At 69.5% G+C, this 55,746-nt stretch carries 54 protein-coding genes (2 of these 54 only partly in view); 32 read left to right on the forward strand and 22 right to left on the reverse strand.

All coding sequences use genetic code 11. From position 1 onward, the window contains the following. Nucleotides 1-389 carry the beginning of a glycoside hydrolase family 18 protein gene (locus ACIBGM_RS17620; RefSeq protein ID WP_396386177.1) on the reverse strand. The gene continues 877 nt to the left of window position 1, outside the view, so only the first 389 of its 1,266 coding nucleotides appear in the window; its start codon is at nt 387-389; its stop codon lies off the left edge, out of view. 90 nt (nt 390-479) lie between these two features. Further along, complete coding sequence (locus ACIBGM_RS17625; RefSeq protein ID WP_396386178.1) at nt 480-1,382, reverse strand: SDR family oxidoreductase; 903 nt, start codon at nt 1,380-1,382, stop codon at nt 480-482. Nucleotides 1,383-1,513: 131 nt separating this feature from the next. On the opposite strand from ACIBGM_RS17625, the gene ACIBGM_RS17630 reads away from it, so the two are divergent. From ACIBGM_RS17630 to ACIBGM_RS17655, 6 genes are all read left to right on the forward strand, one after another. Further along, a complete protein-coding gene (locus tag ACIBGM_RS17630; protein ID WP_396386179.1) occupies nt 1,514-2,392 on the forward strand; it encodes a LysR family transcriptional regulator in 879 nt (292 codons plus the stop codon). Nucleotides 2,393-2,401: 9 nt separating this feature from the next. Beyond that, on the forward strand, nt 2,402-3,112 hold the full coding sequence (locus ACIBGM_RS17635; protein ID WP_396386180.1) for a transporter substrate-binding domain-containing protein: 711 nt from the start codon (nt 2,402-2,404) through the stop codon (nt 3,110-3,112). 169 nt (nt 3,113-3,281) lie between these two features. Then, nucleotides 3,282-3,755 carry a hypothetical protein gene (locus ACIBGM_RS17640; RefSeq protein WP_396386181.1) on the forward strand — a complete coding sequence of 158 codons (474 nt, stop codon included), beginning with the start codon at nt 3,282-3,284 and terminating at the stop codon, nt 3,753-3,755. A gap of 91 nt (nt 3,756-3,846) precedes the next feature. Beyond that, the gene (locus tag ACIBGM_RS17645) at nt 3,847-6,375 is read left to right on the forward strand and encodes a S8 family serine peptidase (protein ID WP_396386223.1); all 2,529 of its coding nucleotides are present in this window, start codon (nt 3,847-3,849) and stop codon (nt 6,373-6,375) included. Between the two features lie 105 nt (nt 6,376-6,480). Next, nucleotides 6,481-7,101, forward strand: a complete 621-nt coding sequence (locus tag ACIBGM_RS17650) for a hypothetical protein (protein WP_396386182.1) — start codon at nt 6,481-6,483, stop codon at nt 7,099-7,101. Nucleotides 7,102-7,216: 115 nt separating this feature from the next. Then, nucleotides 7,217-10,465, forward strand: a complete 3,249-nt coding sequence (locus tag ACIBGM_RS17655) for a S8 family serine peptidase (RefSeq protein ID WP_396386183.1) — start codon at nt 7,217-7,219, stop codon at nt 10,463-10,465. Nucleotides 10,466-10,588: 123 nt separating this feature from the next. Here the strand turns inward: ACIBGM_RS17655 and ACIBGM_RS17660 are convergent, their stop codons facing one another. Beyond that, nucleotides 10,589-11,581 carry a malate dehydrogenase gene (locus ACIBGM_RS17660; RefSeq protein WP_360537952.1) on the reverse strand — a complete coding sequence of 331 codons (993 nt, stop codon included), beginning with the start codon at nt 11,579-11,581 and terminating at the stop codon, nt 10,589-10,591. Between the two features lie 182 nt (nt 11,582-11,763). On the opposite strand from ACIBGM_RS17660, the gene ACIBGM_RS17665 reads away from it, so the two are divergent. Together ACIBGM_RS17665 and ACIBGM_RS17670 are read left to right on the forward strand one after the other, a co-directional pair. Then, nucleotides 11,764-12,915: a glycerophosphodiester phosphodiesterase gene (locus ACIBGM_RS17665; RefSeq protein WP_396386184.1), complete on the forward strand. Its 1,152-nt coding sequence runs from the start codon at nt 11,764-11,766 to the stop codon at nt 12,913-12,915. A gap of 23 nt (nt 12,916-12,938) precedes the next feature. Continuing rightward, on the forward strand, nt 12,939-13,745 hold the full coding sequence (locus ACIBGM_RS17670) for a fused MFS/spermidine synthase (RefSeq protein ID WP_360537948.1): 807 nt from the start codon (nt 12,939-12,941) through the stop codon (nt 13,743-13,745). Between the two features lie 4 nt (nt 13,746-13,749). Here ACIBGM_RS17670 and ACIBGM_RS17675 read toward each other — a convergent pair whose 3' ends face one another. Next, nucleotides 13,750-14,283, reverse strand: a complete 534-nt coding sequence (locus ACIBGM_RS17675; RefSeq protein ID WP_396386185.1) for a helix-turn-helix domain-containing protein — start codon at nt 14,281-14,283, stop codon at nt 13,750-13,752. A 53-nt stretch (nt 14,284-14,336) separates the two neighbouring features. Between ACIBGM_RS17675 and ACIBGM_RS17680 the strand changes: the two genes are divergently transcribed. From ACIBGM_RS17680 to ACIBGM_RS17690, 3 genes are read left to right on the forward strand one after another with little or no spacing between them, the layout of a single operon-like run. Beyond that, nucleotides 14,337-15,200, forward strand: a complete 864-nt coding sequence (locus ACIBGM_RS17680) for an MOSC N-terminal beta barrel domain-containing protein (RefSeq protein WP_360537944.1) — start codon at nt 14,337-14,339, stop codon at nt 15,198-15,200. Between the two features lie 33 nt (nt 15,201-15,233). Further along, entirely contained in the window at nt 15,234-15,374 is a 141-nt protein-coding gene (locus ACIBGM_RS17685) for a hypothetical protein (protein WP_360537942.1), read from the forward strand. Then, nucleotides 15,346-15,720 carry a hypothetical protein gene (locus ACIBGM_RS17690; protein WP_360537940.1) on the forward strand — a complete coding sequence of 125 codons (375 nt, stop codon included), beginning with the start codon at nt 15,346-15,348 and terminating at the stop codon, nt 15,718-15,720. Before ACIBGM_RS17685 ends, ACIBGM_RS17690 begins: the two co-directional genes overlap by 29 nt. Here ACIBGM_RS17690 and ACIBGM_RS17695 read toward each other — a convergent pair. Continuing rightward, entirely contained in the window at nt 15,717-16,481 is a 765-nt protein-coding gene (locus tag ACIBGM_RS17695) for an MBL fold metallo-hydrolase (protein ID WP_360537938.1), read from the reverse strand. The two genes, ACIBGM_RS17690 and ACIBGM_RS17695, sit on opposite strands and share 4 nt — an antisense overlap. A gap of 81 nt (nt 16,482-16,562) precedes the next feature. On the opposite strand from ACIBGM_RS17695, the gene ACIBGM_RS17700 reads away from it, so the two are divergent. Further along, nucleotides 16,563-17,546 (forward strand): helix-turn-helix domain-containing protein, encoded by a 984-nt coding sequence (locus ACIBGM_RS17700; RefSeq protein ID WP_360537936.1) that lies wholly within the window; start codon nt 16,563-16,565, stop codon nt 17,544-17,546. Here ACIBGM_RS17700 and ACIBGM_RS17705 read toward each other — a convergent pair. The 6 genes from ACIBGM_RS17705 to ACIBGM_RS17730 all read right to left on the reverse strand — a co-directional run bounded on the left by ACIBGM_RS17705 (nt 17,500) and on the right by ACIBGM_RS17730 (nt 23,546). Next, entirely contained in the window at nt 17,500-17,760 is a 261-nt protein-coding gene (locus ACIBGM_RS17705; RefSeq protein WP_132327403.1) for a hypothetical protein, read from the reverse strand. The two genes, ACIBGM_RS17700 and ACIBGM_RS17705, sit on opposite strands and share 47 nt — an antisense overlap. 81 nt (nt 17,761-17,841) lie before the next feature. Continuing rightward, a complete protein-coding gene (locus tag ACIBGM_RS17710) occupies nt 17,842-19,383 on the reverse strand; it encodes a CAP domain-containing protein (RefSeq protein ID WP_360537934.1) in 1,542 nt (513 codons plus the stop codon). 199 nt (nt 19,384-19,582) lie between these two features. Next, nucleotides 19,583-20,464, reverse strand: coding sequence for a CAP domain-containing protein (locus ACIBGM_RS17715; protein ID WP_396386186.1), 882 nt, complete (start codon nt 20,462-20,464; stop codon nt 19,583-19,585). Between the two features lie 262 nt (nt 20,465-20,726). Then, a complete protein-coding gene (locus ACIBGM_RS17720) occupies nt 20,727-21,521 on the reverse strand; it encodes a CAP domain-containing protein (protein WP_360537930.1) in 795 nt (264 codons plus the stop codon). A gap of 97 nt (nt 21,522-21,618) precedes the next feature. After that, nucleotides 21,619-22,281, reverse strand: coding sequence for a GNAT family N-acetyltransferase (locus ACIBGM_RS17725; protein ID WP_360537928.1), 663 nt, complete (start codon nt 22,279-22,281; stop codon nt 21,619-21,621). Nucleotides 22,282-22,421: 140 nt separating this feature from the next. Beyond that, entirely contained in the window at nt 22,422-23,546 is a 1,125-nt protein-coding gene (locus tag ACIBGM_RS17730; protein WP_360537926.1) for a GNAT family N-acetyltransferase, read from the reverse strand. An 80-nt stretch (nt 23,547-23,626) separates the two neighbouring features. Between ACIBGM_RS17730 and ACIBGM_RS17735 the strand changes: the two genes are divergently transcribed. Both ACIBGM_RS17735 and ACIBGM_RS17740 read left to right on the forward strand, forming a co-directional pair. Continuing rightward, nucleotides 23,627-24,439 (forward strand): DeoR/GlpR family DNA-binding transcription regulator, encoded by an 813-nt coding sequence (locus tag ACIBGM_RS17735; RefSeq protein ID WP_360537924.1) that lies wholly within the window; start codon nt 23,627-23,629, stop codon nt 24,437-24,439. Next, on the forward strand, nt 24,436-25,641 hold the full coding sequence (locus ACIBGM_RS17740; RefSeq protein ID WP_396386187.1) for an MFS transporter: 1,206 nt from the start codon (nt 24,436-24,438) through the stop codon (nt 25,639-25,641). Before ACIBGM_RS17735 ends, ACIBGM_RS17740 begins: the two co-directional genes overlap by 4 nt. Before the next feature lies 1 nt (nt 25,642). On the opposite strand, the gene galK is transcribed toward ACIBGM_RS17740, so the two are convergent. Continuing rightward, entirely contained in the window at nt 25,643-26,791 is a 1,149-nt protein-coding gene (gene galK / locus ACIBGM_RS17745; RefSeq protein WP_360537920.1) for a galactokinase, read from the reverse strand. After that, nucleotides 26,788-27,834, reverse strand: a complete 1,047-nt coding sequence (gene galT, locus ACIBGM_RS17750; protein ID WP_360537918.1) for a galactose-1-phosphate uridylyltransferase — start codon at nt 27,832-27,834, stop codon at nt 26,788-26,790. Before galT ends, galK begins: the two co-directional genes overlap by 4 nt. A gap of 167 nt (nt 27,835-28,001) precedes the next feature. Between galT and ACIBGM_RS17755 the strand changes: the two genes are divergently transcribed. Beyond that, entirely contained in the window at nt 28,002-29,324 is a 1,323-nt protein-coding gene (locus ACIBGM_RS17755; protein WP_360537916.1) for a hemolysin family protein, read from the forward strand. On the opposite strand, the gene ACIBGM_RS17760 is transcribed toward ACIBGM_RS17755, so the two are convergent. The 4 genes from ACIBGM_RS17760 to ACIBGM_RS17775 form a co-directional block, all read right to left on the reverse strand. Continuing rightward, on the reverse strand, nt 29,272-30,546 hold the full coding sequence (locus tag ACIBGM_RS17760; RefSeq protein WP_360537914.1) for an MFS transporter: 1,275 nt from the start codon (nt 30,544-30,546) through the stop codon (nt 29,272-29,274). The genes ACIBGM_RS17755 and ACIBGM_RS17760 overlap by 53 nt on opposite strands. Nucleotides 30,547-30,548: 2 nt before the next feature. Further along, nucleotides 30,549-31,163 (reverse strand): helix-turn-helix domain-containing protein, encoded by a 615-nt coding sequence (locus tag ACIBGM_RS17765; RefSeq protein ID WP_360537912.1) that lies wholly within the window; start codon nt 31,161-31,163, stop codon nt 30,549-30,551. Nucleotides 31,164-31,221: 58 nt separating this feature from the next. Beyond that, nucleotides 31,222-32,070 (reverse strand): serine/threonine-protein kinase, encoded by an 849-nt coding sequence (locus ACIBGM_RS17770; protein WP_396386188.1) that lies wholly within the window; start codon nt 32,068-32,070, stop codon nt 31,222-31,224. 76 nt (nt 32,071-32,146) lie between these two features. Further along, nucleotides 32,147-32,989, reverse strand: a complete 843-nt coding sequence (locus tag ACIBGM_RS17775; protein WP_396386189.1) for an alpha/beta fold hydrolase — start codon at nt 32,987-32,989, stop codon at nt 32,147-32,149. Nucleotides 32,990-33,179: 190 nt separating this feature from the next. Here ACIBGM_RS17775 and ACIBGM_RS17780 point away from each other — a divergent pair, with 190 nt between their 5' ends. Further along, a complete protein-coding gene (locus ACIBGM_RS17780) occupies nt 33,180-33,563 on the forward strand; it encodes a YciI family protein (RefSeq protein ID WP_396386190.1) in 384 nt (127 codons plus the stop codon). 63 nt (nt 33,564-33,626) lie between these two features. Here the strand turns inward: ACIBGM_RS17780 and ACIBGM_RS17785 are convergent, their stop codons facing one another. Next, nucleotides 33,627-34,616 carry a BadF/BadG/BcrA/BcrD ATPase family protein gene (locus ACIBGM_RS17785; RefSeq protein WP_360537591.1) on the reverse strand — a complete coding sequence of 330 codons (990 nt, stop codon included), beginning with the start codon at nt 34,614-34,616 and terminating at the stop codon, nt 33,627-33,629. Between the two features lie 257 nt (nt 34,617-34,873). Here ACIBGM_RS17785 and ACIBGM_RS17790 point away from each other — a divergent pair, with 257 nt between their 5' ends. From ACIBGM_RS17790 to ACIBGM_RS17820, 7 genes are all read left to right on the forward strand, one after another. Next, nucleotides 34,874-35,662, forward strand: coding sequence for an SIS domain-containing protein (locus tag ACIBGM_RS17790; RefSeq protein WP_360537589.1), 789 nt, complete (start codon nt 34,874-34,876; stop codon nt 35,660-35,662). Nucleotides 35,663-35,685: 23 nt separating this feature from the next. After that, entirely contained in the window at nt 35,686-37,107 is a 1,422-nt protein-coding gene (gene ngcE, locus ACIBGM_RS17795; RefSeq protein ID WP_360537587.1) for an N-acetylglucosamine/diacetylchitobiose ABC transporter substrate-binding protein, read from the forward strand. Between the two features lie 79 nt (nt 37,108-37,186). Next, entirely contained in the window at nt 37,187-38,098 is a 912-nt protein-coding gene (locus tag ACIBGM_RS17800; protein ID WP_360537585.1) for a sugar ABC transporter permease, read from the forward strand. 10 nt (nt 38,099-38,108) lie between these two features. After that, entirely contained in the window at nt 38,109-39,011 is a 903-nt protein-coding gene (locus tag ACIBGM_RS17805) for a carbohydrate ABC transporter permease (protein ID WP_360537583.1), read from the forward strand. A 13-nt stretch (nt 39,012-39,024) separates the two neighbouring features. Next, nucleotides 39,025-40,374: an N-acetylglucosamine/diacetylchitobiose ABC transporter substrate-binding protein gene (gene ngcE, locus ACIBGM_RS17810; RefSeq protein ID WP_396386191.1), complete on the forward strand. Its 1,350-nt coding sequence runs from the start codon at nt 39,025-39,027 to the stop codon at nt 40,372-40,374. Nucleotides 40,375-40,428: 54 nt separating this feature from the next. Continuing rightward, nucleotides 40,429-41,457: an iron-siderophore ABC transporter substrate-binding protein gene (locus ACIBGM_RS17815; protein WP_360537579.1), complete on the forward strand. Its 1,029-nt coding sequence runs from the start codon at nt 40,429-40,431 to the stop codon at nt 41,455-41,457. A 67-nt stretch (nt 41,458-41,524) separates the two neighbouring features. After that, nucleotides 41,525-41,929, forward strand: a complete 405-nt coding sequence (locus ACIBGM_RS17820; protein WP_360537577.1) for a hypothetical protein — start codon at nt 41,525-41,527, stop codon at nt 41,927-41,929. 1 nt (nt 41,930) lies between these two features. On the opposite strand, the gene ACIBGM_RS17825 is transcribed toward ACIBGM_RS17820, so the two are convergent. Then, entirely contained in the window at nt 41,931-42,509 is a 579-nt protein-coding gene (locus ACIBGM_RS17825; RefSeq protein WP_360537575.1) for an alpha/beta hydrolase, read from the reverse strand. Between the two features lie 72 nt (nt 42,510-42,581). On the opposite strand from ACIBGM_RS17825, the gene trpS reads away from it, so the two are divergent. Genes trpS through ACIBGM_RS17840 form a run of 3 tightly spaced genes read left to right on the forward strand, consistent with a single transcriptional unit; the run spans nt 42,582 to nt 45,260 of the window. Next, nucleotides 42,582-43,643, forward strand: a complete 1,062-nt coding sequence (gene trpS, locus ACIBGM_RS17830; RefSeq protein ID WP_360537573.1) for a tryptophan--tRNA ligase — start codon at nt 42,582-42,584, stop codon at nt 43,641-43,643. Between the two features lie 8 nt (nt 43,644-43,651). After that, nucleotides 43,652-44,164: a 2'-5' RNA ligase family protein gene (locus ACIBGM_RS17835; protein WP_360537571.1), complete on the forward strand. Its 513-nt coding sequence runs from the start codon at nt 43,652-43,654 to the stop codon at nt 44,162-44,164. Nucleotides 44,165-44,192: 28 nt separating this feature from the next. Continuing rightward, nucleotides 44,193-45,260, forward strand: a complete 1,068-nt coding sequence (locus tag ACIBGM_RS17840) for a YihY/virulence factor BrkB family protein (protein ID WP_360537569.1) — start codon at nt 44,193-44,195, stop codon at nt 45,258-45,260. On the opposite strand, the gene ACIBGM_RS17845 is transcribed toward ACIBGM_RS17840, so the two are convergent. From ACIBGM_RS17845 to eat, 3 genes are all read right to left on the reverse strand, one after another. Beyond that, nucleotides 45,257-46,396: a D-alanyl-D-alanine carboxypeptidase gene (locus ACIBGM_RS17845; RefSeq protein WP_360537567.1), complete on the reverse strand. Its 1,140-nt coding sequence runs from the start codon at nt 46,394-46,396 to the stop codon at nt 45,257-45,259. The genes ACIBGM_RS17840 and ACIBGM_RS17845 overlap by 4 nt on opposite strands. 44 nt (nt 46,397-46,440) lie before the next feature. Next, the gene (locus ACIBGM_RS17850; protein WP_360537565.1) at nt 46,441-47,382 is read right to left on the reverse strand and encodes a zinc metalloprotease; all 942 of its coding nucleotides are present in this window, start codon (nt 47,380-47,382) and stop codon (nt 46,441-46,443) included. A 117-nt stretch (nt 47,383-47,499) separates the two neighbouring features. Beyond that, the gene (gene eat, locus ACIBGM_RS17855) at nt 47,500-48,939 is read right to left on the reverse strand and encodes an ethanolamine permease (RefSeq protein WP_360537563.1); all 1,440 of its coding nucleotides are present in this window, start codon (nt 48,937-48,939) and stop codon (nt 47,500-47,502) included. A 156-nt stretch (nt 48,940-49,095) separates the two neighbouring features. Here eat and ACIBGM_RS17860 point away from each other — a divergent pair, with 156 nt between their 5' ends. The 6 genes from ACIBGM_RS17860 to ACIBGM_RS17885 form a co-directional block, all read left to right on the forward strand. After that, nucleotides 49,096-50,460, forward strand: a complete 1,365-nt coding sequence (locus ACIBGM_RS17860; RefSeq protein WP_360537561.1) for a glutamine synthetase family protein — start codon at nt 49,096-49,098, stop codon at nt 50,458-50,460. After that, a complete protein-coding gene (locus ACIBGM_RS17865; protein WP_360537559.1) occupies nt 50,441-51,154 on the forward strand; it encodes a gamma-glutamyl-gamma-aminobutyrate hydrolase family protein in 714 nt (237 codons plus the stop codon). The genes ACIBGM_RS17860 and ACIBGM_RS17865 overlap by 20 nt, the downstream gene beginning before the upstream one ends. Next, nucleotides 51,151-52,497, forward strand: coding sequence for an aldehyde dehydrogenase family protein (locus ACIBGM_RS17870; protein WP_360537557.1), 1,347 nt, complete (start codon nt 51,151-51,153; stop codon nt 52,495-52,497). Before ACIBGM_RS17865 ends, ACIBGM_RS17870 begins: the two co-directional genes overlap by 4 nt. Continuing rightward, nucleotides 52,498-53,274 (forward strand): 3-oxoacyl-ACP reductase, encoded by a 777-nt coding sequence (locus tag ACIBGM_RS17875; RefSeq protein WP_360537555.1) that lies wholly within the window; start codon nt 52,498-52,500, stop codon nt 53,272-53,274. It abuts the gene before it with no gap. Between the two features lie 9 nt (nt 53,275-53,283). Further along, the gene (locus ACIBGM_RS17880) at nt 53,284-54,009 is read left to right on the forward strand and encodes an FCD domain-containing protein (protein ID WP_360537553.1); all 726 of its coding nucleotides are present in this window, start codon (nt 53,284-53,286) and stop codon (nt 54,007-54,009) included. 197 nt (nt 54,010-54,206) lie between these two features. Then, on the forward strand, nt 54,207-55,746 hold the 5' portion of the coding sequence (locus ACIBGM_RS17885) for an AAA family ATPase (protein ID WP_396386192.1). The gene runs 1,217 nt beyond the window's last position; only the first 1,540 of its 2,757 coding nucleotides appear in the window; the start codon lies at nt 54,207-54,209; its stop codon lies beyond the right edge, outside the window.

Raw genomic sequence — 55,746 nt, forward strand, 5'->3', positions numbered from 1 at the left:
CCCAGCGAGATGCTGATCCGCAGCTTCGGGAACTTCTGCTTCAGCTGCTTGAGCTGGTTGAGGTTGCCGTTCAGTGCTTGGCCCGGCTCGTCGGCCTTGCCGCTGACGCTCTGCTCGGCCGTGAACGGCCGCTGGTAGTCGGCCCACGGATCGCTGCTGATGCAGGTCCCGTGCTCGTCGACGAATCCGAACGCGTAGTTGATGTGGGTCAGCCGCTCGGCTGTCCCGTTCTTGATCAGATCGCTGACCAGGAAGTTCCGGTCGTATCCACTCCAGTTGGTGTAGTACCCCACCACTCGCTTGCTGCTGTGCGCCTCGGCCGGTATGGCGGTCAACCCCGCCAGCACCGTCGCAGCCGCTACCAGCAACCCAACACTCCGACGCTTCATCTGACTCCCCATCGGGCGGTTCAGGTAACCAAGTGGCGCCGACTCTAGGACTCCTCGGACGACTTACGCAATGACTCTGCTGAAAGATCGTCAGGAAAGTTTCCTACCTGTTCGGAAGTAGTGCCCCTTCTCGAGGTCGGCGATCAGGCCCGGATGGGTCGGGTGCCAGTCGAGAAGCTCCTGGGTCCGGGCGCTGGAGGCAGGCGCGTCGAGGGTGGCGAACCCGGCCAGCCAGCCGAAGTGGGCGGGATCCTCGACTGCGGTGACCGGGAGGTCGAGGTGACGGCCGATCACCTCGGCGATGTCGCGCAACGGGATGCCCTCCTCGCCGACCGCGTGCAGCCGCGACCCGGCCGGCGCCGACTCGAGGGCCAGCCGGTAGAGGCGTACGGCGTCGAGCCGGTGGACGGCCGCCCAGCGATTCGTCCCGTCACCCGGGTACGCCGAAACGCCTTGCGTGTGGGCGATATCGATGAGACCGGGAACGAAACCGTGGTCGCCTTCGTCGTGCACGGTCGGCGGGAGCCGCAGGACGGACACCCGCACGTCGTGGTCGACGTACGACAGGGCGACGTCCTCGTTCTCGCGCCGGCCGTTGGTGGGGACGTTCGGGTCCGGCCGGCTGTCCTCGGTGGCGATGTCGTCGCCGCCGACCAGGCCGGTCCCGGACGTGACGACGAACGGTTTGCCGGAGCCGGTCAGGGCCTCGCCGATCGCCTCGATCGCCCGCCGGTCCACCTCGACGGACGCGGCGAAGTTGGCGAAGTCGTGGATGAAGGCTGTGTGGATCACGCCGTCGGCCGCGGCGGCCGCCGTACGCAGGCCATCGAGGTCGGCAAGGTCGCCGCGGTACACCTCGGCGCCGGACGCGGCCACAGACGCGGCGCCCTCATCGGACCTGGCCAGGCCGACGACCTGGTGGCCGGACCCGATCAGCTCGCGGACAACCGCGGACCCGACGAAACCGCTCGCGCCGGTGACGAAAACACGCATGGAAGCAACTCCTCGAAGAAGGGGAAGGTGCTTCCATCGTGTGATCGCGATCGGCCGCGATTCCAAAGCTTCTTTCGTATGGCGCAATACGTTTCAGGCATCACCGCAGCTCAACCGCCTATGCTGACCGCATGCCCTCCGATCTCGACCTGCGGCTCGTGCGGTACTTCACCGTCGTCGCCGAGCAGCGGCACTTCGGTCGCGCCGCGGCGGAGCTGCACATCACCCAGCCGTCGCTGAGCCGGCAGATCCGTAGCCTCGAGCAACAACTCGGCGCCCGCCTGCTGGACCGCACGCCGCAGGGCAGCCGGCTGACCGAGGCCGGCGAGGTGTTCCTGCCGCGGGCTCAGGCGCTGCTCCGATCGGCCGCCGAAGCAACCGCCGCCACTCAGGCTGCCGCCTCGCCCAGCCGGATCGTCATCGGGTACACGACCAACCTGATCGTCACCCCGGTCGCCCGGGAGCTCCGCCGCCGGCACCCCGAGGCCGACGTACAGGCCGTCCACATCGGCTGGAACGAACCGCACTCGGCGCTGACCGAGCATCGGGTCGACGCGGTCGTGGCCCGGCTCCCGTTCGCGACCGACCGGCTGCACGTCACCGTCCTGTACGACGAGCCGCGGGTGCTGATGGTCCCGCTGGACCACCGCCTGGCCGGCAAGGAGTCCGTCACCGTCGACGACATCGCGGACGAACCGCTGCCCCGGCTGCCCGACGCCGAGTGGAACGCCTTCTGGCGCATCGATCCGCGGCCCGACGGCAGTCCCGCGCCGGACGGCCCGTTCGTCAAGGACGTCGAGGACAAGCTGGAACTGATCGCCGCCGGTCAGGCGGTCGCGATCGCACCAGGCGTCGTCGGCGGGCACCGGCTCCGGCCTGACATCACCTTCGTCCCGCTGGAGGGTGTCGAGCCGAGTCACGTCGTCCTCGCGACCCGAGCGGGCGACCGCAGCCGCCTGGTCGCGGACTTCCGCAAGTACGCCGAGGCCCTGCTGCGACCTGGCGAGTAGGGTCGCGGCATGACGAGTGTGCGTGCGGACCTGGCGCCGTCGGGCGTCCTGCGGGCGTCCATCAACCTGGGTAACCCGGTGCTGGCCCAAGGCACCCCGGCGGAACCGGCCGGGGTGACCGTCGACATCGCGCGCGAGCTCGCTCGCCGCCTCGAGGTGCCGCTGGAACTGGTCTGTTTCGACGCTGCCCGCAAGTCGTTCGAGGCGCTCACCACCGGCCAGGCCGACATCTGCTTCCTCGCGATCGAGCCCGCCCGGGCCGACCAGGTCGCGTTCACCGCGCCGTACGTGATCATCGAGGGCGTCTTCGCCGTACGGCGGGAGTCCGGTCTGCGGACCCTGGCCGACGTCGATCGGGACGGCGTCCGGATCGGGGTCAAGCGTGGTTCGGCGTACGACCTGTACCTGACCCGCACGGTGCAGCACGCGACCGTCGTCCGTGGCGACGAGGGCACCGACATCTTCCTGGCCGAGGACCTGGAGGCTGCCGCCGGTATCCGCCAGCCGATCACCCGGTTCGTTGCCGAGCACCCCGAGGTGCGGCTGATCGACGAGCGTTTCATGGAGATCCGGCAGGCCGTCGGCACCACCAAGGACCGCCACCCCGACACGGTTGCCTACCTCCACGCCCTGGTCGAGGACCTCAAGTCGAACGGCTTCGTCGCCGACTCCCTGACCCGCTCGAACCAGCCCGACGCCGCCGTCGCCCCGCCCGCATAGCGCTAGCTGCCCGATCGAGCCGGGGTCCTTGCAGCTTCATGCCAAGGCAGGGGCTTCGCGCAACCATTTGGTCTGGTCCAGACATCTAACGGTGAGTGGCAAATCGGCTCCGCTGTGTGAGGTGGCCGATCCGCCGACGTGAGGACAACCGAAACGGGAGGGACTCATCGTGCGATCCATCAACCGATCGCGGCGCTTCGGCCTGGCCGTCGCCGCGATCGCGGCCGTGAGTACCGGGCTATCCGGCCTGGCTCAGGCAGCACCACCGCAGGACCAGCTCAAGGCCCACGCCGTGAAAGCGAAGGCCGCCGATCAGCACGTCACGCTGGTCACCGGCGACCGGGTGACCCTGTACGGCGGCGACCCGGCCCGGGCCGCAGTCACGCCGGGACCCGGCCGCGACAAGATCACCTTCAGCACCCACCGCACCAAGGAGCACCTGTACGTCGTGCCTTCCGACGTCCAGGACCAGCTCGTCAGCGGACGGCTGGACCGCCGGCTGTTCGACGTGACCGGCCTGATCAAGGACGGGTACGACGACAAGTCGTCCAAGGCGATCCCGGTCGTCGTGACCTATGCGGGCAAGGCCCAGTCGCGGTCCGCGGCGCCGGGAGCGACGGTGACCCGCAGTTGCCGGTCGTGAACGGCGCCGCGATGAAGGTGGACAAGGCCAAGGCCAGGTCCTTCCTGACCGGCGTGACCTGGTCGGGCACGGCACCCACGTCGCGTCGACGATCGCCGGCACGGCGGCGGCCTCGAACGGCAAGTACAAGGGCGTCGCACCCGACGCCAAGCTGTACGACGGCAAGGTGTGCGAGCTGGGCGGTTGCCCGGAGTCCGCGATCCTCGGCGGCATGGAGTGGGCCGCGAACGAGGTGAAGGCGAAGGTCGTCAACCTCAGCCTCGGCGGCACCGACACCCCGGAGGTGGACCCGCTCGAGGAGGCCGCCAACCGGCTGACCGCGCAGACCGGCACGCTGTTCGTGATCGCGGCCGGCAACGACGGCCCGGGCGAGAGCACGGTCGGTTCACCCGGCAGCGCCGACGCCGCGCTGACCGTCGGTGCGGTGGACAAGCAGGACAAGCTGGCCGACTTCTCCAGCCGCGGCCCGCGGGTCGTCGACGGCGCGGTCAAGCCGGACGTCACCGCGCCGGGTGTCGCCATCGTGGCGGCCAAGGCGAAGAAGTCGGTGATCGGCACCCCGGTCGGCGACCAGTACCTGATGCTCGACGGCACGTCGATGGCCACCCCGCACACCGCGGGAGCCGCGGCGCTGCTGGCGCAGGAGCACCCGGAATGGAAGGCCGGTGAGCTGAAGGGCGCGCTGATGGCGTCGGCGAAGCCGGCCGCCGACCAGAGTGCCTTCGAGCAGGGCGCGGGCCGGATCGACGTGGCCCGCGGCATCAAGCAGTCCATGATCGCCGAGCCGGGCAGCGTGTCCTTCGGTACGGCGCTCTGGCCGCACGACGACGACACCCCGGTGACCAAGACGCTGACCTACCGCAACCTCGGTGACCAGCCGGTGACGCTCGACCTGACCGCGACCCTGAACGGTCCGGACGGCGCGCCGGCTCCGGCCGATGCGCTGAAGCTGAGCGCAACCACCGTCACTGTTCCGGCGGGCGGGACCGCGTCGGTGCAAGCCACGTCGAACACGAAGCACAGCGGTCCGGACGGCGGCTACTCCGGCCGGATCACCGCGACCGGCGGTGACGCCACGGTGCAGTCGGCGATCGGCGTGAACAAGGAGAAGGAGAGCTACGAGCTCACTGTCAACAGCGTTGGTCTCGACGGCAAGCCGGCGGCTCCGTCCGGGCTGGTCTTCGGGATCGACTCCAACCTGTTCACCTTCTTCGGGACCGCGACGGCCAAGTACCGGCTGCCCAAGGGGGAGTACCTCGTGCAGGGCGACCAGTTCGTCGAGCGGCCGGGCGGCGAGGAGTTCGACATCTACTCGGTCGTCCAGCCGAGCATCAAGCTGACCGAGAACACCACGGTCACTCTCGATGCGCGGTCCGCGAAGCCGGTCAAAGTCACCGTGCCGCAGGCCGATGCCTCGGTCGCGGTCGCCGACGTCGGCTACGACCGGATCTCGCCGGACGGCATGCGTGGCCTGAGCTCGTCGGCCTTGCTGTTCGACTTCGCCGGTGTGCACACCGCGCAGGTCGGCGCGGCGCTGCCGCCGGAGCAGATGACCGGCCATGTGGCGTCGCAGTGGGCGAAGGCGGGCGAGAACGGCTCGTTCGCGAACTCGCCCTACCTGTACGGTCAGGTCGACTCGACGCCGGGGCGCTTCCCGACCGGGCTCGTTCGCAACGTCAAAGCGAAGGACCTCGCCGTCGTCGAGCAGAGCATCAACGCGACCTCGGACCGGCAGGTCGAGCGGACGGTGCACGGCCAGGCGCCGTACATGGGTGGATCCTGGGCGATCATCCTGCCGTACGACGTCCCGGTGCAGATGAAGCTGTTCGTCGACGACAAGCCGGCGCACTGGCAGACGGTCGTCGAGGAGGTCGAGCCGAGCACCGACCCGGAGGACCCGTTCCCGATCACGATCAGCCGGCTGAGCTCGCCGGACCGTGAGTACAAGGCGGGCACGACGTACCGGGAGCGGTACAACGCGGCCGCTTTGACGTCGACGCCGGAGGTCGCGATCCGGGTCGGCGACGAGCTGCTGCTGTCGGCCTTCTCGCTGTCCGACGCCGATGGCAACAAGGGGTTCGGGGTCATGGACACCCAATCCAGCAAGCTGATCCGGGACGGGCAGGTCGTCGCCGAGTCGCCGTACTTCGGCTACATCGAGGCGACCGGTCTGCCGGCGGAGAAGGCGACGTACACGCTGGAGTCCTCGCAGACGCGGCCGTCATGGTCGACGTTCAGCACCAGGACCGACCTGAAGTGGACGTTCACCTCGGGCGAGACGGCCGAGGAGACGCCGCTGCCGATGCTCGGTGTGCGGTTCCAGCCGAAGGTGAACAGCCACAACGTCGCCGAGCGCAAGCCGGTGACCGTGCTGCCGGTCGTCGTCGACGCCCAGCCGGGCGCTGCCCTGCCGGGGATCAAGAAGGTGGAGATCCAGGTCTCCGGTGACGACGGCAAGACCTGGCAGAAGGCCGCGGTCGCACCCACCGGCAAGGGTACGTACAAGGCGATCTTCGCGACGCCGAAGGACGCCAAGTCGGTGTCGCTGAAGGCTCACCTGATCGATGCCCAGGGCAACGTCACGGACCAGTCCGTGATCGGTGCCTACGCGATCGGATGACGAATCCCTACCGGGCAGAGAAGAAACCGCAATCAACCCTGACCGGTTCGCCCGCGTCAGACTCCTCGAGAGGGCTCGATCGGGCCACTGACTCGGGGAGGAACCATGGGGTTGAGGAAGAAAAGACTCCCGCTGGACGTCAGCTCGGCGATGACGTCCGGTCGGCTTGACCGCGGCTGTCCGACGTCTCCGGCCGACCGGAGCGTCACCCGGCTCTACCGGGACGGCAAACTGTTGGCCGGCGACGACACCTGGGCCGGGCAGTTGTTGGTGGAGAACGCGCCGGCGGCGAAGGCGTCGTACCGGCTGGAGATGTCGTTGCAGCGGTCGCTGATGCAGTTGGCGACGCGGGTCGACCACGTGTGGACGTTCACCTCGCAGGACACCGGCGGCGACAAGGCGGTGCTGCCGCTGCGGTCTGTGGAGTTCCGGCCCGACGTGGACGCGAACAACGCGGTGGAGCGGAAGACGGTGACCCATCTGCCGTTCGCCGTGGTCAACCAGCCGGGCGCGAAGGTGCCGGGGATCCGATCCGTTGCAGTGCAGGTGTCCGGCGACGGCGGCAACACGTGGCAGCGAGCGATCGTCGTACGGCGAGCCGACGGCACCTACACCGCGGTCTTCAAGACCCCGGCGGCGAAGGTGATGTCACTGCGATCCGTGGTCGTCGACCGCGACGGCAACACCGCGACCCAGACGGTGATCAACGCGTATCGGAACCGCTGACGGCTTTGCGACACGGTGCAACCCAGAGGCGGGTTCGGTCCGTCAACCCGCGTAGTGACACCGACTTCTGGGAGGGCCCGTCGTGGCTTTCAGCTCGATATCGAGAAGCAGAGCAGTGCCCGCGGTCGCCTTGCTGGCGACCGCGGGCCTGATGGCGGCCGGTGTGGGAGGACCGGCGCAGGCAGCGGTCGCGGTGAATGCGCCTGCGGCCGCCGTAGCGAAGGACGTGCAGGTCACGTTGATCACCGGCGACAAGGTGACGCTGCGGGGCGGTGACCCGGCCAAGGCGACGGTCGAGCCCGGCGCCGGGCGGCAGGACATCGGGTTCAACACCTACCGAACCAAGACGCACTCCTACGTGATCCCGGCCGACGTCCACAAGACAGTGGCGGATGGGCGGCTGGACCGCCGGCTGTTCGACGTGGCAGGCCTGATCAAGGACAGGTACGACGACGCGTCGTCCAAGGCGATCCCAGTCGTCGTGACCTACGCGGGCAAGGCCCGGCAGCGGTCGGCAGCGCCGGGAGCGACGGTGACCCGTCAGTTGCCGGTCGTCAACGGCGCCGCGATGAAGGTGGACAAGGGCAAAGCTGCGTCCTTCCTAACTGGTGTGACCTCGGCTGCGGGTGTGCAGAAGGTCTGGCTGGACGGCAAGCGTGAGATCAGCCTCGACCAGTCCGTGCCGCAGATCGGCGGACCGGTGGCCTGGCAGGCCGGCTACACCGGGAAGGGCGTGTCCGTCGCCGTCCTGGACACCGGGATCGACTCCACCCACCCGGACCTGGCGTCGCAGCTGGCCGGTGCGCGGAACTTCACCGGCGAGTCCGCCGACGACGTGGTCGGTCACGGCACCCACGTCGCGTCGACGATCGCGGGTACCGGCGCTGCGTCCGACGGCAAGTACAAGGGCGTCGCGCCGGACGCGAAGCTGTACGACGGCAAGGTGTGCGAGGTCTGGGGTTGCGACGAGTCCGCGATCCTGGTCGGGATGGAGTGGGCCGCGACCGAGGTCAAGGCGCGCGTGGTGAACCTGAGCCTGGGCGGCACCGACACCCCTGAGGTGGACCCGCTCGAGGAGGCCGTCAACCGGCTGACCGCGCAGACCGGCACGCTGTTCGTGATCGCGGCCGGCAACGGCGGCCCCGGCGATCGCACGATCGGCTCGCCGGGCAGCGCGGACGCGGCGCTGACGGTCGGCAACGTCGACAAGCAGGACCAGCTCAACTTCCGGTCCAGCCGGGGGCCGCGGGTCGGTGACGGCGCGGTGAAGCCGGACGTGACCGCGCCCGGCACCGACATCGTCGCCGCGAAGTCGAAGAACTCGTCGATCGGCGAGCCGGTCGGCGACAGCTACCTTCGGCTCTCGGGTACGTCGATGGCCGCACCGCACACCGCGGGCGCGGCGGCGCTGCTGCTGCAGGAGCACCCGTCCTGGACGCCGGGACAGCTGAAGGGCGCCTTGATGGGCTCGGCCAAGGTGATGGCCGACCAGACGTCGTTCCAGCAGGGGGCCGGGCGGATCGACCTGACCGCCGCGATCAAGCAGACCGTCGTCGCCGAGCCGGGCAGCGTGTCGTTCGGCGTCGCGTCGTACCCGCACAACGACGACGAGCCGGTCACCCGCGACGTCACCTTCCGGAACCTCGGCACCCAGGCCGTCACGCTGTCCCTCGCGGCTGTGCTCAACGGACCGGACGGTACGGCGGCACCCGCCGAGGCGCTGCGGTTGAGCTCCGACGCGCTGACCGTTCCGGCGGGCGGCACTGCCTCGGTCCAGGCGACCTCGAACACCAACCACGCCGGGACGGACGGGTTGTACTCCGGGCGGATCACCGCGACCGGTGGCGACGTCCCGGTCGTCGTACCGATCGGTGTGGAGAAGGAGGCCGAGACCTACACGCTCACCATCTCGACGACGAAGCCGGACGGGACACCGAGCGACCTCCCGACCACGGTCGTCGGTATGAGCAACGACGTGTTCGACTGGTTCGGCGACGACGACGGGACGGTGCAGGTCAGGTTGCCGAAGGGCGAGTACCTGCTCGACCAGTTCCAGGAGTTCGAGCTGGCGCCCGAGGACTACGGCTTCTACAAGCTGGTCGCCCCGCGCGTCCAGCTGACGTCGGACCAGACCGTCGTACTGGACGCTCGGAAGGCGAAGGTCGTCACCACCACGGTCCCGCGGGCGGACGCCGAGCAGGCGAACTCCGACGTCGGGTACGACCGAGCCTCGGCCGACGGGGAGCGCGCGTTCTGGAGCACGATGGCGGGCTTCCGGTTCGGGCGGGTGTTCACGGCGAGCACCGGGCCCAAACTGCCGGCGGCTGAGCTGACCGGGCACGTCACGTCGGAGTGGGGTGTGCGCGGGGACGGGTTCTTCACGAACACCCCGTATTTGTACGGGATCGCGAACCACCAGCCGGGTGAGTTCGTCACCGGGTTCCACCGGGATGTTCGGCAGGCGGAGCTTGCTGTCGTCGACCACACGGTGAACGCGACGAACGATCAGCAGGTCCAGAAGATGATCTGGCCGGTCATGCCCGAGGTCGGCGCGGTCTTCGCCCGCGTGCTGCGGCTCGATGCGCCGCGCACGCTGCGCTACTACCTGGACGAGACTGCAGGCGGCTGGACGAGTGAGCTCGGGGCCGTCGGAAGGCCGATCGGCGACTGGCTGCTGCAGGGGTCGGCCAAGCGGTACGAGGCTGGGCAGAGCTATCGCGAGCGGTGGAACGCGGCGTCGTTCGTGCCGTCCGTTCGGGAGGTCAGCCGGGACGGTGCGGGGCTGGTCGTGTCGGTCCCGAACTACGCGGACGCCGATGGACACGTGGGGTGGATACGGACGGACGCCGCGAGCAGCAAGCTCACGCGGGACGGGGTTGAGGTTGCGACCTCACCATCGTTCGGTTCTGTGTCGGCGACTGGGCTGCCGGCTGAGAAGGCGTCGTACACCTTCGAGACCACGGGCACGCAGACGGTCCACGGCTTCTCGACTCGCACGGATCTGGTGGCGACCTTCAGCTCGGGCGCGACCGCCGCGAAGACGTTGCTCCCACTCCGCACCGTCAGGTACCAGCCGCCGGTCGACGCCCGGAACACCGCTGAACGCACGCCAGTCACCGTCCTCCCCATCCTTCTGGACGGCGCCCCCGGCGTGACCCTCCCACCCGTGAAGAAGCTGACCCTCCAGGTCTCCGGAGACGGCGGCGCTACTTGGACCCCGGCCCCGGTCATCCCCTCCGGCTCCACCTACAAAGCCGTCTTCCCAACGCCCGCCGGCTCCACCATCTCCCTCAAAACAACACTCGAAGACACCACCGGCAACACCACCACCCAAACCACCCTCGCCGCCTACCAACTCCGCTGACCCCGCGCCCCCGGGCTCCGCCCGGGGACGCGGCAGGTGGGGTAGGCCGCGGGGTGCCCCTCATACAGCTCGGCTCCTCCGCCCGGAGGGCGGAGGAGCCGAGTGTTGTTCTTGTTGTTGGAGTCAGCCGATGAGGCCGAGGGACCGTACGGCGTCGCGTTCTTCGGCGAGCTCGGTGGTGCTGGCGTCGATGCGGGTGCGGGAGAAGTCGTTGATGTCGAGGCCCTGGACGATCTCCCAGTTGCCGTCCTTCGTGGTGACCGGGAACGACGAGATCAGGCCCTCGGGTACGTCGTACGAACCGTCGGAGACGACCGCCATCGACAGCCAGTCGCCGTCGGCCGAGCCGCGCAGCCAGTCGCGGGTGTGGTCGATGGTCGCCGCCGCCGCGGACGCCGCGGAGGACGCGCCGCGGGCCTCGATGATCGCCGCGCCGCGCTTCTGCACGGTCGGGATGAAGTCGCTCTCGAGCCACGCCTGGTCGTTCACGACCTCGGCCGCGTTCTTGCCGGCCACCTCGGCGTGGAAGATGTCCGGGTACTGGGTCGCGGAGTGGTTGCCCCAGATCGTCATCTTCTTCAGGTCGGTGACGTGCACGCCGGTCTTCTTCGCCAGTTGGGCCAGCGCGCGGTTGTGGTCCAGCCGGGTCAGCGCGGAGAACCGCTCGGCCGGGATGTCCGGGGCGTTGCTCTTCGCGATCAGCGCGTTCGTGTTGGCCGGGTTGCCGGTCACGGTGACCCGGATGTCGTCCGCGGCGTGCTCGTTCAGCGCCTTGCCCTGGACGGTGAAGATCGCGCCGTTCGCCTCCAGCAGGTCGCCGCGCTCCATCCCCTTGGTCCGCGGCCGGGCGCCGACCAGCAGCGCCACGTTCGCACCGTCGAAGATGACGTTCGGGTCGTCGCCGATCTCCACCCCGGCCAGCGTCGGGAAGGCCGAGTCGTCGAGCTCCATCACGACCCCCTCGAGCGCCTTCAGCGCCGGGGTGATCTCCAGCAGTCGCAGCTCCACCGGCGTGTCCGGGCCGAGCAGCGCACCGCTCGCGATCCGGAACAGCAGGCTGTAGCCGATCTGACCAGCGGCCCCGGTAACGGCCACCTTCACCGGTGTAGTGCTCACGACACGCTCCTCGAACTCTTGTGACAGTGTGCTTCGGACGCTAGCAAGCCCCGTGCGTGCTACCAACGCTGGGGGACCCACGACTTGCTCACATCGCGGGGAATCGTTCACCGCGCGGACATCCGGTGGTCTTCGCAGTATCCAAGGGTGTCTTCCAGTTCCTGACCTGTAAGGAGAACCTCATGAAGCGAACGGTGCTGCCCCGCCGGTTCGTCCCGGCCGCCGCGTCGGCCCTCGCCGTGGCCGCGGCCGTGCTGGTCCCGCAGGCCCTGCCGACGTCGGCCCCGGCCGCCGACACCGCAGACACTGCTGCGCAGGCCGCCGCCAAGCACCGCGACGACTTCGTCATCGTCGGGCACCGCGGAGCGTCCGGGTACCGGCCCGAGCACACGCTGGCGTCGTACGAGCTGGCGGCCCGGATGGGCGCCGACTACATCGAGCCGGACCTGGTGACCACCAAGGACCGGGTGCTGGTCGCCCGGCACGAGCCGGAGATCGGCGGTACGACGGACGTCGCGGCGCACCCGGAGTTCGTCGGCCGGAAGAAGACCAAGCAGCTCGACGGGGTCGCGGTGACCGGCTGGTTCACCGAGGACTTCACGCTGGCCGAGCTGCGCACGCTGCGGGCGAAGGAGCGGATCCCGGCGATCCGCCAGCAGAACACCGTGTTCGACGGCCGCTACCAGGTCCCGACCCTGCAGGAGGTCATCGACCTGAGCCGCCGGCTGTCCCGTGAGCTCGGCCGGCCGATCGGCATCTACCCCGAGACCAAGCACCCGACCTACTTCCAGCAGCAGGGTCTGGCGCTCGAGCCGGAGCTGGTGAAGACGCTGAACCGCAACGGCCTGAACCGCCCGGACGCCAAGGTGTTCGTCCAGTCCTTCGAGGTCGCGAACCTAAAGGCGCTGCGCAAGCAACTCCGCGTCCCGCTCGTCCAGCTGACCAGCTCGTCCGGCGCGCCGTACGACTTCGTGGTCGCCGGTGACAAGCGCACGTACGCCGACATCGTGAGCGCGAGCGGGTTGCGTGAGGTCGCGACGTACGCGCAGGGGCTCGGCCCGGCGAAGGACCAGGTGATTCCGCTGGACGCCACCGGCAAGCTCGGCCAGCCGACCGCGCTGGTCGGCAACGCGCACCGGGCCGGCCTGGTCGTGCACCCGTACACGTTCCGGGTGGAGAACAACTTCCTGCCGGCGAACTTCGACAGCTCCGCGGTCGCGGCCGAGTCGGGCAACCTGTTCGGCGAGATCGCGGCGTACCGCAAGGCCGGGATCGACGGGCTGTTCACCGACAACACCGACGTCGCGGTGGCCGAGGAGGCCGAGGCGCGCTGAGCGCCCGGTGACAAGATAGGCGGGTGGAACGCAAGGTCGGGTCCGGGACGGCGACCGTCGAGGCCGAGGCCGACGGCACCTTCGTGCTCCGGGTCGACGGCTCGCTGCAGTCGCAGGTCGACCTTGCCGACCCCACCAACCTGTCGTTCGAGTACATGCGGCGGATCGGCGATGTCGTCGATGCCGCCGCACCTCGGCGTCAGCCGGTCGCCGTCGTACACATCGGCGGCGCCGGGCTGAGCCTGCCGCGGTACGTCGCGGCGACCCGGCCGCGCTCGCGGCAGGTCGTGCTCGAGCCCGACGAGGACCTGACCGAGTTCGTCCGCGAGGCGCTTCCGCTGCCGAAGCGGTCCGGGATCAAGGTCCGCGCCGTCAGCGGCCGGGCCGGCATCACCGAGCTGTACGACGACTCGATGGACCTGCTGATCCTGGACGCGTTCGAGCGGGAGGCGGTCCCGGCGAACCTGGTCACGGCCGAGTTCTTCGCCGAGTGCGCCCGGGTGTTGCGACCGACCGGCGTACTGGTCGCCAACCTGATCGACGGATCGGCCGGCCTGCCGTTCATCCGCCGTACGGCGGCCACGGTCCGCGGGGCCGTCGGCGACGGGGTGGTGCTGGCCGAGCGGAAGGTCCTGCGGGGCAAGGGCTTCGGGAACGTCATCCTGGTCGCGTCGCCCCAGCCCGTCCCGGACCTGACCGCGGCCGGCCGGCGGGCGCAACCGCCGTACGACGTCCTTCCCCTGAGTGAGTTGGCCGGCAAAGCAGCCCCGCTCACCGACGCCGAAGGCTTCACCACCCCACCCGCTCCCGCGGGCACCTTCCGCCGCTGACGCTTCACGCAGCCGCGCGGGTCCGGCCGGATCCGATCCGCTCGAGCGCCTCGGCAACCGCCGCGCGTTCCTCGAGTGTCGCGCCGACGGCGCGGACCAGTCGGTCCACGCGATCGCGGCCGGGCAAGCGAGCGCCTTGGAACCACGCCTGGAGCGTGGTCCGGGGGATTCCGGTGAGCCGCTCCAGGCTGCGCGAGGACCTCGGCCGGGCCAGCGCCGCCAACGCGGCGCCGAGGTCCTGCAGGGTCTCGGCGGACTGCAGCAGCTGGGCGACGTCCTGCGCATCGCGGACAGCCGCCTCCCAGTGCCGGCGCCAGACCGGGAGGAGCTCGGGCGGCACACCGCATCCGGTCAGGAAGGCCGCAGTGACGTCCCAGGTCGGCAGCTGCTTCCCGCTGGTCGCCCGGACCAGGTGTGCGTGCGAGTAGTGCGCTTGATCAGCGAGCTGCCGGTAGGTGAGCCCGGACTGCTGCCGGACCCGCCGGAGCGCGCCGGCGAACATCTCCGCGTTCATGTCGGCCTCCTCGTGATCAAACATAATCCAACATGATCAAACAAGGCAAGTGACAGGGGTCAAGCTAGGATTGAGCAATGTCAATCGCGAAGGTTGCTGCTCTGTCCTACTACCCGGTGAAGGGGCTGGCCGGGGTGTCCGTGGAGCGGTCCGAGGTGGGTCCGGCCGGGCTCCGGCACGACCGGAACTTCATGCTCGTCGAGCCGGACGGGACGTTCCTGAGCCAGCGCAGCCTGCCCGCGATGGCCGCGTTGCGGGCCGAGGTGCTGGACGACGGCGCCGGGCTCCGGTTGTCGGCAGCGGGTGCGCCCGACCTCGAGATCCCGGTGCAGTACGACGGGAAGCGGCGCGACGTCAGCCTGTTCGGGAAGTGGTTCGGCCTGGGTGTCGTGCAGGACCCGGCCGCGGACGAGTGGTTCACCGCCCGCCTCTCCAGGCCGGCCGCGCTGGTCCGGGTGACGCCCGAGCACGAGCGGCCCGGCTGGGGCGTGAATCCCGGTCAGACTGGGTTCGGTGACGCGCACGCATTGCTCATCGCGTCGCTGTCCTCGCTGGACGGCCTGAACGAGCGGATCGTGGAGCGCGGCGGCGACGCGATCCCGATCAACCGCTTCCGGCCCAACATCGTGGTCTCCGGCTGGCCCGAGCCGCACACCGAGGACCGGGTGCTGCGGATGACGGCCGGCTCGGTGGAGATCGGGTACGCGGCCCGCGCGATCCGGTGCGCGGTCCCGACCGTCGACCAGGCATCCGGCGAGAAGCGCGGTCCGGAGCCGACCCGGACGCTGGCGACGTACCGCCGGCAACCGGACTACGGCGGTGGGGTCAGCTTCGGCATGAAGGCCGCGGTGCTTGCCGAGGGCATCCTTCACGTAGGCGATGAGATCTTGGTACACGAATGGCTCCCGGACGGGCCGGATCCGGCGCCGGCCACTCGGTAGCCTGCAGACTCCACCAGTTCGGGGAGTCTGCGCATGCACCGGATCCTGTTGTTGCTGCTGGCCCCGATCTCGTTGTTCGCGGCGCCTGCGGAGGAGGTGCGGACTCCGGCGGCTCCGTCGTACGACGTGGAGCTGACCGGGAGCGGTGACGGTACGACGTGGTCCGTACGGTGAACTCGATCTGGTGCTGCATGACGGGTGGAGCAACTTCCTCGGGATGGAGTACCCGGGGTTCGTGTTGCTGAACGTGGCCGGCAGCCCGGTCGTGCACGAGGTGGCGCACCAGTGGTGGTACGGGATCATCGGCAACAACGAGTACGCCGATCCCTGGCTGGACGAGGCGTTCGCGACGTACGCCACCGACGTGCACGAAGGCAACCACCGGGTCGGCTGCTGGCCGACGACCTACGCGCAGTCCCACTGGTACGGCGTAGCAACCCCCGCCGCCTTCAAGACCGCCGCGCAGGCCGTCAGCCCCACCGACCTCAAGCCGTTCTGGACCTCACACAACATCCCCTAGCCGGCGACGGTGGTCTCGACGCCGTGGGGGAGGAGGTTCAGGCGGTCGGTCAGGCCGGACTCGGCGAAGGTTGCTGTCAGCTGGTCGGGGCCTTCGGAGAAGTGGGACCAGCCTTCGGTGTGGACGGGGATGATGGTCGCCGCGCCCAGGAGATGGGCGGCTTCCGCGGCGGCTGATGAGGTGAGGGTCAGGGGTGCGCCGTCCATCAGCGGGGTGCGGGCGGCGCCGGCGAAGAGGATGGCCACGTCGACGGGGAAGCGGTCGGCGATCTGCTTGACGAGGGCCACGGAGGCGTTGTCGCCGGAGACGTAGACGGTGGGGAGATCGTCGGCGGTGAGGACGAGACCGGTGACCACACCCAGGACGGCCTCGGCGCCTTCGGGACCGTGCAACGCCGGTACGCCGGTCACCGTGATCACGCCGCCGTCGGGGCGGGCCAGCTCCACCGACTCCCAGCTCTCCAGACCGCGTACGCCTGGGATCCGCGTCGCAGCACCCGGCGTCGACAAGACCGTCGGCACCGACGGCAGCAGGGCGCGGCCGGCGTCGTCGAGGTTGTCCTTGTGCTCGTCGTGCGACAGCAGTACGACGTCGACCGGCCCGAGCTCCGCGACCGGCACCGCGGGCCCGATCAGTTTGGTCATCACCCGGCCGGTCGGCAGCACGTAGTCCTGTGGCTCGTCGAAGGCGGGATCGGTCAGAAACGTGAGGCCGCCGAGGCGGAACAGCGCGGTCGGGCCGCCGATGTGCGTGATCTTCATGCCTCGATCGTCGCGGCCGCCGACCTCACCCACCATTGGCCCGCGAGCCACAGTTCCTGAAGATCGGGCCATACTGGTCCCATGCGCACAGTCGCCGTCCTCGCGTACGACGGGATCAGCCCGTTCCACCTCTCCGTACCGTGCCTCGTCCTCGGCGACCGCCTCGGCGAACCGTGCGAGTACGAGGTCAACGTCTGCGCCGAGGAGCCCGGTTCGCTCCGGACCAACGCCGGCTTCGGGATCTCCGTCGACCACGGCCTCGACGTGATGGACACGGCCGACCTGGTGATCCTGCCGAGCTGGCATCCCGACCGGGAACCGTCCGCCGTACTGATCGACAGCATCCAGCGCGCGCACGCCCGCGGTGCGACCGTCGTCGGGCTGTGCATCGGCGCGTTCCTGGTCGCGGCGAGTGGGATCGCGGACGGCCGGGAGGTGGTCACGCACTGGAAGTGGGCCGACCAACTGCAGGCCAAGCACCCGAACATCACTGTCCGCGCGGACGTCCTCTGGTCCGACCTCGGCGACCTCCTCACCTCGGCCGGGACCGCCGCCTCCCTCGACTGCTGCCTGCACCTCGTCCGCACGCACCACGGCGTCGAGCTCGCCGAGCGGCTGGCCCGGAGCATCGTGGTCGCACCACATCGCAGCGGCTCACAGGCGCAGTACATCCCGGTCCCGGTCCCGCCCGACCCGAGCGACGACGTGATCGAGAAGGCGATGCTGTGGGCGCGGGCACGGCTCGACCAGCCGGTCACGCTGGACGAATGGGCGGCGGCGGTTGCGCTGTCCCGGCGTACGTTCACCCGGCAGTTCCGCGCCCGCACCGGCAGCTCCGGGCAGGCATGGCTGCTGCGCCAGCGCCTCGACCGAGCCCGGTTGTTGCTCGAGACCACCGACCACCCGGTCGAGCGGATCGCCACTGACAGCGGCTTCGGCAGCAGCGCCGCGTTGCGCCACCACTTCCACGCAGTCCTCGGTACGACGCCGCAGCGGCACCGTCAGGAGTTCGGCGGGCTCACAGGAGGAGCAGAAGAGTGTAGAGAGCCGGCGCCGCGAACGTGACCAGCAGGATCCAGGCGATCATCCGGTGACCGGGTTTGCCGCGGTCGAGGGAGGACGCGAAGTACAGGACGGCGCCTTCCTCGGTGTGCCGGCTCAGGCCCATCCGCTTCGCCTCTTCCGGGCGCGGATCGGGGCGCTCGTCGGCGAGCGCGTCCGGCGGAATCCCGAAGTGGGCGGGCCGGGGCGGGTCCAGGTCGTCGCGTTCCCCGTACATCCGGCCTCCCGCAGGGTTGGTGGGACCAAGGGTCGTTCCCTCCCATGGTCCCACCAACACCCGACGAAAGTGCGCTACGTCTTACGTGAAGTCCGCAACCCAGGCGTACCGGGTGTTCGTGCTGCAGATGAACAGCAAACATTCCTTGTACTTGGCCTTGTCCATCCCGACGCCCAGCGTCGTCAGGCCGCAGTTGAGGACCATGCTCCTGCTCTGGGCCATCATCTGGTCGTAGGCGTCCTGAGCCGTCCAGTCCTCGCCACCGGCGGTGGTCGACGACGAGCTCGACGAGTTGGTGTTGCCGGACGAGGCGCGCTCCTTGGCGTCGGCGCTTGCGCCGTTGCTGAGGTCGCTGTCGCGCTTGAGCGGCGCGCATCCCTTGTCCTGCCGGGCGCTGTCGATCATCTGGAACAGCTGCAGCTCGTCGGCCGACATGCTGCCGTCGTCAACCGGGGGAGGCGGCGGAGGCGTCGTCTCCGTGGGCTTCGGCTGGGTTGACGTGGTGGTGCGGTCGCCGGTGGGGGTTGGGCGGCTGGTGGGGGCCGTGGTCATGCGGCCGTCGGTGGGGGACGACGTCGGGCGGTCGGTGGGCGCGGTCGTCGGGGTGCGCGTCGGGGTGGCCGATGGCGTCGACGTGGGCGTGGCGCTTGGGGTGGCTGGTGGGGTGCTTGGTTTGGGCGTCGGGGGGTTGACCACCGGCTTGGTGGTTGGGGTGACGTAGGTGTCGTCGGTGCGGGTGACGATCGGGATCGACGCGTCGGCGTCGTCGTTCTGCGGCTGGTGCAGCAGGATCCACGAGATCGGCGTGATCACCAGGATGACGGACGCGACCGCGATCAGGGGCCGCTTCGCCTTGCCGCCTCCGCCGGCCGCGCGGGCCGCCGTACGGGAACCGACGCGCCCGCCTCCACCTGAGGAGGCAGCCGCTGCTCTCGATGTCGGGCCGGCCGTGGCCGCGGTGGTGACGGCTGTGCCGGCGACTCGCGAGCCTGCGGTGGCGGTGGGCGCCGGCTCGGCGTCGGCCTCGATCGTCGAGGCGAGACGCCTACCCGTCTGGGCGCCTGCTTCGGTGGTCGAGCCTGCGGGGGACTGCGTCACCCAGGAGGGCGAACCGCTTGCAGCCGCGCGCGAGTACGAACGGGAGGAGGCGGCGTCGGCCGCTGCTGCGCGGGAGTAGGACCGCGACGAGGCGGTCTCGCCGAGGCCGGACTCGCTGGCGCGGGAGTATGAGCGGGAAGAGGCGGTCTCGCCCAGGCCGGAGTCGGTGGAGCGCGAGTACGAGCGGGACGACGCGGTGTCGCCGAGGCCCGCCATCCGAGGGGTGGAGCCTTGGGTGACGCTGGAGGGCGAGCTGGGGCGGGCGATCGGCTGGGTGCCGGCGCCGGGGGTGGACTGCGTGTTCGCCCAGAAGGGAGACTCGTTGGCCGCGCCGGCGGACTGTGCGGTCGCCCAGAACGGCGACTCGTCACTCGTCCGCGGAGCGTACCGGGGCGGTTCCGGTGGTGGCGGCGGAGTGGTCTCCGCCGGGGTGGGCCGGTTCGCCGCGCTGGACCGGGATCCGCGGGATGCCGCCCGGGTCGCCTTCCTGCGTGGTTTGTACCGGCCGTTGCCGGACTCGGACATTATTTCGTTGTTCCCTTCACTGTCTCGCCCCCAAGACGTGCCTCACCATTCGTCTCACCGGAGCCCCCCAGGACGGACCGGCGACATGACAAGGACGGATCTACCCGCAGTGACCGGCCGTGAAGCGGCCGGACGTTGTGGCGCTGAGACAACGTCTTCGCCACACTCAGTGTTTTCAGCACAATGACACCCACAGCCCTCAGCTGCGTCCGAAGTCTTGGACCCAACTGCCGGGACCCCAGTCGGACCGGACCTGGCCGGGGTCGTAGCCGATGCCGATGGAGGTGAACCGGCAGTTCAGGATGTTCTTGCGATGTCCATCGCTCTGCATCCAGGCCGCGACGACCTTCTGCGCGGAGTCGTAGCCGGCGGCGATGTTCTCGCCCCAGCCGGAACCGCGGTAGCCGGCGGCCGCCATCCGGTCGCCCGGGTCCTGGCCGTCGGGGTTGGTGTGGTCCATGTAGTGCCGGCGGACCATGTCGGACGCGTGCCGTCCGGCCGCCTCGACCAGCGCGCTGTCCAGGCGGAGCGGGCCGCAGCCCTGCTGCTCGCGGATCGCGTTGGTGTACTTGAGCACCTCGCGCTCCTGCGCGTTGGTGCCGCCGCCACCGGTCGGCGGCTCGGTCGTCTCGCTCGGCCGGGGCTCGCTGTTCCGCGTCTTCGTCGGGGTGCTGCTCGACGGCCGCGGCTTCGGCTTGGTGCTGGTCTGCGCGGTGCGAGGTCCGGACGGGCTCACCGTCACGGTCGTCACGCCACTGGTCGGCGCGGTGGTGACGATGCTCGTCGGTGTCCCGGACGGGGCGCCGGTGGTGGTGCCGGTCGAGGCCGGAGTGTCCGAGGTCGACGTCGAGGCCGCCGAGCCGAGGACCGGCGTACCTGCGACAGTCGTCGTGCCGTTCGGAAGCGTCTTGGTGACCTTGCCGTCCGGAGCGCCGGAGGAGTTGTGGCCGTCGGCCACCGAGTTGCCGGCGTCGTCGCGGGTCTCCTCGGAGACGTTCAGGACCTTGGTCGCGCCGTCGACGGTCGAGTTCTCGCGGGACATCAGGTAGACGACCGGGCCGATGGCGAGGAGAACGGACAACGCGCTGACGGTAGGGCCGATCAGGCCGCGGCTCCGCCGGGGAGCTCTTCTACTGCCGCGGTGTCGCCGGGGGGTAGGCGAATCCGTCATGGGTGGGCGAATCCTCTTCGTTTTCGTCGTACCGAGTGCTCGTCGTTCCCCGCGTTCAGTTGTTGCCAGGTCCCCCCTGGTTCACCGAACAGCGACCTTAACTGACCGTAGAGGTCACCGTTACAGGTCTGCGACGCCTCTTAACGATTATCGAAGGTTCACCCGGCAAGCGTTAACCGCCGAAGTCCTGCACCCAGCTTCCGCTGCCCCACTCGGGCTTCACCTGGCCGCTGTCGTAGCCGATGCCGATCACGGTGTAGGTGCAGTTGAGGATGTTCTTGCGGTGGCCGGCGCTGTTCATCCAGCCCTCGACCACGGCGGCCGGGCTCTTGTAGCCGACCGCGATGTTCTCGGCCATCGCGCCGCCGCTGTAGCCGGCGGCCTTCATCCGGTCGAACGGGCTGCGGCCGTCCAGGCTGTCGTGCGAGAAGTAGTGCTGGTCGACCATGTCAGCCGCGTGTGCCTCGGCGGCCTCCGTCAGGGCGCTGTTCATCTTCAGCGGACCGCAGCCGGCCTTCGACCGCTCGCTGTTGGTCAGGCTGAGCACCTGTGCTTCCGCCGTACCCGATCCGCCGGTCGGCGCGCTGGTCGTGGTCTTGGTGGCCGTCGGCTTGCTCGTGGTCCGGATCGGCGTCGGCGACGGCTTCGGGCTCCGGCTGCCGTCCCGGCTCGGGGCCGTCGTCGTACGGCGCGGGGTCGGACTGGTCGCCTTCGAGCGCGTCGGCGTACGAGTAGGTGTGAGAGAAGGAGTCGTACGGCGAGACGGTGTGACCGACGGGGTCACCGAGGGCGTCTCGGACAGCTCGTCGGTCGCCGTGGTCAGCGGCCGGTCCTGGCTGGTCAGGACACTCGCAGTCCGGTCCAGCACGAACCACCCGATGCCGGCGATCAGCACCAGCGCCGAGAGCGAGGCCAGTAGCGGCCCGATCACTCCGTGGCGCTGTTGTGGTCGTCTGTGGCTCGTCATGGTCTGCAGCCTTTCCCAGGTCAGGTGGGGCTGACTCCCCGGGGTGGCCGCACTTCACGAACCTTTGACTATGTCATGCGTTTGAACGTGACGGGGGTCACCGGGAGCGGGCGATGATGATGTCCGCGACCACTTTCCACCCGAGGCTGCGGTACAGCCGCAGGCCGTCGATCGAGGCGATCAGGATGCCGCGCTTGGCGCCCTGGGCCGCCGCCGTCTCGACCAGGGAGGCCATCACCGCGCTGCCCAGCCCGCGCCGCCGGTGCGCCGGATCGGTCTCGATCCGGTCCGCGACCGCGTCCTCGCCGACCACGGCCATCCGCCCGCTCGACACCACGCCGCCGTGCAGGGTGGCCCGGGTGATGATCAGGTCGGACTCGAGCTCGGTGTGCAGGGCGTAGCGCTCGTGCAGCTTCAGCGCCGGCTGCTCCGAGAGCTGGATCGTCATCAGCCAGTCCTGGTCCTGCTGGACCTCGAGGCCGAGGTCCTCGAGCTGCTCGATCCGGGCTTCCTTGTCGTCCGTGGCCAGGGTGACCCAGCCGGCTCCCCGGCCGCCGCCGGCGGCCAGCGCCAGCTCGGCGGCCCGTTCGACCCGTTCAGGCTTGTCATCGGCATCCAGTACGACGTACTCCATCGCGCGGTTCCCCTCACCCGCACGGACAGTCAGAATGCCGTCGTTGTCGTCCTCCACGGTGGTCCAGCCCCTCGAAACCGACCACCCGGCCTGCCAGCGGCGGACGAGCTCCTCACGATCTCTCACCAGTCGATTCAAGCAGCCGGATGCCGAGACGGCGAGGGGAAGTAGTGTCGGATGACACCAACTGGCCGTACAGCACCGATTTCGGGCGGTCACCATTACCGCTCGGAAGCACCGCCCGGCAACCCCTCGGCCGCCGCGGATCAGGTCCGCTCGGAGGCGAGCAGGTCGAAGCCGTGCAGGTCGGCGTGGCTGCCGTCCCGTCGCGGGCTCGCCGACCGCTGCAGGGAGACGTGGGTGAAGCCGTTGACCTCGGCAACGTGGGCCGACGCTGTGTTGCCGTCGGCAGCGAACAGCACCAGTCGCCGCCGCCCGAAGCCATCCTCCGCGACCGGCTTGAACGCCTGCTCGACAACGAGGCGGACGGCGGCCGACATCACCCCGCGACCACGCGCCTCCGGGTGCGCCCAGTAGCCGATCTCGGCCATCGTCTTGTCGATCCGGTTGTTCATGTCGAACAGGCTCACGCAACCGAGCACCTCGTCGGTGCCCGCGTCCGCGATCGCCCACACCACACCATCGCCGCCGGCCAGCACGTCCTGGCGCCCCTCGATGAATTGCTCGGCATCGGTCACCTGGTACGGCGACGGCAGCCCAGGCAGCCAGTTCTGCGTCCTTTCGTTGTTGCACGCCTCCGCGACCCGCTTCGCATCGGTTGCCCGGAACGCGCGCAGCCGGAAGCCGTCCCCCTCGACCTCGGGCACCTTCCACCAGTTGCCCACCGGCTCGAGGTCGTCGTCACGGCCGACCGTGGCGACCCACTCGTCGTACCGCACGCCCCGCGCCCTGCCACCACCTGGTACGACGACCAGGCCACGGAACCCCGCCTTCCACGCGACCCGGCGGGACCCCCAGTTGCCGACGAACGCACGCCAGATCACCCGGTCCCACTCCAGCACGTCGAACGCGTACCGGACGGCCAGCCGCAGCGCCCGGGTCATCACCCCGGCGCCCCGGGCCGACGGCGTGACCGCGAACCCGACCTCACCGACTCCGCCCTCGCCGTCGCGCAGGTCGATGGTCCCGGCGTAGCGGCCGTCGTACTCGATCGCCCAGGCCCGCATGCCGCCGTCGCGCCACCCGTTCGGGATCTGCTCGGTGAGGAAGTTCACCGCGTGCTCGCGCCGGTACGGCACCGGAATCGTGGTCCAGCGCTGCATCTCCGGGTCCTGGCACATCTCGTACGCCGGGTCGATGTCTGCCGGGGTGTGCGCACGCAGGGTCACCGCGTCGTCGGACAGCACCGGCACGTCTTCGGGGAATCGCATGCTTCAGCGTGCCAAGCCGGGCCCGCCGCGGCAATGCGATTTCCCTGACAGACACCGATTTCCACACTAGGCTGTGCAGCGTGAACGCAGCCGGAGCAGAGGCACCGCGGGGCCGGGGAGGGCAGCTCGCCGCTCAGCGGCAGGCCACGATTGTTGCCGAGGTCAACAGTCGGGGCGCGGTCACGGTCGCCGAGCTGGTGGAGCGGTTCGGGGTCTCGGACATGACGATCCGGCGCGACCTGGACGCGCTCGACTCCAGTGGCCTGCTGCACAAGGTGCACGGCGGGGCCACGTCGGTCGGGCTGCGCAGCGCGCACGAGCCCGGGTTCGACGCCAAGCTGACCCAGGAGTCCGCGGCCAAGCAGGCGATCGCCGCCGAGGCGGCCCGCCGGGTCCAGCCGGACAGCGCGATCGGCATCGGCGCCGGTACGACGACCTACGCGCTGGCCCGGCAGCTGCTCCGGGTGGAGAACCTGACCGTCGTGACGAACTCGGCCCGGATCGCCGACGTGTTCCACGGCAACAGCCGGTCCGACCGCACCGTCGTCCTGATCGGCGGCATCCGGACGCCGTCCGACGCGCTGGTCGGCCCGATCGCCACCGCCGCGCTGGGCTCGCTGCACCTCGACCTGCTGTTCCTCGGTGCGCACGGCGTCGACGCGGAGCACGGCCTGTCCACGCCGAACCTGATGGAGGCCGAGACGAACCGGTCCTTCATCGCCGCGAGCCGCGAGGTGGTGGTCGTCGCCGACCACACCAAGTGGGGCACGGTCGGCCTGAGCACGTTCGCCACCTGGGCGGACCTGGATGTCATCGTCACCGACGCCGGCCTCTCCACTCCCGCCCGCAAAGCCATGCGCGACACCGGGTGTGAGCTAGTCATTGCTTCATGAGACGGCGGCAGGAGCCGCTCGGTAGGCCGTACTGGGTGCTCTGGACCGCGGGGGCGATCTCGTTCCTCGGCGACGGCATCACGTTCGGTGCGCTGCCGCTGCTCGCGGCCTCGTTGAGCCGCGATCCCCGGATCGTCTCGCTCACCGAAGCGGTCACCGGCGTCGGCTGGCTGCTGCTCGGCCTGGTGTCCGGCGTGATGGTCGACCGCTGGCGTCGTACCACCACGATGTGGATCGTGGACGCGATCCGGGCCGTGATCGCCGGCGCGTTCGCGGCCGCCGTACTGGTCGGCCAGGAGAGCATCCCGCTGCTGCTGATCACCGGCTTCCTGCTCGGCATGCTCGCGCCGTTCTTCGACAACGCGTCCTCGGTGGTGATCCCGGACCTCGTCGTGGGGACCGCGCTGGAGCGGGCGAACGGCTACAACCAGGCGGCCCTGGTCCTGCTGGCCAACCTGATCGGCCCACCGGTCGGCGCCGTGCTGTTCGTGATGCACCACGGCCTGCCGATCCTCGTCGACGCGATCTCCTTCGCGGCCGCCGCCGTACTGGTCTTCCTGGTACGACGCGCCGCACCGGCCCGCGCGGTGTCGCCGGACCGCAATCTCGGCCGGGAGCTCAAGGTAGGACTGCTTTATCTGTGGCGGCACAAGCTGCTGCGGTCGCTGTGCTTACTGCTGCTGGTCTCGAACGCGGTCGGGGCGGGCATCGTCGCGATCCTCGTCCTCTATGTGCTGGAAGCCCTGCACCTGCCGGAGGCGTGGTTCGGCTGGCTGGTCGCGACCTACGCGGTCGGCGGCGTCGTCGGCGCGGTCCTCGCGCCCCGGCTCGCCCGCCGGTTGTCGACGTTCAAGAACCTGATCACCTCGATGCTCGTGCTCGGCGTGGCAGTCGTCTCGTTCGGGGTCTTCACCGAGCTGGCGCTGATCATCGCCGGCGCCGTGCTGATGGGCTTCGGCAGCACCTGGTGGAACGTCATCTCGATCACCCTGCGGCAACGGATCGTCCCGGCCGAGCTGCTCGGCCGGGTGACCGCGGTCTACCGAATGGTCGCGTTCTGCGCGGCCCCGGCGGGTGCCGTCGGCGCGGGGTTCCTTGCCCACCGCACCGACCTGCGCACACCGTACCTGGTGATGGGCGTCGTCCAGGTCGTCGCCACCTTGGCCTTCGCGCCCCTGATCAAGCGCGAGCTGGCCACCTAGGTCACTCCACCCGGGAGGCTCCAGCCGACGGCGCGGCGGCGAGTGAGCTCGGGGCGCTGAAGCCGTTGTCGGCAAAGGCCTTCTCGATCGCGGACAGTACGGCGTCCGCCGCGTCGGCCTCGACCAGCGCGATGATGCAGCCGCCGAAACCGCCACCGGTCATCCGGGCGCCGACCGCGCCGGCCTCGAGCGCGGTGTCGACCGCGACGTCGAGCTCCGGCACGGTGATCTCGAAATCGTCCCGCATCGACACGTGCGACGCGGTGAACAGCGGCCCGACCGCACGCAGCCGGCCGGCCCGCATCAGCTCGACGGCTTCCTCGACCCGGCGGATCTCGGTCACCACGTGCCGCACCCGGCGCCGTACGACGTCGTCCTCGAGCCGGCCGAGTGCGTCGTCGAGGTCGTCGTACTCGATCGAGCGCAGCGCCGGGACGCCGAGCAGGGCAGCCGCCTCTTCACAGCTCTTCCGGCGGGCGGCGTACTCGCCGTCGACATGCCGGTGCGGAGCCTTTACGTCGACGACCAGCAGCGCCAGCCCGTCGGCGGCGGGGTCGAACGGGATCTGGTCGGTGGCCATCGCGCGGATGTCGAAGTACAGGGCGTGGCCCTCGGTGCAGCACATCGAGGCCATCTGGTCCATCAGCCCGACCGGCGCACCGACGTACCGGTTCTCGGCCTTCTGTGCGAGCCGGGCAACCTCGGCCGGGTCGACCTCGATGTCACGTAGCCCGAGCAGCGCGACCGAGGTCGCGCAGAGCAGGGCCGCGGACGACGACAGGCCGGCGCCGGAGGGAAGGTCGGAGTCGACCAGCAGGTTGGCGCCGCCGATCGCGTAACCGGACTCGCGCAGGATCCAGGCCGCCCCGGCCGGGTACGCCGCCCAGTCGCCGACCGAGCCGGGGGACAGCTCGTCGATGGCGAACTCGATCACGCCCTGGTGGCCGCTGGAGGCGACCGCGATCCGGCCGTCGTCGCGCTTCGACGCGGTGACCAGGATGCGGTTCGGCAGCGCGATCGGCAGCACCAAGCCGTCGTTGTAGTCGGTGTGCTCGCCGATCAGGTTGACCCGGCCCGGCGCCCGCCAGCTGCCCTCCGGGGCGACCCCGAAGACCGCCTCAAAATCGGACGCCGTCTCGAAGGAGCTCACGAACCCACCTTCCGCAGGGTCTCGGCCACGTCCTCGGGCCGGGTGTCGCTGATGAACGCGCCCATCCCGGACTCCGAGCCGGCCAGGTACTTGATCTTGTCCGCGGCCCGCCGGATCGACAACACCTCCAGGTGCAGGTAGCCGAGCTCGCGGTCGATCCGGACCGGAGCCTGGTGCCAGGCGGCGATGTAGGGCAACGGGTCGCCGTACAGGCCGTCGAGGCGGCTCAGGACCTCCAGGTAGAGCTCCGCGAAGTCGTCGCGCTCGCCGACCGAGAGCTCGCTGATGTCGGCGACCTGGCGGTGCGGGTACAGGTGCACCTCGACCGGCCAGCGGGCCGCCTCCGGCACGAACGCGGTCCAGTTGGTGTTCTCCGCGACGACCCGGGTGCCGTCCTTCTTCTCCGCGGCCAGGACGTCGGCGAACAGGTTGCTGCCGGCAACCTGCTGGTGCTCGCGGGCGCGGGCCAGCAGGGTCCGGATCCGCGGCGGCAGGAACGGGTAGGCGTAGATCTGGCCGTGCGGGTGGCTCAGCGTGACGCCGATCTCGCGGCCGCGGTTCTCGAACGGGAAGACGTACTCGACGTCGTCGCGGGCGCTCAGCTCGGCGGTCCGGTCGGCCCAGGTGTCGACGACCAGCCGGGCCTGGCCCTGGGACAGGTCGGTGAACGACTGGTTGTGGTCGCTGGTGAAGCAGACCACCTCGGTGCGGCCGGGGCCTGCGAAGGACGGGAACCGGTTCTCGAACACCGCGACGTTGTAGTCGAGGTCCGGGATCTCGGTCGGGTTGCCCGGCTTGCTCGCGCACAGCGGGCACTGGTCGGCCGGCGGCAGGTAGGTGCGGGTGTTGCGGTGGGTCGCGTACGAGATGACGTCACCGGTGAGCGGGTCGGTGCGCAGGTCGATCTGCGGTTGCGGGGCCGGCAGCCCACGGGTGTCCGCGAGCGGCACCCGGGCCGGCGCGTCGGCCGGGTCGTAGTAGATCAGCTCGCGGCCGTCGGACAGCTTGGTGTCCGTACGGCGTGCGCCGCGCGGTGTGTTCATCGTGTGACCCTCCCGGCCGTCGGACACCGACGGCCAGGAATCATCGTAAACCAACAAACTCGAACATGCACGGTGATAGTCGCCACCGCTAGGCTTGCTGAATGGACGACTACGCCCAACGCACGCCCTCTCGACATACGGCGAGAGGGCGCTAGGAACCCCCACCCATGAACGACACCCTGCTCAATATCGTCCTGATTCTGGTCTTCGTGCTGATCGGTGGGGTTTTCGCCGCAGCCGAGATGGCGCTGGTCTCGCTGCGCGACAGCCAGCTCAAGTCGATCTCCCAGCGTGGCCGGCGCGGCGAGACGGTGGCCAAGGTGGCCGCCAACCCGAACCGGTTCCTGTCCGCCGTGCAGATCGGCGTGACCCTGATGGGCTTCCTGTCCGCCGCCTTCGGTGGCGCGACGCTCGCCGACAGCCTGTCCCCGCACCTGCAGGATCTCGGCCTGCCCGAGTCGGTGGCCAACACGACCGCGCTGGTGCTGATCACCATCCTGATCTCCTACGTCTCGATCGTGCTCGGCGAGCTCGCGGCCAAGCGGCTGGCACTGCAACGGGCCGAGACGTTCGCGCTCGGCCTGGCCCCGCTGGTGGACCGGATCGCCTCGATCGCCCGCCCGGTGATCTGGCTGCTGTCGAAGTCGACCGACCTGGTGGTCCGCGCGCTCGGTGGCGACCCGAACGCGAACCGTGAGGTGATGACCGACGAGGAGCTCCGCGACCTGGTCTCGGCCCACGAGTCGCTCGGCGAGGAGGAGCGCCGGATCGTCGACGACGTCTTCGAGGCCGGCAGCCGCCAGTTGCGCGAACTGATGCTGCCGCGGACCGAGGTGGACTTCATCGACGCCGAGATGCCGGCGTACAAGGCGGTCAAGTTCGCCGCCGAGCGGCCGCACTCGCGCTACCCGGTGATGAACGGCTCGGCCGACGACATCGTCGGCTTCGTGCACGTCCGCGACCTGTTCGACCCGGCGGTCGCGTCCCGCTCGGTCCGGGTCGGTGACCTGGCCCGCGACGTACTGCAACTCCCGGACACCGCGAAGCTGCTGCCCACGCTGACCGAGATGCGCCGCCGGTCCACCCACCTGGCCATCGTGCTCGACGAGTACGGCGGCACGGCGGGCATCGTCACGCTCGAGGACCTGGTCGAGGAGCTGATCGGCGACATCAAGGACGAGTACGACGAGGAGGTGGTCGAGACCACCCGGTTGCGCAGCGGCGACATCGAGGTCGACGGCCTGCTCAACCTCGACGACTTCGCCGACGAGACCGGTTGCGAGCTGCCCGACGGCCCCTACGAGACGGTCGGCGGCTTCCTCGCCGCCCGCCTCGGCCGCGTCCCCACGACCGGCGACGAGACCCCGATCGACGGCCACGTGCTCACCGTCACCACGATGGACGGCCGCCGCGTCGCCCGGGTCCGCATCCACCGGGTCAAGCCGACGGACGAGCAACCGGACGAGCAACAGGTTCCGGAAGGGGCGTAGCCGACAGCATCCGGCGGCGGGCGAGGACGACTGCGCCGCCGACGACGTACCCGAGACCCTGGAAGACCAGGACCGGGATGATGCCGACCAGCTCGCCGAGGACGCCGGCGGAGGCGATGCCGATCAGTACGGCGACGCCCTCGGCGGCGGCGATCGCGCCGAAGATCCGGCCGCGGGAGGCGTCCTCGGTCCGGCGCTGCAGCACGGTCATCATCCCGGCGATGGTGAACGCCCCCGGCAGGCCGACGACGATCATGCAGGCGAAGGCCGGCAGCAGGCTGTCCCAGAGCAGCGGGTAGCAGAACAGCGCCAGGTCGATCAGCCCGAACAGGAACGCGCCGACACCCCACATCGTTGCTGCAGGCAACCGTGAGCCGACCGCGGCGGCGACCAGGCCGCCGGCGATCCCGCCGATCGCCTGGGACGAGACGATCAGGCCGTACGCCGTACCGTCGCCGCCGAGCTCGGAGCTGACGAACGGCGCGAACAGCGTGCTCATCACGCCCTCGCCGACGCCGGTCACCACGCAGAACACGAACAGCAGCCGCATCGCGGGTCCGGTGACGCACAGCCGGATGCCCTCGGTCCACTCCGCCTTCAACCGCCGGATCGCCCCACCGGCCGGCTGCGCGAGCACGCGAACGACGCGATGCCGGACCCGCACGATCAGTCCCATCGCCAGGAGGAAGGTCGCGGCGTCCACGAGTGCCAGCAACGGCAGACCGCCGAGACCGGCAAGCACGCCACCGATACCGGCGCCGACCAGCCGCGCGATGTCGCTGGTCTGGCTGTTCAGTGCGTTGGCCGTCACCAGTTGCCGCGGCTCGACCAGGACCGGGATCAGCGACTGCTCGGCCGGCCGGAAGAACTGCTGCAAACAGCTCTGTACCAGGACGACGGCGTACACGACCCAGATCGCGCTCTCATCACGGACGGCGAGCAGCGGCAGCAGGAGGAGTGCGTGCAGCAGGTTGGTGACGATCATCGTCCGGCGCCGGTCCCAGCGGTCGACGAAGACGCCGGCCAGTGAACCGAGGACGACCATCGGCACGAACGACGACAGCAGCAGACCGCCGGAGGCCAACGTCGACCCGGTCAGCACGTAGACCTGGAAGGCGAGTCCGGTCTTGAGGATCCAGTCGCCGGTCAGCGACACCAAGCCCGCGGACAGCACCAACCGGTAGTCGCGCTGCCGCGCGAGCACGCCCCACAGCTCTTTCACGGCTACTCCTCGGGCTGTTCCGGCGACTCGTCCGGAGGTGCGACGGTCACGATCCGGGTGATGTCGACCAGGCGGCTGCCGGGTGGGCGGGTCGACTTGTCGTCGATCGGCCGCTGGCTCACGTACTCCTGCAGCAGGCCGCTGATCTTGTCCTCGAGCTCGGCGAGTTCGTCGGCAGTGAGGTAGATGCCGGTGTGGCCGATGCCGGAGTTGTGCACCCAGATCTCTTCCTCAGCGGTCCGGCGCTGCTGCCAGTCGGCGAGGCTGTCGAGCGCCCGCTCGGCGAGCAGTTGCTCGAGTACGTCGGCCGCCGCGACACCCTCGGCGGTCAGTTTCGAGCTCCGCCACGACTGGGATGTCGACACCAGTCGCCACGGGCGCTCGCGGTTGTCCTTGCCGGGGGCGGGCTCGACGAAGTCGTACTTCGCCAGCTGCCGGAGGTGGTGCGACGCCAGCGCCTGGCTGATCCCGAGCCGCCGGGCCGCGTCGGCCGCGGTCATCGGGCCCTCCTTGCCCAGCAGCGCCTGCAGGTCCAGCCGGACCGGATGGGCCATCGCCCGGATCGCCAGCGGGTCGTCCAGCAGCCGCGACCGGCGCGGATCCTTTTCCAAAGACATGCTTGGAATATGACGCCGAGCGTCGGTCGATGTCAAGCCTTTGCTTGGAATGAGGGAGTCAGCGGGCGGTCGCGAGCAGTGACCGCCACAGCCGGCCGAGTTGTGGCCGGTGCTTGACCTGACCGTCGACTTCCGGATCAGTCAGGTCGATGCCGTTGAGGATCTCGGCGGTGGTCGGCCGGTCGTCCGGATCCTTTGCCAGCATCCGGAGCAGCATGTCCTCGACCGGAGCAGCCAGCTCTGGGCACTCCTCGCTCGGCGGGGCCGGATCGGTTTGCACATGCTCACGCAGGACAGTCGTCGGGTCGTCACCGGTGAACGGCGGGTGCCCGGTCACCAAGTGATAGAGGACGCAACCGAGGGCGTAGACATCGGAGGCAGCGGTTGCCGGCTTGCCCAGGGCCCGTTCCGGGGCAAGGTACAAGCTGGTCCCGAGCACCTGCCCGGGAGTGGTGGTCGCCGGGTCGGTGACGAACCGGGCGATGCCGAAGTCGGCGACCTTCACCGTGCCGTCGGCGTCGATCAGCAGGTTGGCCGGCTTGATGTCGCGATGGACGACGTCGCGCCGGTGCGCCGCGGCCAGCCCGGTCGCCGCCTGCTGGACGACGTCAACGGCCCGCTCGGCTTCGAACGGGCCGTGCATCGCGAGTTCGTGGGCCACGCTGCGGCCCTCGACCAGCTCCATCACCAGGTAGTAGCAGCCGTCCTGCTCCCCGAAGTCGTAGGCCGCGACCACGTGCGGGTCCTTCACGATCGCCGCCGTCCGCGCCTCCCGCCGGAACCGCGCTGCCGCGAACGGATCGCCAAGTCCCGGCAGCAACAACTTCACCGCGACCGGCCGCCCCAGAAGCTCGTCGCACCCCCGATACACCTCGCCCATCCCGCCATGGCCGAGAATTTCGGTCAATCGGTACCGACCCGCCAGCAGCACGTGACTCTGGTACCCATTTCGGTTCCTGCCGAATCAACAGTTGCCCAAGGCATCATCCGGTCCGGTCGCGGATCCACTCCAGGGCCGGCTCGGTGTGGGTGAGGATCGAGATGTGGCTGTCGCCCGGGTGCGTGCGCAACGCGGCCGACGGGATGTGCTCGGCCAGCCAATGTCCGTGGGAGCAGGGGATGATGCGATCGTCCTCACCGTGCAGGAGCAGCGTCGGCGCGGTGATCGAGGCCGGTGAGCAGTCCCACGGGACGACATAAGAACAGTCGTCGTCGATCAGGCCGTCGGGTCCGTCGGGCATCGACTTGTCGCCGGCGACCGAGCCGAGCCAGCCCCACGGGCCGTCGAACGTGGCCAGGTCGCGCGCGGTGAACTCGGGGTCGTACTCGACGCCGGACGTCTCGTGCCGCACCTTCGTCTCTCGGCCCACAGCCGCCGCCCGGAGTGACGCGACCCCGGACGGGATCATGCCGTCGTACCAGTCCAGACCTTCGGCGTCGTACGGCGCGATCGCGGCGCAGGTGGCGACGGCCTCGACCCGGGGTCCGAGCAGCGCGGCGGCGCCGAGGGCGTAGGTGCCGCCACCCGAGTAGCCCATGACGGCGAAACGGCCGATCCCCAGCGCGTCGGCGACCGTGCTCAGGTCGGCCGCGACCGCGGCCACTGTCCGGCCCGGCGCGGCGGTCGACCCGCCGTACCCGGGCCGGTCGAACGAGACCCACCGGATCCCGAGCCAGTCGCCCGCCTCGAACAGCGGCTCGGGCGGGGCGCCCAGGTTCGGGGTGCCGTGCTGCCAGAACACCGGCAGCCGGCCGTCATCGCCGGGCGCGGTGTCGTACACGTGCAGGGTGCGGCCGTCCGCCAGCCGGAGGTCCGTCTCGTCCATGGCGCTCACCTTAGGTCTCGGAGTCGTTGGCGAGCGGGACGTCGGAAGGCTGCCGCCGGACTCGACATTTCGGGCAGCTGACGGGGCAACCGACGGGGCAGTGACACGGCGCGAAGGTGAAATGTCGAGTTGTCCCGGACGGCCCCGACCTCTGCTGCGAAGATCCAGCCAGACTCCGAAAGGAACAGTCATGAAGTACCTGCTGCTCATCCACAGCAACCCGATCACCTGGGGCCACCCGTCCTTCCTGCACACCGAGGAGGGCCGGAAGCTGCCGAAGAAGGCGCGCGACGCCCTGGCCAAGCAGTTGGACGACCTGCTCACCGGGCTGGAGGAGTCGGGTGAGCTCGTCACCGCCGTACCGCTCGAACCGCCGTCGCGGACCCGGGTCGTCCGGGTCCGCGAGGGTGTCCGGGCCACGACCGACGGTCCCTACTCCGAGGCGAAGGAACAGTTGGCCGGCGTCTTCCTGGTCGACGTCGCGACACCCGAGCGCGCCGAGGAGATCGCCGCCACCATCCCCGAGGCCGGGTTCTACGCGGTCGAGGTCCGCCAGGCGTCCGTGTTCGACTAGAGGTCGTGTCTGGCAATTCCCCGCCTACTGCGCGGCACTCGGCACGGAATTGCCAGCCACGACCTAACTGACCAGGCGGGTGTGGTTCTCGCGGGTGGCGAGGGCGGGGTCGAGGGTGCCGAGCGCGAGCCAGGTGGCGCCACCGACCCCGTCCTTGGCAGTCAGGACCTCGCCGGAGAAGTGCTGGTGAATGGTCTCGCGGATCAGCCGGCCGACCGGTGACGATTCTCCTGCGACACTTCCGGCGAGCACCAACGGGCCCTTGTCCGACGTTGTCCTGAGCCGGCCGACCGTTTCTGTGAGCAGTTCGGCTGCGCGTTTCACCAATGCGTGTGCGGTCTCGTCGTTCTGCTCGAAAGCCCACACCACCGTCCGGGCCAGTTCGGCCAGCATCACCGGCGGGCGACCGTTTACCGCGCGAACCAGGTCGTCACGCAGCACGTCGTACCCCTCACGCTGGGCGATTGCGTGCTCGTCGCGGTCCGGCAGCACGGCCTTGACGACGGCCTGGCCGAGCACACCGATCGGTTCACCCAGATCCAGTTTGCGCAACACACTGCGCACGGCCTCCCGGCCGAGCCAGAAGCCGGAGCCGTCGTCGCCGAGCAGCCAGCCGTGCCCGTCGGCGGTCCGGATCAGCTGGTGGTCGCGGACCAGGCCGGCTGCGCTGCCGGTGCCCGCGATCAGCACGACGCCGTCCGGTTCCGGCGTGCCGGAGGCGAAAGCCACCTCCAGATCGCCGATGAACTCCGGTTTCGCGGTCAGCCCGGCGCCGTCCCAGGCGGCGTCGAACTGCGCGCGGACGTCCGGCCGCGCGAGCGCCGAGCCGCCGGCCGCTCCGATCACCGCGGCCTTGACCGCGGTCGGCTCCAGCCCGGCCAGCGCGGCGTGAAGCGCCTGGCCGAAGTTGGCTGCGGCACTCACGGGGTGGCTGGTCGGGTTTCCGCCCGCGGCCGCCCCTCGACCGACTACGTTGCCCTCATGGTCCGCGATCACGATCCGGGTGGAGGTGCCGCCGAGGTCGCCGCCCAGGACCAGTGCCGATGCTGGCATCAAGACCACTGAGTCCGCAGGTTCCGGCAGTTGGCGTTCGACCGACATACGCAATGCTCCAAACTGCTCGAAAGAGTGCATTAGTGGACAACAACAACCAAGGTCACGCAACGGTCCCGATCTGGGGAGAAGAGTGAGATGAGCCTTGACTTTAGCTGCCAGTTGAGAAAAGTTCTGTCCAGCAAACCGCAAACTTGCGCAGTTGTCGGCACCAGGTGTGTCGCGGCGAACACATTAGTCGAGGGGTGGGGCCGCTGATGGCCAGCAGTAACCAAGGCGGACCGGGGGCGACCGGCGGGGTGAGCGCGCAGGCTTATGTTCACGCGCTGACGCCGATCATGACCGCCGTCACCGAGCAGATCGACGGGCCGATCCAGGACGCCGCCGACCTGTTCACCACGGCGCTGCGCAACGACGGCGTCATCCAGGCGTTCGGCTCCGGCCACTCCGAGGCGCTGGCGATGGAGATCGCCGGCCGGGCCGGCGGGCTGATCGCCACCAACCGGATCGCGCTGCGCGACCTGGTCCTGCTCGGCGGCGAGCCGCTCGAGCTGCTCAAGGGCGGTGAGCTGGAACGCGACCCGTCGATCGCGCGCCGGCTCTACGACCTGGCCGAGCCGCACCCGGCCGACCTGTTCGTGATCGCCTCCAACTCCGGGGTGAACGGCTCGATCGTCGAGTTCGCCACCGTGGTGAAGGAGAAGGGCCACCCGCTGATCGCGATCACCTCCCTGCAGCACACCGGCGGAATGGACTCGCGCCACCCGTCCGGCAAGAAACTGATCGACTTCGCGGACGTGGTGCTGGACAACCATGCGCCGTACGGCGACTCCGTGCTCGACCTGCCGAACGGCGCCAAGGTCTGCGCGGTGTCGTCCATCACTGCCGCACTGATCGCGCAGATGCTGGTAGCCGAGGTCCTGCGCCGGCTGAGCGAGGCAGGTGAGACCGCTCCGGTCTACCTGTCCGCGAACATCCCGGGCGGCGACGACCACAACCACGCCCTTGAAGCACAGTACGCCGGCCGGATCCGGCGTACTGCATGAAACACTCTCGGAAGGCGGGACCCATGAGCACTCCTGACAACCTGTCGCGGCGGCTGTTCCTGCAGCGCGCGGCGGTCGGCACCCTGCTGGCCACCGGCGGCAGCACACTGCTCTCGGCGTGTGCCAGCGGTGGCAGCGAAGACAGCAGCACCGGCGGTGGTGGCGCCGAACAGACCGCGGAGAACCCGTTCGGCGTCAAGTCCTCGGACCCGCTCGACGTGGTGATCTTCAAGGGCGGGTACGGCGACGACTACGCCAAGGCCCACGAGGAGATGTACAAGAAGAAGTACCCCGAGGCCACCATCAAGCACGCCGGCATCACCGACATCACGCCGCAGCTGCAGCCGCGGTTCAACGGTGGCAACCCGCCGGACGTGATCGACAACTCGGGCGCCTCGGCGCTGCCGTCGTCGACGCTGGCCTCGAGCGGTCAGCTCGCCGACCTGACCCAGCTGTTCGACGCCGCCTCGATCGACGACGCGAGCAAGAAGGTCCGCGACACCATTGAGCCGATCACGCTGGAGGCGGCCCAGCTGAGCGGCAAGCCGCTGCTGCTCAACTACGTGCTGACCGTCTACGCGATCTGGTACAACAAGCCGCTGTTCGCCAAGAACGGCTGGGAGCCGGCCAAGACCTGGCAGGAGTTCCTCGACCTGTGCGAGGAGATCAAGAAGACCGGTATCGCGCCGATGGCCCACCAGGGCAAGCACCCGTACTACATCGGCCAGGTGCACATGGACATGGCCGTCAAGCACGGTGGCCACGACGTCATCAAGGCGATCGACCAACTCGAGCCCAACGCGTGGAAGCACGAGTCGATCAAGGCCGCCGCCGAGGCGATCCTGGAGATCAAGGGCAAGGGCTACTTCATGCAGGGCACCGAGGGTCTGGACCACATCCAGTCCCAGACGGCCTGGAACCAGGGCAAGGCGGCGTTCATCCCGTCCGGCTCCTGGCTGGAGAACGAGCAGAAGCCGGTCGCCCCGGCGGACTTCGAGACCACCGCGGCCTACACCCCGCTGCTGGACGGCTCGAAGCTGCCGGTCGACTGCACCGAGATCGCCGCCGGCGAGCCGTTCATCGTGCCGGAGAAGGCGAAGAACAAGGCCGGTGGCCTGGAGTACATGCGGATCATGCTGTCGAAGGAGGCGGCCGGCAAGTTCACCGAGCTGACCGGTTCCCCGACCGTGGTCAAGGGCGGCGGTGAGGGCCTGAAGCTGAGTCCGGGCGCCTCGTCGGCCGGCGCGCTGCTGAAGACCGGTGGCGACAACAACTGGACGACCTACTTCGCCGCCTGGTACTCGACCATGGACAAGCCGATCCGCAACGTCTGGGGCGAGCTTGCCGCCGGCCGCATCACGGCCGACGAGTTCTGCAACCAGGCCCAGAAGATCGCCGACGACACGGCGAAGGACCCGAAGACCGTGAAGCAGACCCGTAGCTGAGTATTTGGGTGCATGCTGGGCTGTGGGGGAACCTGACCCGCAGCCCAGCTGAACCTGCCCCTGCGCTGTAAGGAGAAAGATGCGGCACGGCAGTTACCGGTTCGTCGCGAGCTTCCTCGCGATTCCACTGGCGTTGTATGCGATCTTCGTGATCTCGCCGTTCGTCCAGGCGTTCTACTACTCCCTGACCGACTGGACCGGGATCTCACCGGAGTTCAAGTTCGTCGGACTGGACAACTTCCGGACCCTCGCCGACGACGCGGTGTTCCGCCAGGCGCTCGGGCACAACCTGATCCTGCTGGTCGGCCTGCCGCTGATCACGATCTTCCTCGCCCTCACCTTCGCCTACCTGCTCAACGTGGGCGGGCGGGCGAACACCGCGGGCGTGCAGGGAGTCAAGGGCAACGGCTTCTACAAGCTGGCGTTCTTCCTCCCGCAGGTCCTGGCCGTCCCGGTCATCGCCGTCATCTGGTCCACGGTGATGACCTCGACCGACACCGGTCTGGCCAACTCCGTCCTCAAGGCGGTCGGTCTGCCGACCTCGGAGTTCCTGGCCGACCCCGACATCGCGCTGTACTGCGTCATGTGGGTGCTGATCTGGGGCAGCGTCGGGTTCTACCTGGTGCTGTTCAACGCGGCGATGTCCGGGATCCCGAAGGACATCTTCGAGGCCGCCATCATCGACGGCGCGGGCCGACTGGCGACGTTCTTCCGGATCACTCTGCCGCTGCTGTGGGACACCATCCAGACGTCGTGGGTGTACCTGGCCATCATCGCCTTGGACGCCTACGCCCTGGTCGCGGTCATGACGGCGGGACCGGGCGGACCCGACAACTCCACCCAGGTGATGGGTCTGCAGATCGCCGACAACGGATTCCAGTACGGCCGCGCCGGCTATGCGTCGGCGATGGGTGTGGTGCTGTTCTTCCTGACCCTGATCATCGCCGCCGTCCTGCTCCGGGCCACCCGCCGCGAGCGGATCGAATACTGAGGGGCCGGACATGACCGTACCTGTACAGATCGACGTCGAGGACACCCGGTCGAAGACCGACGCCGCGGCGCATCCGGCCGGTGGCAAGGACCGTGCCTTCAGCCCGGTCAACGTGTTCTCCCACACGGTGCTGATCGCCTGGAGCATCCTGGTCGTGGTGCCGTTCGTGTGGGCGGTGATCGCCTCCCTGAAGAGCACCGGCGAGATCTTCGGCGACAACCCGTGGGCGCTGCCCAAGGAACTGCTCTGGTCCAACTACACCAAGGCCTGGGACAAGGGCATCGGCCAGTACTTGTTCAACAGCCTGGTCGTGGTGACCGGCGGTGTCTTCGGCACCATGCTGTTCGGCTCGATGGTGGCCTACGTGCTGGCCCGCTACGAGTTCCCCGGCAACCGGTTCATCTACTACCTGTTCGCGGCCGGCATGATGTTCCCGGTCTTCCTGGCGATCGTGCCGCTGTTCTTCGTGGTCAAGGGCTTCGGGATGGTGTCGACGTACCAGGGCCTGATCCTGGTCTACATCGCGTACTCGCTGCCGTTCACCGTGTTCTTCATGCACGCCTTCTTCCGAACGCTGCCGACCTCGGTCGCCGAGGCGGCGCTGGTCGACGGCGCGTCGCACAGCACCACGTTCTTCCGGGTGATGCTGCCGATGGCCAAGCCGGGCCTGATCAGCGTCGGCATCTTCAACGTGCTGGGCCAGTTCAACCAGTTCGTGCTGCCGTCGTTCCTGTCGCCGGAGAAACCGGTGCTGTCGCAGGGCATCGCGACCCTGCTGGGCAGCCAGCGCTACGAGAACGACTGGGGCACGCTGTTCGCCGCCCTGACCATCGCCATGGTCCCGGTCATCGTGGTCTACCTGATCTTCTACCGTCAGGTCCAGGCCGGCCTGACCGGTGCCACCCTGAAGTAGCTACCCTGCCGGGGTGCTGAAACGACGGACCGTTCTGCAGGGCGCGCTGGCCGGCGCCCTGCTGAGCGGCTGTTCCACGGGTACGACGGACCCCACACCGGCCGCGGACCCGGCCAACCCGTTCGGCGTCGCCGGCGAGGCGCCCGTCGAGGTGCTGGCCGGGCAGGAGTACGGCGGTTTCGCGGCGTCGGCGTACCGGAAGAAGTACGCGAGCGCGAACGTGACCTCGTCGGTGTCCGCGAAGCTGCGGGACCTGGCGCTGCCGCGGTTCGCGGCCGGGAACCCGCCGGACGCGGTGCTGAACACGGGCGACGGGAAACTCGAGCTCGGCCGACTGGTCGGGCAGGACCAGCTGGCCGACCTGAAGCCGTTGCTGGAGGCTCCGGGCTGGGACAACCCCGACGTGACCGTGCAGGACGCCGTACTGCCGGGCATGCTCGAGGCCGGGCGGTACGACGGGACGCAGCGGACGGTGAACTACGTCGCGACCGTGTACGGGCTGTGGTACTCGGCCAGCCTGTTCCAGCGGTTCGGCTGGGACGTGCCGCGGACCTGGCCGGAACTGCTTGCCCTCGGCACCGAGATGAAAGCGGCCGGACTCGGCCCGTTCGTCTACGCCGGCGCGCACCCGTACTACGTGCTGGAGCTGGTGCTCACGCTGGCCGCGAAGACCGGCGGCCACGACGTGCTGAAGCGGATCGACAACCTCGAGGACGACGCCTGGAAGGACGAGAGCGTCACCCGGGCGATCACCGCGGTCGGCGAGCTCGCCAAGCGCGGGCTGATCGCGCCGGGCAGCCTCGAGTTCGACCACATCGCCTCGCAGAAACGCTTCCTGGCCTCGAAGGCCGGCCTGCTGCCGTGCGGCAACTGGCTCGAGAACGAGATGAAGCCGCTGATCCCCTCGGGGTTCGTGCTGACCATGCTCGGCGTCCCGCCGCTCGACGGCTCCTCCGCGCTGGTCCGTGGCGTGCATGTCGCGGCCACCGCGCCGTACCTGGTCCCGGAGAAGGCGAAGAACAAGGCGGGCGGGCTCGAGTACCTGCGGGCGATGCTGTCCAGGGACGTCGCCGCCCAGGTCACCACCGAGTCGAACCTGCTCACCGTCGTCCGCGGCGCCGCAGACGGCCTGGAGATCGGTACGGCGCTCCGCTCCGCCCGTGACCTGCTGACCGCAGCTGGTGACCAGGTCATCACCTGGTACTTCGCCGACTGGTATCCGGAGTTCGCGACCGCCGCCGCGCAGGCGACCGGACAGTTCCTCGCCGGCGGTCTCGCGCTCCCCGAGTGGACCGCCCGGATCCAGTCCGCAGCCGACAAACTCAAGCAGGACAAGGCGGTCACGAAGTATCACCGGGACTGATTCCTGGGTTAGGTTAGGACAACCTAACTCAAGTGGAACCCCTGTGAGGTTGTCATGCGGTCACTCCTGCGCCCGCTCGCGTTGCTCGTCGTTCCGTTGCTGGCACTGACCGCCTGTGGGAGCGGTGACGAGGCGCCGGAGGCTGCGGCCGGCTCGCAGGCCGGGGCCGAGGCCGGGGCGTTCCCGGTGACGATCAAGAACAAGTTCGGCGAGACGGTCGTCAAGGAGGCGCCGAAGCGGGTGGTGGCGGTCGGTCTGGTGGAGCAGGACGCGCTGCTGGCGCTGGGCGTCGTACCGGTGGCGACGACCGAGTGGTTCGGCGAGAAGCCCGGGGCGTTGTTCCCGTGGGCGAAGGAGAAGCTCGGCGACGGCGCGCTGCCGACCGTGCTGAAGGACAAGGACGGGATCCAGTTCGAGCAGATCGCGGCGCTGCAGCCGGACCTGATCATCGGGCTGTACTCCGGGGTCACCGCCGACGACTACAAGAAGCTCACCGCGATCGCGCCGACCGTGGCGCAACCGGCCGGCGTACCGGACTACGGCGTGGCCTGGCAGGACGTGGCCCGGACGGTCGGGCAGGCGGTCGGCAAGCCCAAGCAGGCCGACGAGCTGGTGAAGGGCATCGAGGACCGGTTCGCGAAGGTTCGCTCCGAGCACCCCGAGTTCCAGGGCAAGACGGCGCTGGCCGCGACGCCGTGGGAGGGGTACTTCATCTACGGCACCCAGGACCCGCGGTCGCGGTTGCTGACCGACTTCGGGTTCGCGCTGCCGGAGGGGCTGGACAAGGTGATCGGGGACAAGTTCGGCGGCAACGTCAGCGCGGAGCGGCTCTCGGTCCTCGACCAGCAGGTGCTGGTCTGGTTCCCGGCCAAGGGTGGCACGGCCAAGCTCAAGGCGGACCCGCTCTACAAGAACTTCAAGGTCCGCACCGAAGGCCGGGACGTCTTCATCGAGGAGAACTACGACGACCCGCTGTACGGCGCGATCCAGTTCGTCTCGGTGCTGAGCCTGCCGATCGTCCTGGACCAGCTCGTCCCGAAGCTCGCCACGGCCGTCGATGGAGACCCGGCCACGAACGCGTAACCCCGCGGAAAAACACCTCGCCGTCGGTAGGCAGCCGACGTAACCTCTGAAGAGGGTGGTGAGGTCGATGGAGTGGGTAGCTGTGCTGCTCCTGTTCGTGTTCTTGTGCGTGTTGCTCAACCTGGTGTTGCCGCAGCCGCCGGCGTCGCGCTGGCGGCGGGGCGTGCAGACCTCAGCGGGGCGTGTCACCCGGCGGCTGCGCCCGCGGACCGAGCCGGACCCCGACCCGTTTGACACGTTGCGCCTGCAGACCCGGCTCGGTCACCTGGCCGGGGAGATCCGGCGGATCGAGACCGCGCCCGGCGTGTATGCGCGTGCCCACAAGCTGATGGCCGTCGAGGCGGCGTACGACGACCTCCTCGACGAGGCCTGCCGCCTCGCCGGAGTCCCGGACGAGGACGACCTCGAACGCAGCGAAGAAAAACGCTGGCGCGAAGAACAGGCCCTAGCCTCCCGCGGCTGGTCCTGGTGAGCTACACCCAGACGACCTGATCCAGAAAATCCTCCACCGCCGTCGCAACCTGCCCGAGCACAGCGGCCGACGCCGCGAGCCGCCCGGGGATGTACATCCCGTGGTCGGCCTCCGGCACCTCCAGCAGGTACGGCGTGAGCTCTCGAGCCAGCGTCGAGTCCCACAGCGGGTCCGCCGTACCGCCCACGAGCAGGAACGGCGCGGTCGAGCGGCGCAGGCCGTCGACCACCCAGTCGCTGGTCAGGTTCGGGGTGAGCCAGATCGCCGGCAATTTGCGGTCGGCGGCCAGGCAGGACCCATAACTGCCAAGTGACTTCCCGATCAGCAACACGTCGCCCGTGACGCCGTCGGCAGCGCGCATCACCTGTGGGAGCACCCATCCGCCGCGCTCCGGCTCGGTCAGGTTCAGCGGGCCGTCGGGTTCGTCCCACGACACCCGGACCACCTCGGCGCCGCGGTGCTCGGCCGCGTCGGCGGCGTACATGAGGAGCGGAGCGGTCGGACCGAACTGGCCGCCGGGGATCACGATCGCCGTCGCCTCGCCGCCCGGGTGGAGGGAGGGGCGTGTGGGGGAAGTCATAGTCCGGAGTTTATGGGGGAGCGGACCCGCCCCGGTGTGGGTCAGAGCCGGGGCGCTGGCAGAATCGTCTCCATGTCCCATGCTGCGTCTGACCCCTCCGCAGCCGGTTCCCAGCGTCGCCCTCGGGTGCTGTCCGGGATCCAGCCGACGGCCGATTCCTTCCACTTCGGCAACTACCTCGGTGCGTTGCGTCAGTGGGTGGCCCTGCAGGACGACCACGACGCGTTCTACTGCGTCGTCGACCTGCACGCGATCACGGTGGAGTACGACCCGAAGCAACTGCGGGAGCGGACCCGCCGTTCGGTGGCGCAGCTGCTCGCGGCCGGGATCGACCCGGAGCGGTCCACGCTGTTCGTCCAGTCGCACGTGCCCGAGCACGCCCAGCTGGGCTGGGTGCTTGGCTGCCTGACCGGGTTCGGCGAGGCCAGCCGGATGACGCAGTTCAAGGACAAGTCCGCCAAGGGCGGCGCCGACCGGGCCACCGTCGGCCTGTTCACCTACCCGATCCTGCAGGCCGCGGACATCCTGATCTACCAGGCCGACCGGGTTCCGGTGGGTGAGGACCAGCGCCAGCACCTGGAGCTGACCCGGGACCTGGCGCAGCGATTCAACCACCGCTTCGGCAAGACCTTCCGGCTGCCCGAGCCGTACATCGTCAAGGAGACCGCGAAGATCGCGGACCTGCAGGACCCGACCGCCAAGATGAGCAAGTCGAGCTCGTCGCCGGCCGGCATCATCGACCTGCTCGACGACCCGAAGGTGAGCGCGAAGAAGATCCGCTCCGCGGTCACCGACTCCGGTCGCGACGTCGTCTTCGACCCGGAGAACAAGGCCGGCGTGGCCAACCTGCTGACCATCTACTCGGCGCTGACCGGCCGCAAGATCAGCGAGCTCGAGGACGAGTACGCCGGCCGTGGGTACGGCGACTTCAAGAAGGACCTCGCCGAGCAGGTGGTCGAGTTCGTCACCCCGTTCCGGGAGCAGACGCTCGGCTACCTGGACGACAAGGCCCAGCTGGACGCGATCCTGGCCGCCGGGGCCGAGCGCGCCCGGGCGGTGACCGAGCCGACGCTGCAGCGGGTGTTCGACCGGCTGGGCTTCGTGCCCGGGCCGGCCCTCGGATCGGGCCGGTAGGCCCGCGGATGGCGACGATCGGTGTCGCGATCCCGATCGCCGAACCGTACGGATCGGAGCTGCAGAAGTACCGGGCCGAGTTCGGTGACCCGATGGCCTCCTCGATCCCGACCCACGTCACCCTGCTGCCGCCGACCGAGATCGACGACGCCGACCTGGGGCTGATCGACGACCACCTGCTCGAGGTGGCGGCACGGTTCCCGAGCTTCCGGATCCGGCTGCGCGGTACGGCGACCTTCCGGCCGATCTCGCCGGTGGTGTTCGTGCCGCTGGCCGAGGGCATCTCGTCGTGCGAGGTGCTGCAGTCGCAGGTCCGGTCCGGGCCGTTGGAGGTCGAGCTGCGTTTTCCGTACCACCCGCACGTGACGGTGGCGCACGACCTGGACAAGGAGGCGCTGGACCGCGCGTACGACGCCCTCGCCGAGTACGACTGCGCCTTCGACGTCGACGCCTTCAGCCGGTACGAGCACGGCGCCGACGGCGTGTGGCGCCCCCAACGCTCCTTCCCCCTGAAAGGCTAGGCCTCAGCACCTCGGGTACAGGAGACGGATGAACGTGAAGGCGGCCTGGAAGCGGTTCAGCCGGACACAGCTGTGGCGGGCCTGGCAGCGGTACGGCGACCGGCGGGGCAACCGGCTGGCGGGGGCGACGAGCTTCTTCGCGTTCCTGTCGATGTTCCCGCTGATCGTGCTGGCCGCGGCCGTCGTCGGTTCACTGCTCGGTGACGACGCGATCGAGAAGCTGAAGGAGACGCTGGAGAAGACCCTGCCCGGGATCGGCAACCACATCGACATCGACGCGCTGGTCAGCCACGCCGGCACCATCGGGCTGATCTCGGCCGTCACGTTGCTGTTCACCGGTCTGGGCTGGATCGACTCGCTGCGGGCCTCGATCCGGTCCATGCACGAGCTGGACGACGAGCCGGGCAACATAGTCCAGCTGAAGCTGGTCGATTTCGGCGCGCTGCTCGGACTCGGCGCGGTCGGCGCGATCGCCACCGGCGCCTCGTCGATCCTCGCCGGGCTGTCGCACCGCATCGTCGACTGGGCCGACCTGGAAGGGACCTGGCTGGCGCAGTGGGGGATCGAGGCCTGCAGCATCGCGCTCGGCATCGGCGCCGGCGCCGTACTTGTGCTCTACATCCAGACCGCGTTGCCGCGGATCATCCTGCCGCGCAAGGTCGCGCTGATCGCGGCGCTGGCAGGCGGGATCCTGTTCTACGCGGCGCAGAAGCTCGGCAACGCCTACGTCGACCACGTCATCGGACGCAACGCGGCGTACGGCGCTCTGGCGTTGCCGCTGGCGCTGCTGGTGTGGATCTACCTGATCACACGGGCGATCATGCTCATCGCGGCCTGGGCCAAGGAGGCGTCGCTCGACAAGGAGGCAGCCGAGAAGGCGGCCGCAAAGCCGGAGCCGGAAGCTGAGCCCGAGCGCGAGCGCGAGTTGGTGTCGGAGCCGCTGCTCCCCGGGCCACCCGGCAAGCGCTACAAGGTCGTCCCGGTACCCCAGAAGAAGGCAGACACGGTCGCGGTGGCAGCCGGTGCCCTGCTGGGTGTCACGGCCAGCGCTCTGGCCATGCAGCTGGCCAAGGCCGCCCGCTCGATCCGCCGCTAGCGCGAGCGCCGCCGCCTGCGGAGAGCACGGGGGCGTCGGAGGAACAGGCCGAGGAGCAGGACCGGTGGTCCCGCGTAGACCCATGCCGGGATGCGGACGACCAATGACTGAACCGCCTGTCCTGGATTGAGGACAGTGCGACTGCGCGGCGGCTGCTTCGTACCGGACTCGGATTGCTTGCCCCCGACGGGACCGCTTGCCGCCTTCGATGGCGGTGCGGCGGCCGGCTTGACCAGGGTGCCGACCGGGGTGAGCCGGTCGTAGTTCTTGAACGTCCAGCTGAGCAGGTTGGTCGCGTCCTCGGAGATGCCGTGCGGCGCGTTCATCAGCGTGACCACCAGCGTGTGGCCGTTGCGGCGGGCAGCACCGATGAACGTGTTGCGGGCCAGCGTGGTGTAGCCGGTCTTGACGCCAAGGGCGCCGTCGTAGTTGAACAGCAGCTTGTTCTGGTTCGCGACCTGGTACGTGCCCTTGTTGCCGACGTTCGGGAAGGCCGTGTACTTCGTCGACGCGTACTTCGCGAAGTCCGGCCGGGCCAGCCCGGCGCGCGCGAACAGGGCCAGGTCGTAGGCGCTGGAGTACTGCCCGTCGGCGTCCAGGCCGGTCGGGTCGGTCACGGTCGTGTCGTTCGCTCCGAGCTCCTTGGCCTTCTGGTTCATCCGCTGGATCGTGCCCTTGACGCCACCCTGGTCGTGGATGCACAGGGCGTGCACCGCGTCGTTGCCGGACGCCAGGAACATGCCCTGGAAGAGCAGGTCGACCGAGTAGCGCAGCCCGGGGTAGACGCCGACCTTGCTGCCCTCGATCCCGGCGTCGCCGTCGGTGCCGACCAGCACGTCCGACTTCTTCAGCCGGGGCAGCAGGACGAGCGCAGTGAGGGCCTTGAGCGTGCTGGCGGGTCGCAGCTTGGCGTGCGGCGCCTTCGCGGCCAGCACCTCGCCGGTGTCGATGTCGGCGACGACGTACGCCGATGCCTGGACTGCCGGCGGTGTCGCGCCATCGGCGACCACCGTCGGCTTCGTGGTCAGCAGGTCGCCGCCGACCGGGCCTTGTGGGCCCTGGCCGGCGGCGGTTGCTGTCAGCGGACCGCTGACCACCAGTGCGGCGGTAGCGGCTGCCGTCAGAAGCACACGCATCGGCGGCACTCTAGACGGCGTTGGGGTTAGGCGTCACGCCAAGGTCAGCCTCTGTACGCGGTCCACATGTTGCTGATCCGCGTGCTCTGGCCGGGAGTGAACTGGTTGTAGCAGGCGTCGTAGGAGTAGTCCATGTAGTTGTGGATCGGGTCCAGACCGGGCAGCGAGCAGGAGTCGCGACCGGTCGGGCAGCCGTTGGTGGCGCTGCCCTGGGCCGGGGTGTCGGACACGGAGTCGTTCGTGCTCGTGCAGCCGCCCTGGAACGTGTGGTAGAGCCCGAACCAGTGGCCGGCCTCGTGCGTGGCGGTCTTGCCGAGGTTGTAGTTCGTGGCCGAACCACCCGGCAGCGAGGTGTACTGCACCCGGATGCCGTCGATCGACGGGTTGCTCGCGTAGTCCCACGGGAACGTCGCGATGCCGAGGTAGGAGAAGTTGACCAGCCAGATGTTCAGGGCGTTCGCTCCGCCCTTGCGGGTCTGCGAGCGGTAGGTGGTGCTCTGGCCGTCGCGGTGCCAGGTGCTGTTGTTGTAGCGGTAGGTGCCGGCCAGGTAGAAGCTGAAGCCGGTGTTCGCGGCCTGGGACGACTCGCCACCGGCGAAGTTCTGGTTCAGCTCGGCGATCTGCTGCGAGATCTGGGTGTTGGTCACGTCACCGGCGCCGGAGCTGCTGCGCATCACGTGCACGTAGACGGGCACGCTCGCGGCGGCCAGCGTGCCGGCCTTCGGCGTCAGCCCGCGGGCTGCCTTCGCCTTCAGGATCTGCGCGGTCTTCGCGTCGATCGCCTTCTGCTCGGCCACCGACAGCTCGCGGTGGTCAGCCTCCTGGCCGCCGCGCGCCGAGGTCGGGTCGGCCGGCATGTAGCAGGGGTTGCCGACCTGGTCGACCGGCAGCTTCGCCGACGCCTGTCCACCGAGTGGGCTGAACGTGAGCGCCGTACCGGCCAGCAGCACGGCCAGGGCGCGGGGACGGGTGATGAAAGATCGCATAGAGCGTCCTCCGGAAAAGGGCCGCTTGGGCGGTGCGGCCGAATCCCCCGATTTTCCGCAGAATTCCGCAGCGTGCAAACTTGTTCACTGACAGTTGAGTGCCAAGGCACTCCGTGGTCAGGACAGCTCCTCCTCGGCCTGCTGGATCGCGGCGAACTCCTCCTCGGGCGCGGAGGCGACCAGGCGGTGGCGGCTGTAGAACCAGAAGTAGGCGAGCGCCACCACGAAGATCGCCGCCGTGATCGCGGCCGCGAATTTGTCGACGAAGAAGGTGGCCACGACGGCCGTCACGGCCAGCACCAGCGCCACGCCGGTGGTCGCGACCCCGCCGGGCGTCCGGTACGGACGGTCCAGCCCGGGCTCGCGCACCCGGAGCACGATGTGCGACAGCATCATCAGCACGTACGACACGGTCGCGCCGAAGACGGCGATGTTGATCAGCAGCGCGCCGTCCTGGGTGATCGCCGCGAGCAGGAAGCCGATGATGCCGGGCACGGTCAGCGCCAGGTACGGCGTCTTGCGCTTGCCGGTCACCGAGAGGAAGCGGGGCAGGTAGCCCGCCCGGGACAGCGCGAACAGTTGCCGCGAGTAGGCGTACACGATCGAGAAGAAGCTCGCGATCAGCCCGGCCAGGCCGACGTAGTTGACGAAGTCGGCGACCCAGGTGTCACCGCCGAACGCGGTCCGCAGCGCCAGCGGGAGCGGGTTGTCGGACTCGGCTACCACCGAGGACCCGGCGCCGCCGGCGGTGAAGACCAGCATCAGGGCCGCGAAGACCAGCAGCACGACCATCCCGGTGATGATGCCGCGGGGCATGTCCTTGCGCGGGTCCCGGGCCTCCTCGGCGGCCAGCGGCACGCCCTCGATCGCCAGGAAGAACCAGATCCCGTACACCAGGGCCGCCAGGACGCCGGCGTACCCGAACGGGATGAAGTCGCTCGCGCCGGCCGCGGTGTTCGGCACGATGTCGAACAGCTTGTCCGCGTCGAACTTCGGCACCATCGCGATCACGAACACCACCAGCGCGACCACCGCGAGCGCGGTGATCGCCAGGGTCAGCCGGAGCGCCTCGCCGACGCCGTACAGGTGGATGCCGACGAAGATCACGTAGCAGGCCAGGTAGACCGGCCAGCTCGACGTCAGCCCGAACAGCCCGAGCGCCTCGATGTAACCGCCGATGAAGGTGGCGATCGCGGCCGGGGCGATGGCGTACTCGATCAGGATCGCGGTGCCGGTGGCGAAGCCACCGAGCGGGCCGAGCGCGCGGCGGGCGAACCCGTAGCCCGCGCCGGCCACCGGGATCGCGGAGGCCAGCTCGGCCAGGCCGAAGACCATGCAGGTGTACATCGTCGCCATCAGGATGGTGGCGATCAGCAGACCGCCCCAGCCGCCCTCGGCCAGGCCGAAGTTCCAGCCGGCGAAGTCGCCGGAGATGACGTAGGCGACGCCCAGCCCGGCCAGCAGGACCCAGCCGGCGGCACCGCGTTTGAGCTGCCGGTGCTCCAGATACTCCTTGCCGACCTGCTCGTAGCCGACATGCGCGTTCTTCCGGCTCATCGCTGCCCCCTCCAATGGTCTGCTGACATACCACTAAGGCTGGCCATGAGGTTCCTCGCGCCGGGACCCGCTGTCAAGGGAAACCCCCGATTGACATCCGGCCCGAGGCTTGAGTCAATGGACTGGTTGTAGACCAATAGACCCGTGGGAGTGGCCGTGGCTTCTGGTGGTGGGAAGTTGAGCGTGCAGGAGCTCCGGGACCTGGTGGCTCGAGGGCAGGTCGACACCGTGCTGGTGGCGATCACCGACATGCAGGGCCGGTTGCAGGGCAAGCGCTGCGGCGGTCGGTACTTCGTCGAGGAGGTGCTGAAGCACGGCACCGAGGGCTGCAACTACCTGCTCGCCGTGGACGTCGACATGAACACCGTGGACGGCTACGCGATGTCGTCCTGGGAGCGCGGGTACGGCGACCTGGTGATGGCGCCCGACCTGGACACGCTCCGGCTCGTCCCGTGGCAGCCCGGCACGGCGCTGGTGCTGTGCGACGTGGAGTGGCTGGACGGCACGCCCGTAGTGGCGTCGCCCCGGCAGGTCCTCAAGGCGCAGCTGGAGCGGCTGGCCGAGCGCGGCATGAAGGCGTACGTCGGCACCGAGCTCGAGTTCATCGTCTTCGACGACACCTACGAGGCCGCGTGGGACAAGCGGTACCGCGACCTCACGCCGGGCAACCAGTACAACGTCGACTACTCGCTGCTCGGCACCGCCCGGGTCGAGCCGCTGCTGCGCGCCATCCGCAACGGGATGACCGGCGCCGGCATGTACGTCGAGTCGGCCAAGGGCGAGTGCAACCTCGGCCAGCACGAGATCGCGTTCCGGTACGACGAGGCCGTCGCCACCTGCGACAACCACTCGATCTACAAGAACGGCGCCAAGGAGATCGCCGCCACCCACGGCAAGAGCCTGACCTTCATGGCCAAGTACGACGAGCGCGAGGGCAACTCGTGCCACATCCACCTGAGCTTCCGGTCCACCGAGGGTGCGGCGGTCCTGGCCGGTGACCGCGACCACGGGTTCTCCGAGCTGATGGAGCAGTTCATCGCCGGCCAGCTCGCCTGCCTGTCCGAGTTCACCTACCTGCTGGCGCCGAACATCAACTCCTACAAGCGGTTCACCAAGGGCAGCTTCGCGCCGACCGCGGTCGCCTGGGGCCTGGACAACCGCACCTGCTCACTTCGCGTGGTCGGCCACGGCGAGTCCCTGCGGGTGGAGAACCGCCTGCCCGGCGGCGACGTGAACCCGTACCTCGGCGTCGCCGCGATCATCGCCTCCGGCCTCTACGGCATCGAGAACGAGCTGGAGCTCGAGCCGTTGCTGGAGGGCAACGCCTACGAGTCGGACAAGCAGCACGTGCCGTCGACGCTGCGCGAGGCGGCCGCGCTGTTCACCGGCTCGAAGATCGCCCGTGGAGCGTTCGGCGACGAGATGGTCGACCACTACGCCAACGCGGCCCGGGTCGAGCTCGACGCGTACGACGCCGCCGTCACCGACTGGGAGCGAATCCGTGGCTTCGAACGTCTCTAGGCCTCGCATCGGCATCACGACGTACCTGGAGCCGGCCACGTGGGGGATCTGGCAGCGTGAAGCCGCGCTGCTGCCTCGCGTTTATCTCGACGCAGTGGTTGCGGCCGGCGGCGTACCGATTCTCTTGCCGCCGGTCGGCACTGACCCGACCGTCCTCGAACTGCTCGACGGGCTGGTCGTCTCAGGTGGATGCGACGTCGATCCCTTGACGTACGGCGCTGACGCACATCCGGAGACGGTCGACACCAGGCCCGGCCGCGACGAGCACGAGCGGGTCCTGATCAGCGCGGCTCTCGAGCAGGACCTGCCGTTGCTCGCGGTCTGTCGCGGGCTGCAGATGCTCAACGTCACGCTCGGCGGCACGCTGCACCAGCACCTTCCGGAGGTCGTGGCCCACGACGAGCACCGGCCGTTGCCGGCGATCTTCGGCACCACCGAGGTCAAAGTGGAGCCGGACACACTGGCCGCCCGGATCTTCGGCGATCGCACGAGCGGTCGCTGCTACCACCACCAGGCCCTCGACGTCGTCGCCCCGAGGCTGCGGGTGACCGCCCGCGCGGGTGACGGGACCGTCGAGGCCGCCGAGGTGGACGGGCACGACTTCGCGATCGGCGTGCAGTGGCATCCGGAGGAGAACGTGGACGACCTGCGCCTGTTCACCGCCCTGATCGACGCATCCAGGAGAACTTCATGAGGTACGACGTGATCAACCCGGCCACCGAGAAGGTCGTCCGGACGATCTCGCTGGCGACCGAGGCGGACGCGGACGTGGCGATTGCCCGGGCCGCGGATGCCTTCGAGACCTGGCGGAACGTCGCGCCCGCGGATCGCGGCCGGCTGCTGCGCCGGTTCGCCGACGCGGTCGACGCCGACCTGGAGAATCTCGCCGCGCTGGAGGTCGAGAACGCCGGCCACACGATCGGCAACGCGCGCTGGGAGGCGGGCAACGTCCGGGACGTGCTGACCTACTACTCGGCCGCGCCGGAACGCCTGTTCGGCAAGCAGATTCCGGTTGCCGGCGGCATCGACGTGACGTTTCACGAGCCGCTCGGCGTGGTCGGCGTGATCGTGCCGTGGAACTTCCCGATGCCGATCGCGGGCTGGGGTTTCGCGCCCGCGCTGGCGGCGGGCAACACCGTCGTACTGAAGCCGGCCGAGCTGACGCCGCTGACCGCGATCCGGCTCGGTGAGCTGGCGCTGGAGGCTGGGCTGCCGCCGGGGGTGTTCGAGGTGGTGCCGGGCAAGGGGTCGGTGGTCGGGCAGCGGTTCGTCACGCATCCCGCCATACGCAAGGTGGTCTTCACCGGGTCGACCGCGGTCGGCAAGCAGATCATGGCCGGGTGCGCCGAGCAGCTGAAGCGGGTGACGCTCGAGCTCGGCGGGAAGTCCGCCAATCTCGTGTTCGCCGACGCGGATCTGGAGAAGGCCGCGGCTCAGGCGCCGTACGGCGTGTTCGACAACGCCGGCCAGGACTGCTGCGCCCGGTCGCGGATCCTGGTCGAGCGGACGGCGTACGACCGGTTCCTGGAGCTGCTCGAGCCGGCGGTGAGGGGGTTCCGGGTCGGTGATCCGGGCGATCCGGAGACCGAGATGGGGCCGCTGATCTCGGCCGGGCAGCGGGCCAAGGTCGAGTCCTACGTGGAGAACGTGGCCTTCCAGGGGACGGCGCCGAGCGGTCCCGGATTCTGGTTCCCGCCGACCGTGGTGACCGCGCCGAGCGACCGGGTGCTGCGGGAGGAGATCTTCGGGCCGGTCGTCGCGGTCGTGCCGTTCGAGGACGAGGCGGACGCGCTGCGGATCGCGAACGACAGCGAGTACGGGCTGTCCGGGTCGATCTGGACCCGGGACGTCGGCCGCGCGCTGCGGGTCGGCCGCGGGGTCGAGGCGGGCAACCTGTCGGTCAACTCGAACTCGTCCGTGCGGTACTCGACGCCGTTCGGCGGCTACAAGCAGTCCGGCCTCGGCCGCGAGCTCGGCCCGGACGCGCTGGACGCGTTCACCGAGACCAAGAACATCTTCATCAGCACGGAGGACTGAATGGACGTGAAGGCAAGCCGGCTGGAGGGCCGGGTCGCGGTGGTGACCGGGGGCGCGAGCGGGATCGGCCTGGCCGCGGTACGGCGGCTGGCCGCGGAGGGCGCGCACGTCGTCGTCGGTGACCTCGACCCTGCCGCCGGAAAGGCTGCCGCGGACGAGGCCGGCGGGCTGTTCGTCGCCACCGACGTCACCGATGCCGCCGCGGTGGAGAACCTGTTCAAGCAGGCCTTCGACACCTACGGCAGCGTCGACATCGCGTTCAACAACGCGGGCATCTCGCCGCCTGACGACGCCTCGATCCTGGACACCGGGCTGGAGGCGTGGCGCAAGGTGCAGGAGGTCAACCTGACGTCTGTGTACCTGTGCTGCAAGGCCGCGATCCCGTACATGCAACGGCAGGGCAAGGGGTCGATCATCAACACCGCGTCGTTCGTCGCGGTGATGGGCGCGGCCACGTCGCAGATCTCGTACTCCGCGTCCAAGGGCGGCGTGCTGGCGATGAGCCGCGAGCTCGGCGTCGAGTTCGCCCGGCAGGGGATCCGGGTCAACGCCCTCTGCCCGGGCCCGGTGAACACGCCGCTGCTCACCGAGCTGTTCGCGAAGGACCCGGAGCGGGCCCAGCGCCGGCTGGTGCACGTGCCGATGGGGCGGTTCGGCGAGCCGGAGGAGATCGCCGCCGCGGTCGCCTTCCTGGCCAGCGACGACTCCTCCTTCATCACCGCCAACACCTTCCTGGTGGACGGCGGCATCTCGGGCGCGTACGTGACACCGCTCTAGTCTGTGACCATGGTTGCCCAAGCAGACGACGCGTTGTTCCGGCCGGTCCGGACCGGGAACCCGTTCGAGGAGACGGTCGAGCGGTTGCTGCAGGCAATCAAACTGGGGGTCGTGGTGCCGGGTGACCGGCTGCCGTCCGAACGCGACCTGGCGGCCCGGCTGAACGTCAGCCGGGTCACCTTGCGCGAGGCGATCCACGCGCTCACCGAGGCGGGGTACGTCGAGTCCCGGCGCGGGCGGTACGGCGGCACGTTCGTCAACGAGCAGCTGCCGAAGCCCCGCCGTACGCCGGCCAAGCGACTGGCCCGCGAGTTGGGCGACGGCCTGGACGATGCCCTGGTACTGCGTGCCGCCTTGGAGACCGGGGCTGCGGAGGCGGCCGCGGCGCGGTCGTTGAGCGCAGGCGAGGAAGAACACCTTCGCCGGTGTCTCGCGGAGACCTCGGCCGCGTCGCTGGCCGACTACCGCCGGCTGGACTCGCGCCTGCACCTGGCGATCGCGGAGGTCACCGGCTCGCCGTCGCTCACCTCGGCGACGGCCGACGTCCGGATGCGGCTGAACGAGCTGCTGGACGCGATCCCTTTGCTGGAACGCAACATCGAGCACTCCAACGAGCAGCACGAGGCGATCGTCGACGCGATCCTGGCCGGTGACGTCGAGGCCGCGCGCAGCGCGATGCAGGAACACCTCTCCGGCACCGCCGCCCTGCTGAGAGCCTTCCTCAGCTTCCCCTGACGTCGCATCGATCTAACTTTCAATCACAACTGCCATCTCGTGCCCCGGCACAACAGTGCCGTCCGGAGCGCTCATACCAGGGCTGCGACGGGTGACAGGATGGTGACGGGATGGTTTCCTCATGTGACACTCGCCGTGTCGGATGGTCGTTGACTGTGATAATCGGCGAAGGTAATCCTTCGAGGAGTTTGTGATCGATGACTGACGACGAGCTGGTCGGGCGCGCCGGGCTGGTCGAGCGTGCGCGGAAGCAGCTCGAGACCAGCGGCAGCGTGCTGCTCTACGGCCCGACCGGGATCGGCAAGTCAGCCCTCGGCCGCGCGCTGGTCGCGGATCGCACCAAGGCCGGCTGCCGGGTCCTCAGCGCCGCCCCGTCACAGTCCGAAGCCAGCCTCCCGTACGTCACCCTTCTCGACCTGCTGTCCAACCAGCTCGAGCTGGCCTGGCAGGTCCTGCCCGACCACCTCCGCCAGCCGCTTGAGGTGGCTCTGCTGAAGGCCAGTGCGCCTGACACGGTCCGCGACGAGCTGGCTGTGCGCCTCGCCGTACTGCATGTTCTTCGTCGGCTGGCGGCCAACGGGCCCGTGCTGCTCGTGGTGGACGACATCCAGTGGGTGGACCCGTCCAGCCTCGAGGTGCTGACCTTCTGCGCCCGCAGGCTGACCGACGGGGTGCACATGCTCGCCACCGAGCAGGTGGCAGACGGTGACCTCCCGGTGATGTCGGAGGCGTGCCCCGAGCCCGTCCTGCAGCTGGAGGTGCCGCCGCTCACGGAGCCCGACGTACTGGGTCTGCTGCGACAGCGCCTGTCCAGCCCGCTTCCGGTGCGTACCGCCCGCCGCATCTTCACGGCGAGCGCAGGGAATCCCTTCATGGCGCTGGAGCTCGGCCGCGCGGTGCTGCGCCATCCACAGGGGGTGTCGCCCAACGATCCGCTCCCGGTGTCGAGCCGGCTCAAGACGCTGCTCGGCGACCGGCTGGCCGACCTGTCGCCTGGCGCGCACGAGCTCCTGCTGCACGCAGCCTCGTCGCCGCGCCCGACGACGACCCAGATCGCGCAGTCCCTCGGGCGGCCGATCGACGGCGAGCTCGCCCAGGTGGAGACGCTCGGGCTGGTCGACGTGTCCTCCGAGCGGCTGCGGTTCACGCATCCACTGCTGCGGGAGTTCGTGTACGCCGAGGCGACGTCAGCTGCCCGCCGGCAGGCGCACGCGCAGCTCGCGGCCGTGGTCGACGAACCGGTCGAGAACGCGACCCATCGTGCGCTCGCCACCCAGGAGGCGAACCCGGAGCTGGCCGTCACCATTGAGGAGGCCGCCGCGGTCGCCGCCGGCCGCGGAGCGCCTGGTGCGGCTGCGACGCTGTGGCGGCTGGCCGCCGAGCGTACGCCGATCAGCCTGCCGGACGACCGTGCTCGACGCCTGACCCGGGCCGCTGACGACGCCGCAGCCGCCGGTCATCTGGCGGAGTCGGCCGAGATGGCGCGGCACGCCATCCAGGCGGCAACGAATCCAGAGACCAAGGTGCCGGCGCTGTTGCTGCTGGTGGACGCCGCGTGGCCCGATCGGGACCGGCGGGTGGAGCTGCTGGCCGAGGCGTTCGAGGCCGCGGTCGGCAACAAGCGGCTCGAGGCGCGGGTGCGGATCATGCGCAGCCACAGCGAGTACTTCGACCGCCGGCTGGACGAGGCCCAGGAGGATGCGCGGGTCGCGGAGGGGCTCGCGCGGGAGTGCGGTG

It is taken from the genome of Kribbella sp. NPDC050470 (genome assembly GCF_044458365.1).
In the GTDB taxonomy this organism is placed as follows: domain Bacteria; phylum Actinomycetota; class Actinomycetes; order Propionibacteriales; family Kribbellaceae; genus Kribbella.

Bases quoted from the DNA above. Each gene is read 5' to 3' on its own strand.
- ACIBGM_RS17840 (WP_360537569.1), top strand. From the start codon at position 44,193: ATGAACGTGAAGGCGGCCTGGAAGCGGTTCAGCCGGACACAGCTGTGG.
- ACIBGM_RS17755 (WP_360537916.1), top strand. From the start codon at position 28,002: ATGAACGACACCCTGCTCAATATCGTCCTGATTCTGGTCTTCGTGCTG.
- ACIBGM_RS17820 (WP_360537577.1), top strand. From the start codon at position 41,525: ATGGAGTGGGTAGCTGTGCTGCTCCTGTTCGTGTTCTTGTGCGTGTTG.
- ACIBGM_RS17805 (WP_360537583.1), top strand. From the start codon at position 38,109: ATGACCGTACCTGTACAGATCGACGTCGAGGACACCCGGTCGAAGACC.
- eat (WP_360537563.1), bottom strand. From the start codon at position 48,939: ATGAGCCGGAAGAACGCGCATGTCGGCTACGAGCAGGTCGGCAAGGAG.
- ACIBGM_RS17835 (WP_360537571.1), top strand. From the start codon at position 43,652: ATGGCGACGATCGGTGTCGCGATCCCGATCGCCGAACCGTACGGATCG.
- ACIBGM_RS17700 (WP_360537936.1), top strand. From the start codon at position 16,563: ATGCGCACAGTCGCCGTCCTCGCGTACGACGGGATCAGCCCGTTCCAC.
- ACIBGM_RS17880 (WP_360537553.1), top strand. From the start codon at position 53,284: ATGGTTGCCCAAGCAGACGACGCGTTGTTCCGGCCGGTCCGGACCGGG.
- ACIBGM_RS17785 (WP_360537591.1), bottom strand. From the start codon at position 34,616: ATGCCAGCATCGGCACTGGTCCTGGGCGGCGACCTCGGCGGCACCTCC.
- ACIBGM_RS17775 (WP_396386189.1), bottom strand. From the start codon at position 32,989: ATGGACGAGACGGACCTCCGGCTGGCGGACGGCCGCACCCTGCACGTG.
- ACIBGM_RS17665 (WP_396386184.1), top strand. From the start codon at position 11,764: ATGAAGCGAACGGTGCTGCCCCGCCGGTTCGTCCCGGCCGCCGCGTCG.
- trpS (WP_360537573.1), top strand. From the start codon at position 42,582: ATGTCCCATGCTGCGTCTGACCCCTCCGCAGCCGGTTCCCAGCGTCGC.
- ACIBGM_RS17625 (WP_396386178.1), bottom strand. From the start codon at position 1,382: ATGCGTGTTTTCGTCACCGGCGCGAGCGGTTTCGTCGGGTCCGCGGTT.
- ACIBGM_RS17825 (WP_360537575.1), bottom strand. From the start codon at position 42,509: ATGACTTCCCCCACACGCCCCTCCCTCCACCCGGGCGGCGAGGCGACG.
- ACIBGM_RS17765 (WP_360537912.1), bottom strand. From the start codon at position 31,163: ATGTCTTTGGAAAAGGATCCGCGCCGGTCGCGGCTGCTGGACGACCCG.
- ACIBGM_RS17630 (WP_396386179.1), top strand. From the start codon at position 1,514: ATGCCCTCCGATCTCGACCTGCGGCTCGTGCGGTACTTCACCGTCGTC.
- galT (WP_360537918.1), bottom strand. From the start codon at position 27,834: ATGAACACACCGCGCGGCGCACGCCGTACGGACACCAAGCTGTCCGAC.
- ACIBGM_RS17850 (WP_360537565.1), bottom strand. From the start codon at position 47,382: ATGCGATCTTTCATCACCCGTCCCCGCGCCCTGGCCGTGCTGCTGGCC.
- ACIBGM_RS17845 (WP_360537567.1), bottom strand. From the start codon at position 46,396: ATGCGTGTGCTTCTGACGGCAGCCGCTACCGCCGCACTGGTGGTCAGC.
- ACIBGM_RS17650 (WP_396386182.1), top strand. From the start codon at position 6,481: ATGGGGTTGAGGAAGAAAAGACTCCCGCTGGACGTCAGCTCGGCGATG.
- ACIBGM_RS17730 (WP_360537926.1), bottom strand. From the start codon at position 23,546: ATGCGATTCCCCGAAGACGTGCCGGTGCTGTCCGACGACGCGGTGACC.
- ACIBGM_RS17675 (WP_396386185.1), bottom strand. From the start codon at position 14,283: ATGTTTGATCACGAGGAGGCCGACATGAACGCGGAGATGTTCGCCGGC.
- ACIBGM_RS17720 (WP_360537930.1), bottom strand. From the start codon at position 21,521: ATGACGAGCCACAGACGACCACAACAGCGCCACGGAGTGATCGGGCCG.
- ACIBGM_RS17695 (WP_360537938.1), bottom strand. From the start codon at position 16,481: ATGAAGATCACGCACATCGGCGGCCCGACCGCGCTGTTCCGCCTCGGC.
- ACIBGM_RS17815 (WP_360537579.1), top strand. From the start codon at position 40,429: ATGCGGTCACTCCTGCGCCCGCTCGCGTTGCTCGTCGTTCCGTTGCTG.
- ACIBGM_RS17710 (WP_360537934.1), bottom strand. From the start codon at position 19,383: ATGTCCGAGTCCGGCAACGGCCGGTACAAACCACGCAGGAAGGCGACC.
- ACIBGM_RS17740 (WP_396386187.1), top strand. From the start codon at position 24,436: ATGAGACGGCGGCAGGAGCCGCTCGGTAGGCCGTACTGGGTGCTCTGG.
- ACIBGM_RS17685 (WP_360537942.1), top strand. From the start codon at position 15,234: ATGCACCGGATCCTGTTGTTGCTGCTGGCCCCGATCTCGTTGTTCGCG.
- ACIBGM_RS17635 (WP_396386180.1), top strand. From the start codon at position 2,402: ATGACGAGTGTGCGTGCGGACCTGGCGCCGTCGGGCGTCCTGCGGGCG.
- ACIBGM_RS17680 (WP_360537944.1), top strand. From the start codon at position 14,337: ATGTCAATCGCGAAGGTTGCTGCTCTGTCCTACTACCCGGTGAAGGGG.
- ACIBGM_RS17800 (WP_360537585.1), top strand. From the start codon at position 37,187: ATGCGGCACGGCAGTTACCGGTTCGTCGCGAGCTTCCTCGCGATTCCA.
- ACIBGM_RS17870 (WP_360537557.1), top strand. From the start codon at position 51,151: ATGAGGTACGACGTGATCAACCCGGCCACCGAGAAGGTCGTCCGGACG.
- ACIBGM_RS17705 (WP_132327403.1), bottom strand. From the start codon at position 17,760: ATGTACGGGGAACGCGACGACCTGGACCCGCCCCGGCCCGCCCACTTC.
- ngcE (WP_360537587.1), top strand. From the start codon at position 35,686: ATGAGCACTCCTGACAACCTGTCGCGGCGGCTGTTCCTGCAGCGCGCG.
- ACIBGM_RS17875 (WP_360537555.1), top strand. From the start codon at position 52,498: ATGGACGTGAAGGCAAGCCGGCTGGAGGGCCGGGTCGCGGTGGTGACC.
- ACIBGM_RS17780 (WP_396386190.1), top strand. From the start codon at position 33,180: ATGAAGTACCTGCTGCTCATCCACAGCAACCCGATCACCTGGGGCCAC.
- ACIBGM_RS17790 (WP_360537589.1), top strand. From the start codon at position 34,874: ATGGCCAGCAGTAACCAAGGCGGACCGGGGGCGACCGGCGGGGTGAGC.